General features: G+C 65.7%; 50 protein-coding genes, 3 tRNA genes and 1 pseudogene (1 of these 54 cut by a window edge). 32 read left to right on the top strand and 22 right to left on the bottom strand.

All coding sequences use genetic code 11. From position 1 onward, the window contains the following. Together Q8R73_RS23425 and trxA are read right to left on the bottom strand one after the other, a co-directional pair. Positions 1 to 513: the 5' portion of an LON peptidase substrate-binding domain-containing protein gene (locus tag Q8R73_RS23425; protein WP_305721919.1), read on the bottom strand. Its footprint begins 162 nt before the window's first position; the window shows 513 of its 675 coding nt (coding positions 1–513); the start codon lies at positions 511 to 513; its stop codon lies beyond the left edge, outside the window. Between the two features lie 24 nt (positions 514 to 537). After that, positions 538 to 1461 carry a thioredoxin gene (gene trxA, locus Q8R73_RS23420; protein ID WP_305721918.1) on the bottom strand — a complete coding sequence of 308 codons (924 nt, stop codon included), beginning with the start codon at positions 1459 to 1461 and terminating at the stop codon, positions 538 to 540. 261 nt (positions 1462 to 1722) lie between these two features. Between trxA and Q8R73_RS23415 the strand changes: the two genes are divergently transcribed. The 4 genes from Q8R73_RS23415 (at position 1723) to Q8R73_RS23400 (ending at position 6673) form a co-directional block, all read left to right on the top strand. Further along, positions 1723 to 1797 (top strand) — tRNA-Gly (locus tag Q8R73_RS23415). 280 nt (positions 1798 to 2077) lie between these two features. Further along, a complete protein-coding gene (locus tag Q8R73_RS23410; protein WP_305721917.1) occupies positions 2078 to 4330 on the top strand; it encodes a DUF2235 domain-containing protein in 2253 nt (750 codons plus the stop codon). A 286-nt stretch (positions 4331 to 4616) separates the two neighbouring features. Next, complete coding sequence (locus Q8R73_RS23405) at positions 4617 to 5879, top strand: sorbosone dehydrogenase family protein (protein ID WP_305721916.1); 1263 nt, start codon at positions 4617 to 4619, stop codon at positions 5877 to 5879. Positions 5880 to 6088: 209 nt separating this feature from the next. Then, positions 6089 to 6673, top strand: a complete 585-nt coding sequence (locus Q8R73_RS23400; protein ID WP_305721915.1) for a cytochrome c — start codon at positions 6089 to 6091, stop codon at positions 6671 to 6673. A 122-nt stretch (positions 6674 to 6795) separates the two neighbouring features. On the opposite strand, the gene panE is transcribed toward Q8R73_RS23400, so the two are convergent. Together panE and Q8R73_RS23390 are read right to left on the bottom strand one after the other, a co-directional pair. After that, the gene (gene panE, locus Q8R73_RS23395) at positions 6796 to 7716 is read right to left on the bottom strand and encodes a 2-dehydropantoate 2-reductase (protein ID WP_305721914.1); all 921 of its coding nucleotides are present in this window, start codon (positions 7714 to 7716) and stop codon (positions 6796 to 6798) included. 95 nt (positions 7717 to 7811) lie between these two features. Further along, positions 7812 to 8420, bottom strand: a complete 609-nt coding sequence (locus Q8R73_RS23390) for a DUF2239 family protein (protein ID WP_305721913.1) — start codon at positions 8418 to 8420, stop codon at positions 7812 to 7814. Positions 8421 to 8595: 175 nt separating this feature from the next. Here Q8R73_RS23390 and Q8R73_RS23385 point away from each other — a divergent pair, with 175 nt between their 5' ends. Continuing rightward, positions 8596 to 9264, top strand: a complete 669-nt coding sequence (locus tag Q8R73_RS23385) for a glutathione S-transferase family protein (RefSeq protein ID WP_305721912.1) — start codon at positions 8596 to 8598, stop codon at positions 9262 to 9264. A gap of 61 nt (positions 9265 to 9325) precedes the next feature. Here Q8R73_RS23385 and Q8R73_RS23380 read toward each other — a convergent pair whose 3' ends face one another. The 4 genes from Q8R73_RS23380 to ggt all read right to left on the bottom strand — a co-directional run bounded on the left by Q8R73_RS23380 (position 9326) and on the right by ggt (position 15207). Next, a complete protein-coding gene (locus Q8R73_RS23380; RefSeq protein WP_305721911.1) occupies positions 9326 to 11020 on the bottom strand; it encodes a methyl-accepting chemotaxis protein in 1695 nt (564 codons plus the stop codon). 99 nt (positions 11021 to 11119) lie between these two features. Next, entirely contained in the window at positions 11120 to 12520 is a 1401-nt protein-coding gene (locus Q8R73_RS23375) for a serine hydrolase (RefSeq protein ID WP_305721910.1), read from the bottom strand. 21 nt (positions 12521 to 12541) lie between these two features. Further along, the gene (locus Q8R73_RS23370; RefSeq protein WP_305721909.1) at positions 12542 to 13438 is read right to left on the bottom strand and encodes an NAD(P)-dependent oxidoreductase; all 897 of its coding nucleotides are present in this window, start codon (positions 13436 to 13438) and stop codon (positions 12542 to 12544) included. A 20-nt stretch (positions 13439 to 13458) separates the two neighbouring features. After that, positions 13459 to 15207, bottom strand: a complete 1749-nt coding sequence (gene ggt / locus Q8R73_RS23365) for a gamma-glutamyltransferase (RefSeq protein WP_305721908.1) — start codon at positions 15205 to 15207, stop codon at positions 13459 to 13461. A 123-nt stretch (positions 15208 to 15330) separates the two neighbouring features. Between ggt and Q8R73_RS23360 the strand changes: the two genes are divergently transcribed. Next, a complete protein-coding gene (locus tag Q8R73_RS23360; RefSeq protein ID WP_305721907.1) occupies positions 15331 to 16716 on the top strand; it encodes an MFS transporter in 1386 nt (461 codons plus the stop codon). A 135-nt stretch (positions 16717 to 16851) separates the two neighbouring features. Here Q8R73_RS23360 and purH read toward each other — a convergent pair whose 3' ends face one another. The 3 genes from purH to Q8R73_RS23345 all read right to left on the bottom strand — a co-directional run bounded on the left by purH (position 16852) and on the right by Q8R73_RS23345 (position 21906). Beyond that, entirely contained in the window at positions 16852 to 18444 is a 1593-nt protein-coding gene (purH, locus tag Q8R73_RS23355; protein WP_305721906.1) for a bifunctional phosphoribosylaminoimidazolecarboxamide formyltransferase/IMP cyclohydrolase, read from the bottom strand. A 228-nt stretch (positions 18445 to 18672) separates the two neighbouring features. After that, positions 18673 to 20388, bottom strand: coding sequence for a heparinase II/III family protein (locus tag Q8R73_RS23350; RefSeq protein WP_305721941.1), 1716 nt, complete (start codon positions 20386 to 20388; stop codon positions 18673 to 18675). Positions 20389 to 20541: 153 nt separating this feature from the next. After that, a complete protein-coding gene (locus Q8R73_RS23345; RefSeq protein ID WP_305721905.1) occupies positions 20542 to 21906 on the bottom strand; it encodes an RsmB/NOP family class I SAM-dependent RNA methyltransferase in 1365 nt (454 codons plus the stop codon). Between the two features lie 182 nt (positions 21907 to 22088). On the opposite strand from Q8R73_RS23345, the gene Q8R73_RS23340 reads away from it, so the two are divergent. Continuing rightward, positions 22089 to 22322 (top strand): DUF1674 domain-containing protein, encoded by a 234-nt coding sequence (locus Q8R73_RS23340; RefSeq protein ID WP_305721904.1) that lies wholly within the window; start codon positions 22089 to 22091, stop codon positions 22320 to 22322. A 154-nt stretch (positions 22323 to 22476) separates the two neighbouring features. Next, positions 22477 to 22962, top strand: a complete 486-nt coding sequence (locus tag Q8R73_RS23335; protein WP_305721903.1) for a thermonuclease family protein — start codon at positions 22477 to 22479, stop codon at positions 22960 to 22962. A 140-nt stretch (positions 22963 to 23102) separates the two neighbouring features. On the opposite strand, the gene Q8R73_RS23330 is transcribed toward Q8R73_RS23335, so the two are convergent. Beyond that, positions 23103 to 23615 (bottom strand): L,D-transpeptidase, encoded by a 513-nt coding sequence (locus Q8R73_RS23330; RefSeq protein WP_305721902.1) that lies wholly within the window; start codon positions 23613 to 23615, stop codon positions 23103 to 23105. Between the two features lie 412 nt (positions 23616 to 24027). Next, positions 24028 to 25980 (bottom strand): annotated as a pseudogene (gene acs, locus Q8R73_RS23325) (acetate--CoA ligase). Positions 25981 to 26374: 394 nt separating this feature from the next. Between acs and Q8R73_RS23320 the strand changes: the two are divergent. Then, the gene (locus Q8R73_RS23320; RefSeq protein WP_305721901.1) at positions 26375 to 27547 is read left to right on the top strand and encodes a DNA topoisomerase IB; all 1173 of its coding nucleotides are present in this window, start codon (positions 26375 to 26377) and stop codon (positions 27545 to 27547) included. A gap of 187 nt (positions 27548 to 27734) precedes the next feature. Here the strand turns inward: Q8R73_RS23320 and Q8R73_RS23315 are convergent, their stop codons facing one another. From Q8R73_RS23315 to tsaD, 3 genes are all read right to left on the bottom strand, one after another. Further along, positions 27735 to 28148, bottom strand: coding sequence for an EVE domain-containing protein (locus tag Q8R73_RS23315; protein WP_305721940.1), 414 nt, complete (start codon positions 28146 to 28148; stop codon positions 27735 to 27737). 111 nt (positions 28149 to 28259) lie between these two features. Beyond that, positions 28260 to 29240 carry an NAD(P)H-dependent glycerol-3-phosphate dehydrogenase gene (locus Q8R73_RS23310; protein WP_305721900.1) on the bottom strand — a complete coding sequence of 327 codons (981 nt, stop codon included), beginning with the start codon at positions 29238 to 29240 and terminating at the stop codon, positions 28260 to 28262. 189 nt (positions 29241 to 29429) lie between these two features. Next, positions 29430 to 30503, bottom strand: coding sequence for a tRNA (adenosine(37)-N6)-threonylcarbamoyltransferase complex transferase subunit TsaD (gene tsaD / locus Q8R73_RS23305; RefSeq protein ID WP_305721899.1), 1074 nt, complete (start codon positions 30501 to 30503; stop codon positions 29430 to 29432). A gap of 145 nt (positions 30504 to 30648) precedes the next feature. Between tsaD and Q8R73_RS23300 the strand changes: the two genes are divergently transcribed. From Q8R73_RS23300 to Q8R73_RS23275, 6 genes are all read left to right on the top strand, one after another. Further along, positions 30649 to 31380 (top strand): uroporphyrinogen-III synthase, encoded by a 732-nt coding sequence (locus tag Q8R73_RS23300; RefSeq protein WP_305721898.1) that lies wholly within the window; start codon positions 30649 to 30651, stop codon positions 31378 to 31380. Between the two features lie 62 nt (positions 31381 to 31442). Then, a complete protein-coding gene (locus tag Q8R73_RS23295; protein WP_305721897.1) occupies positions 31443 to 32612 on the top strand; it encodes a COG4223 family protein in 1170 nt (389 codons plus the stop codon). Positions 32613 to 32652: 40 nt separating this feature from the next. Then, positions 32653 to 34380 (top strand): heme biosynthesis protein HemY, encoded by a 1728-nt coding sequence (locus Q8R73_RS23290; RefSeq protein ID WP_305721896.1) that lies wholly within the window; start codon positions 32653 to 32655, stop codon positions 34378 to 34380. Between the two features lie 101 nt (positions 34381 to 34481). Further along, positions 34482 to 34557 (top strand) — tRNA-Thr (locus Q8R73_RS23285). A gap of 137 nt (positions 34558 to 34694) precedes the next feature. Next, on the top strand, positions 34695 to 35060 hold the full coding sequence (locus tag Q8R73_RS23280; protein WP_305721895.1) for a hypothetical protein: 366 nt from the start codon (positions 34695 to 34697) through the stop codon (positions 35058 to 35060). Between the two features lie 225 nt (positions 35061 to 35285). Next, positions 35286 to 35531, top strand: a complete 246-nt coding sequence (locus tag Q8R73_RS23275) for a hypothetical protein (RefSeq protein WP_305721894.1) — start codon at positions 35286 to 35288, stop codon at positions 35529 to 35531. 21 nt (positions 35532 to 35552) lie between these two features. Here Q8R73_RS23275 and Q8R73_RS23270 read toward each other — a convergent pair whose 3' ends face one another. Then, entirely contained in the window at positions 35553 to 36575 is a 1023-nt protein-coding gene (locus Q8R73_RS23270) for a polysaccharide deacetylase family protein (protein ID WP_305721893.1), read from the bottom strand. A 231-nt stretch (positions 36576 to 36806) separates the two neighbouring features. Here Q8R73_RS23270 and Q8R73_RS23265 point away from each other — a divergent pair, with 231 nt between their 5' ends. Beyond that, on the top strand, positions 36807 to 37085 hold the full coding sequence (locus Q8R73_RS23265) for a hypothetical protein (RefSeq protein ID WP_305721892.1): 279 nt from the start codon (positions 36807 to 36809) through the stop codon (positions 37083 to 37085). Between the two features lie 128 nt (positions 37086 to 37213). Then, positions 37214 to 37426 carry a hypothetical protein gene (locus Q8R73_RS23260; protein WP_305721891.1) on the top strand — a complete coding sequence of 71 codons (213 nt, stop codon included), beginning with the start codon at positions 37214 to 37216 and terminating at the stop codon, positions 37424 to 37426. 7 nt (positions 37427 to 37433) lie between these two features. On the opposite strand, the gene Q8R73_RS23255 is transcribed toward Q8R73_RS23260, so the two are convergent. Next, positions 37434 to 39119, bottom strand: coding sequence for an MFS transporter (locus Q8R73_RS23255; RefSeq protein ID WP_305721890.1), 1686 nt, complete (start codon positions 39117 to 39119; stop codon positions 37434 to 37436). 143 nt (positions 39120 to 39262) lie between these two features. Here Q8R73_RS23255 and Q8R73_RS23250 point away from each other — a divergent pair, with 143 nt between their 5' ends. The 8 genes from Q8R73_RS23250 to Q8R73_RS23215 all read left to right on the top strand — a co-directional run bounded on the left by Q8R73_RS23250 (position 39263) and on the right by Q8R73_RS23215 (position 47631). After that, positions 39263 to 40633, top strand: a complete 1371-nt coding sequence (locus Q8R73_RS23250) for a hydrolase (RefSeq protein ID WP_305721889.1) — start codon at positions 39263 to 39265, stop codon at positions 40631 to 40633. A 107-nt stretch (positions 40634 to 40740) separates the two neighbouring features. Next, positions 40741 to 42129: a cytochrome P450 gene (locus Q8R73_RS23245; protein WP_305721888.1), complete on the top strand. Its 1389-nt coding sequence runs from the start codon at positions 40741 to 40743 to the stop codon at positions 42127 to 42129. A gap of 24 nt (positions 42130 to 42153) precedes the next feature. Beyond that, a complete protein-coding gene (locus Q8R73_RS23240) occupies positions 42154 to 43566 on the top strand; it encodes an adenylate/guanylate cyclase domain-containing protein (RefSeq protein WP_305721887.1) in 1413 nt (470 codons plus the stop codon). A gap of 143 nt (positions 43567 to 43709) precedes the next feature. Beyond that, positions 43710 to 44213 carry a TerB family tellurite resistance protein gene (locus Q8R73_RS23235; protein ID WP_305721886.1) on the top strand — a complete coding sequence of 168 codons (504 nt, stop codon included), beginning with the start codon at positions 43710 to 43712 and terminating at the stop codon, positions 44211 to 44213. Between the two features lie 190 nt (positions 44214 to 44403). After that, a complete protein-coding gene (locus Q8R73_RS23230) occupies positions 44404 to 45180 on the top strand; it encodes an SDR family oxidoreductase (protein ID WP_305721885.1) in 777 nt (258 codons plus the stop codon). Positions 45181 to 45335: 155 nt separating this feature from the next. Continuing rightward, positions 45336 to 46136 carry a glutamine amidotransferase gene (locus Q8R73_RS23225; protein WP_371126156.1) on the top strand — a complete coding sequence of 267 codons (801 nt, stop codon included), beginning with the start codon at positions 45336 to 45338 and terminating at the stop codon, positions 46134 to 46136. A gap of 131 nt (positions 46137 to 46267) precedes the next feature. Then, complete coding sequence (locus tag Q8R73_RS23220) at positions 46268 to 46780, top strand: nuclear transport factor 2 family protein (RefSeq protein ID WP_305721884.1); 513 nt, start codon at positions 46268 to 46270, stop codon at positions 46778 to 46780. Positions 46781 to 46818: 38 nt separating this feature from the next. After that, positions 46819 to 47631: an enoyl-CoA hydratase gene (locus Q8R73_RS23215; RefSeq protein WP_305721938.1), complete on the top strand. Its 813-nt coding sequence runs from the start codon at positions 46819 to 46821 to the stop codon at positions 47629 to 47631. Positions 47632 to 47748: 117 nt separating this feature from the next. Here Q8R73_RS23215 and Q8R73_RS23210 read toward each other — a convergent pair. Next, positions 47749 to 47824: transfer RNA gene (locus tag Q8R73_RS23210), tRNA-Ala, on the bottom strand. A 184-nt stretch (positions 47825 to 48008) separates the two neighbouring features. On the opposite strand from Q8R73_RS23210, the gene Q8R73_RS23205 reads away from it, so the two are divergent. From Q8R73_RS23205 to folD, 3 genes are read left to right on the top strand one after another with little or no spacing between them, the layout of a single operon-like run. Next, on the top strand, positions 48009 to 48299 hold the full coding sequence (locus Q8R73_RS23205) for a YggT family protein (RefSeq protein WP_305721883.1): 291 nt from the start codon (positions 48009 to 48011) through the stop codon (positions 48297 to 48299). Between the two features lie 22 nt (positions 48300 to 48321). Next, positions 48322 to 48642 (top strand): DUF167 domain-containing protein, encoded by a 321-nt coding sequence (locus Q8R73_RS23200; protein WP_305721882.1) that lies wholly within the window; start codon positions 48322 to 48324, stop codon positions 48640 to 48642. 18 nt (positions 48643 to 48660) lie between these two features. Continuing rightward, positions 48661 to 49545: a bifunctional methylenetetrahydrofolate dehydrogenase/methenyltetrahydrofolate cyclohydrolase FolD gene (gene folD / locus Q8R73_RS23195; RefSeq protein WP_305721881.1), complete on the top strand. Its 885-nt coding sequence runs from the start codon at positions 48661 to 48663 to the stop codon at positions 49543 to 49545. 110 nt (positions 49546 to 49655) lie between these two features. Here folD and Q8R73_RS23190 read toward each other — a convergent pair whose 3' ends face one another. The 3 genes from Q8R73_RS23190 to Q8R73_RS23180 all read right to left on the bottom strand — a co-directional run bounded on the left by Q8R73_RS23190 (position 49656) and on the right by Q8R73_RS23180 (position 52331). Then, complete coding sequence (locus Q8R73_RS23190) at positions 49656 to 51134, bottom strand: M20 family peptidase (protein ID WP_305721880.1); 1479 nt, start codon at positions 51132 to 51134, stop codon at positions 49656 to 49658. Positions 51135 to 51192: 58 nt separating this feature from the next. Then, positions 51193 to 51729 carry an inorganic diphosphatase gene (gene ppa, locus Q8R73_RS23185; protein WP_305721879.1) on the bottom strand — a complete coding sequence of 179 codons (537 nt, stop codon included), beginning with the start codon at positions 51727 to 51729 and terminating at the stop codon, positions 51193 to 51195. Positions 51730 to 51821: 92 nt separating this feature from the next. Then, on the bottom strand, positions 51822 to 52331 hold the full coding sequence (locus Q8R73_RS23180) for a GNAT family N-acetyltransferase (RefSeq protein WP_100384899.1): 510 nt from the start codon (positions 52329 to 52331) through the stop codon (positions 51822 to 51824). Between the two features lie 273 nt (positions 52332 to 52604). Between Q8R73_RS23180 and Q8R73_RS23175 the strand changes: the two genes are divergently transcribed. Genes Q8R73_RS23175 through Q8R73_RS23160 form a run of 4 tightly spaced genes read left to right on the top strand, consistent with a single transcriptional unit; the run spans position 52605 to position 55720 of the window. Further along, positions 52605 to 53501, top strand: coding sequence for a S9 family peptidase (locus tag Q8R73_RS23175; RefSeq protein WP_305721878.1), 897 nt, complete (start codon positions 52605 to 52607; stop codon positions 53499 to 53501). Then, complete coding sequence (locus Q8R73_RS23170) at positions 53501 to 53971, top strand: DUF2269 domain-containing protein (RefSeq protein WP_305721877.1); 471 nt, start codon at positions 53501 to 53503, stop codon at positions 53969 to 53971. Before Q8R73_RS23175 ends, Q8R73_RS23170 begins: the two co-directional genes overlap by 1 nt. Positions 53972 to 53981: 10 nt before the next feature. Next, positions 53982 to 55316, top strand: a complete 1335-nt coding sequence (locus Q8R73_RS23165; protein ID WP_305721876.1) for an SDR family oxidoreductase — start codon at positions 53982 to 53984, stop codon at positions 55314 to 55316. Next, a complete protein-coding gene (locus Q8R73_RS23160; protein ID WP_305721875.1) occupies positions 55313 to 55720 on the top strand; it encodes a thiol-disulfide oxidoreductase DCC family protein in 408 nt (135 codons plus the stop codon). Before Q8R73_RS23165 ends, Q8R73_RS23160 begins: the two co-directional genes overlap by 4 nt. Positions 55721 to 55858 lie beyond the last annotated feature (138 nt).

Raw genomic sequence — 55858 nt, 5'->3', positions numbered from 1 at the left:
CTCGTTGGGCGCGCTCTCGACGCCTTCCCAGTCGACCTTGAGATCGTTGGCTTTCAGGAAATCGGTCAGCACCGTCAGCAGCGCCTCGCGGTCGACCGCTTCCTCGCCCTTGCGCGCGGTGAAATCGTCGAGGTAGGGGAAATAGTCCACCCTGCATTGGCGGTAGGCGGTCAGCACCGTCAGCTCCTCGATCACCTTGAAGCGGGCGATGCCGGTGAGTTCGAGGATGTAGCGGCCGTCGCCGGCCTCGGCGAGCTGGGTGATGCGCCCGACGCAGCCGACCCGAAACAGTGCCGGCTTGGTCTCGTCGCGCGAATGGGCCATATCCGGCTGGATCATCCCGATCAGCCGGTGGCCGTCACGCAGCGAGTCGTCGACCATCGAAAGATAGCGCGGCTCGAAAATGTTGAGCGGCATCTGGCCGCGCGGCAGCAACAGCGCGCCCGGCAGCGGAAACACCGGGATCACCTCGGAAAGGTCGCCCGGCCCGCGATATTCGGCATTGATCGGCATGGGCGGTCCCGGTGTTCTGTATCGCTATGAAAACAGGATCGTCGACAGCCGCTTGCGCCCCTCGATGGTGGCTTCATCGGCCGGGCCCCAGGCCTCGAACAACTGCACCAACTGCTTGCGCGCGCCGTCCTCGTTCCACTTGCGATCCTTCTTGACGATGGCGAGCAGCTGCTCGGTCGCCTCGGCACGCTTGCCCGAGGCGTTGAGCGCGGTGGCGAGGTCGAACCGGGCCTGATGATCGAGCGGGTTTGCGGCGACTTTCTGTTCGAGTTCGGTGACCGGACCGACGGCCTTGGCCTGTTCGGCGAGGTCGATCGAGGCCTGCACCGCCTTGACCGCGGCGTCGTTGCGCTTGGCCTCCGGTACCATGGCGATGGTCTGCCTGGCCTGCTCGATGGCGCCGGTCGTGACGTAGCATTTCGCCAGTCCCGCCAGAGCCGGAATGCTGGTGGCGTCCACCGCCAGCACCTCGGCATAGATCTGCGCCGCGGTCGCGGCGTCGCCTTCGGCCAGCACTGCCTCGGCTTCTTTCAGGATCTCCGCGATATCGGGCTCGCCGGCGGCCGGCATGCCGGCGGTCAGTTTGTCGATGAAGGCGGTGACCTGGCTTTCCGGCACAGCGCCCATGAAACCGTCGGCGGGCTGGCCGTTGACGAAGGCGATCACGGCCGGGATCGACTGGATGCCCATCTGGCCCGGTATCGCCGGATGCTCGTCGATGTTCATCTTGACCAGCTTGACCTTGCCCTTGGCGGCGCGGACCGCCTTTTCGATGATCGGCGTAAGCTGGCGGCAGGGGCCGCACCACGGCGCCCAGAAGTCGATCAGCACCGGCTGGCGCTTCGATTCCTCGATGACGTCCTTTACGAACGTCTGGGTGGTGGTTTCCTTGATCAAATCGGGCACCGCCTGGGGCGCCGGTCCGCTGCCCTGCTCAATTATCGTCACGGGGATCCTCGTCTGATGTCTTTGGGATTTGGGGGCCATTCTAGCACGGTCTGCGCACCTAATTGGCCCCTGGGAGCTCAATTTGCAATCGGTGGAACCCGAACCACGGGCATTCGGGCGCAAATGCCGCGAATTGCCGCCGATCGGCCCTCGCCGGCCCGATTCGCGGCCTTTCCCGGCTTGCGCGGGCTGTTGCATTCACGGGCGGCATTTGGCATAGCTCTGCCCGTTGCCGGCGCGTGCGCCGCCAATCTCTCGGATGCGGGTGTAGCTCAGTGGTAGAGCACGACCTTGCCAAGGTCGGGGTCGAGGGTTCGAATCCCTTCGCCCGCTCCAGAATTTGTTGAATTGGCAAAGCGATACCAAACGACAAGCCGCCCTCGGGGCGGCTTTGTTGTTTGTGCCGGCCCGGACCTCATCCAATGGGTCGCGGCGGGCGGTCCATCCGCAAGGCGCGGTTCAGCGGTGACGCCCGGTTGCGCCTAGTGGCGGCGAACTGTCCATGACGAGCTGCCCTGGTTTGTGGGATGAATGCATTTGCGGCGCCGGAGGGAACATGCAATGACTTAACACCAGAGATTGCATTATGGATTTCTGATGCGGCGAGGGCAATGCCATGAGCCGAAACATCGTTCTGCTGTCCGACGGCACCGGCAATTCCGCCGCAAAAGTCTGGCGCACCAACGTGTGGCGCACCTTCGAGGCGATCGACCTGTCGAGCAACGATCAGGTCGCATTCTACGACGACGGCGTCGGCACGTCTTCGTTCAAGCCGTGGGCGATCCTCGGCGGCGCGTTCGGTTTCGGCCTCAAGCGCAACGTGGTCGACATCTACAAATTCGCGTGTCGCAACTATCGCGACGAGGACGACCGCATTTACGGTTTCGGCTTTAGCCGCGGCGCCTTCACAATCCGCGTCGTCATCGGCCTCATTCTCAACCAGGGGCTGGTGTGGGCGCAAGATGAGGCGGAACTCGACAAAAAGGCCCGCGCCGCCTACCGGGAGTATCGCCGCGAGCGGTATCATACCAAGTGGCGCATCGAGGATGCCTTCCGCTGGTTTCGCGACCTGTTCCTGCCGAAGGACTACGACAGGGCGAACAATCGCCAGGTGGCGAAGATTCGCTTTATCGGCGTATGGGACACCGTTGCCGCCTACGGCGCGCCGCTGGACGAGATGACGCGCGGCATCAGCAAGTACATCTGGCCGCTGGAGCTTCCCAACCATGCGCTCGACCGCACCCGGGTGACGCGCGCCTGCCAGGCGCTGGCTCTCGACGAAGAGCGAACCACGTTTCATCCGGAGCTGTGGAACGAACGGGTCGAGTCTCCCTGCCAATTCGACCCCGACGCGGCACGATTCATCAAGGACGAGCAGATCAGCCAGGTCTGGTTTGCCGGAGTGCATTCCAACGTCGGCGGCGGCTACCCGGACGATACGCTGGCCTACATTCCCTTCGTCTGGATGATCACCGAGGCGCAGCGTTGCGGCTTGAGGTTCAAGTCGGACGCCGTCCCGCCGCCGGCGCTGCCGGCGGATCCCGATACGTTCAAGAGCGCGATCTCGAAATGCGACAAGGATGGTCGCATCTACGATCCCCGCAAGGGGCTGGGCGGCTATTACCGCTACGGGCCGCGCAAGCTGGTGCAGCTTTGCAATCCCCAATACAAGAAGAAGGAAGACGACGAAGTCCTGATCGAGCGGCCGAAGATCCACGAAACCGTGTTCCGCCGAATTGACAATCGCGCTCACGCCTACGCGCCGATCGGCCTGCCGCCGACCTACGACGTGGTCAGGGATACCGGCGAGATCGTCACGCCGGATCGGTATGGCTTCGAGACCGACAAGGAAGCCAAGGCCCGGGCGGATAGCCAGGAACATGTCTGGAACGATATCTGGAAGCGCCGCATCGTGTATTTCGCGACGGTCGCGGCCACGCTGTGGCTGCTGGCGTTTCCCCTGCTGCGCTCGGCGCCCCGATCCGACGAGTATGTCAGTCCTATCCGCTGGGTATCCGATATCATCCGCGTCGTCGGCAGCTTCCTGCCCGCATTTACCGAGACCTGGATCAACGGATACGCACGCAGCCCCTTCCAGTTCCTGGCGCTGTTGCTGTTGGTGGCGGTGCTGATCTGGTTCGGGACCAAGATCGCGTCGCGGATATCCGACCGCATGGGTGCGATCTGGCGGGGAGTTCCGGCGGTGACGCCGGGTCTGCCGAACAACTGGATCTACCGGCTCCGCAGCCACCCGCGCTACATCGCGCTGCATCAGGGCTTGAAGCTCAGATGGGCCCCGGCTTTCTTTGCGGCGTTGTTCGTGTATCTCGGGGTCACCTTTGGGAGCCACCTGCTCTACAATGTTCAGGACGTTGCGGGATTTACCTGCAACGAAGACGGCGGGGCAACGGGCCTCGGCAGGGGTGAGGTTCGCGCGGTTGACTTCGTCGCCCTTGACCTCTGCAACAAGACCGCGATTTCCGTCGAGGCGGGTGCGAGATATCACGTCGAGGTCAAGGCGACCTCGGAGTGGAGCGATGGCGGCATCCCGACGCAACTCGGAGGATTCTACACCACGGACGCACCGGCCTGGTATCAGCGCGCGCTACTGATGCTCGCCGTTCCACTCCGCCGCGAATTGACGCGCCCGTGGTTTCGGCTGGTGCTTCGCTACGGCGCGACCGGTGGTGAGGAAGTATTCCTCGATCCGGATCCCGAGGATGGAACGATCGAAACCGTCATCCGGCCGACGCGCAAGGGCGAGTTGTTCATCTTCGTCAACGACGCGGTGATCGGCATTCCCGGGCTTTACGATGTCTTCTATCGGAACAACGAAGGCACCGGAAAACTGACGGTGACGCGGAGATGATGCCTGCCCACTGAACGTCATGCATCAGGGGCGGCCGCGCTGCAGTGGGACGTTGCCGCAATGCAGCGTGATGCAGAGGGCTTCAGGCTGACCCGACCGAGTAAGATGTCGTTCAATTTGCGTTCGCCAGACAATCGACGCAACGGACCCTTCTCACCCGCGGAGGATGTGCTAGCATTCCGCCGTCTGACCCACCTCGCAGACGCAAAAGTTCGTCTCTCGAAACGTTCAAGACAAACAAAATAAAACACGCGCAGCCGCATCGGCTGTTTAGGGGAGTGACGCGATGAAATCGGCCTTCAATCGATCCATTCTTGCGCTCGCGACGATTGCCCTTGTTGCGGGGGCCAGTCCGGCCGGCGCGCAGCAGAAGCCACTGAAGAAATACGATTCCGGCACCAAGGACTTCTGGTCCAATCCGCCGCCCGACTGGTTCCTCGGCGACGAGATCGAAGCCCAGAGGGGACAGGCGCCGCCGTCGGGACCGCCGACCGGCGCGTCGGACGCCGAACTCGCGGCGATGATGAAGAAGATAAAGCTGCCGGCGGGCTTCAAGATCGAAGTCTACGCCTCCGGCGTGCTGTCGGCGCGGCAGATGGCCTGGGGCGACAAGGGCACGCTGTTCGTCGGCTCGTTCGGCGTCGGCAACGTCTATGCCATCAAGGACAATGGCGGCAAGAAGGAGGTCAAGACCGTCCTCAAGGGCATGAAGATGCCGACCGGCATCGCGTTTCTCGACGGCGCGCTCTACGTCGTCGATATCGACAAGCTGATCCGGTACGACAACGCCGAAGCCAATCTCGACAATCTCGGCGCCGGCAAGGTGGTCTATGACGACATGCCGCCCTATATCCCGCACGGCTGGAAATACATCGCGGTCGACAAGGAAGGCTGGTTCTATCTGCCGTTCGGCCCGCCCTTCAACATCGGGCTGCCGCCGACCAGCCTGTCGCAGATCCGCCGCGTCGATCCCAAGACCGGCAACGCCGAACTGGTGGCGCTCGGCGTCCGCAACAGCGTCGGCGGCGACGTCGATCCGCGCAGCGGCAAATACTGGTTCACCGAGAACGCCCGCGACTGGATCAGCGACGAGGCCCCGAGCGACAAGCTCAACATGATCTCGAAGCTCGGCGAGCATTTCGGCTATCCCTATTGCCACCAGGGCGACATGCCGGATCCGAAGTTCGCGATGGGTCACAAATGTTCGGAGTTTACGCCGCCGGTGCTCAACCTCGGCGCCCATGTGGCTCCGCTCGGCATGAAGTTCTACACCGGCGACCAGTTTCCCGCCGAGTACAAGAACAACATCTTCATCGCCGAACACGGCTCCTGGAACCGGGCCAAATACCAGGGCGCGCGGATCAAGCGGGTGATCGTCGGGCCCGACGGCAAGAACGCCAAGGAAGAGATATTCGCCTCGGGCTGGCTCGAGGGCGACACGAACTATCTCGGCCGCCCGGCCGATGTCGTTCTGGCAAAGGACGGCTCGTTGCTCGTTGCGGATGACTGGGCCGGTGCGATCTATCGCATCAGCTACAGCAAGCCGTAACGGCGGAAAAGCCCAGGGCTGCGGTCTCCCGGGAACGGGTGGCCGCAGCTTTTTGTTGGTGACAATCGTCATTCCGGACCGCGAGTGTAACGAGCGGATCCGGAATCTGGAGATTACCAGCGCGAGATTCCCCGATGTGCGATTGCACATCGGAGGTTCGCGCTGGCGCGCGCCCCGGAATGACGAGCCGGGATTTTGGGACTGCGATCATGCACAAGTTCAAACTGCCGATAGCCTGCGTTATTGCCTTTGCATCGACCGGTATCGCAACCCACGCCGCCGACGTCGCCGCCGGCAAGCAGAAGGCCGAAATCTGCATCGCCTGTCATGGCGAAGCCGGCATCTCGCAGATCGAGAACATGCCCTCGCTGGCCGGCCAGCCCGACCAGTTCATTCAGTGGCAGCTGGTGTTCTTTCGCGCCGGCACCCGCAAGAACGAGCAGATGCAGCCGGTCGTCGATCAGCTCAGCAACGAGGATATCCGCAATCTCGGCGCCTATTTCGCCTCGCTGGCACCGCCGAAAGCGAAGCCGGACGACAACCCGGATCTGTCCGCCAAGGGCGCGCAGGCCGCCGCGGGCCGCCGCTGCACCGCTTGCCACACCGACAATTATGCCGGGACCAAGGCCATTCCCCGCGTCGCCGGCCAGCGCAAGGACTATCTTGCGAAGGCGCTGCGCGACTACAAGTCCGGCGTGCGATCCGGCGGCGGCATGGCGGCGATGGCGAGCGTCGCCTTCGCCCTCAGCGAGGAGGAAATCGAGGCGCTGGCGCATTACCTCGCGCATTTGTAGCTGACGTCCCCGCGAACGCGGGGCCCCCATACGCCGCGGCCACTCGAAGTGTGCGAACGTCCCGCTCAATAACCGCGCCCTGTGGTTATGGGTCCCTTGCGTTCGCAAGGATGACGGAACGACTACCCCCGCTGCTTTTCATACGCCTTCAGATGCGTATAGGCGATGCGCAGCCGCGGCACCGGCACTTTGGCGGCGTCGCCGCGCGCGATCAGGTCGCCGATCACATGGTCGGCTTCGACCGCAGCGCCCGCCTTGATGTCGCGGAACATCGACGCGGTCATCTGCGAACCCTCCGTGGTCAGCAGGCCCTTGGTGCGCTGGAAGAACGGGCCGCTCGGCGCATGGCCCTCGGCTGTCGCCACCGCGCTGCATTCATCCAGCATGCCGAGGATGAAATCCTTGCCGCCCGGCACCGCCAGGATATTCCCGACCGCGGTGCGCATCAGGCAGGTCGAGGCCGCCAGCGAGGCCAGGAACACCCATTTTTCCCACATCTCCTGCACGATGTTCTCGCTGGCGACGGAGCCGAGCTTGCCGCGCGCCATCACTTCGGCGATGGCGCGCACCCGGTACGAAAGCCCGCCGTCGCGTTCGCCGAAATTGAGCGACTGCATCGGTGCCAGCTGCACCACCTCGCGCGCCTCGTTGAGGGTGGCGGCGATCGCGCAGAGGCCGCCGAGCACGCGTTCGCGCCCGAACTTCCGGTCGAGCACATCCAGATGCAGCATGCCGTTGAGCAGCGGGATGATCGAGGTCTGCGGGCCGACCGCCGGGGCAAACGAGGTGATGGCGTCGTCGAGATCGAATGCCTTGCAGCTCAGCAATACGACGTCGAATTTTTCGGTGAGCCTGTCGGCCTGCACCGTCGGCGGATTTTTCAGGGTCACGTCGCCGTTCGGACTCCGGATTACCAGGCCGGCGCCGGCGAGCTCCGCGGCGCGGCGCGGGCGCACCAGGAACGTCACGTCGCAGCCGGCCTCCAGCATCCTGCCGCCGAAATATCCGCCGATGGCGCCGGCGCCGACCACGAGAATGCGCATGTGCCTGGGTCCTTTTTTTGTTGTTGTGCGAGAGCGACTGGCGCCGGATCTTGGATGATCTTTAACATTTCACCTGGCGTGCGCCAATCTCCCGCTCAACCCTCCGCCCGATCGGAGAACGCTAGCCTGACGATGTGATCGCGGATGTCGCCGGGCCAGCCGGCTATGAGCGCGACGAACCGCCGTCGATCATCGCCGAACAATGCCCGCGAGGCTTCCTCGAAGCCCGGCAGATTGCCCGCCATGGCGGACATGAAATGATAGGCGGCGTCTCTCGCCGCGCGGCTGCGATTGAGATCGCCGCTGGAGCGTCGCGCCGCTTCCACCAGCTTTCGCAGCGCCACCGATGCACCGCCGGGCTGTGCCCCCAGCCATTCCCAATGCCGGGGCAACAGCGTCACCTCGCGGGCCACGACCCCGAGCCTCGGCCGCCCGCGCCCGCGCGGCTCCGGCACAGACGGGTCTTCGGCCGACAATTGCGGATGCGAAGCGGGCTGCGGCAACCGGGCAATGATGTCGCGTTCGCTGCCCCGCAGATCCAGATCGAGGGGGCGGCCGTCGGCATCGTTGAAGATGAGGATGGTGCTCTCGGCGGCGCTCCCGGAGGCCCTCATGACGGCCAACGCGACCTCGGCCAGCGGACCGGAGGCCAGTCGCTCCTGCCCAATGAACGCGGTAACGCATGCGGGGGCGGCTTGAATCATTGGAAAACCTCGCTTTTTGACGGATTCAATTTACCCGGATAAATTACGATGTCAATATCACCCGGGTCTTATTGAATCGCCAAGTTCACAGCCCAACAGGTCCAATCGCCAACCCGCCGGCCGGCTGCTACGAAATCGATCGATCCCCTAAACGCACCGCCCCCGAGGAAACGCCATGCTCACCGTCCATCACCTCAACAATTCCCGCTCCCAGCGCGTGCTGTGGCTGCTGGAGGAACTCGGCGTTCCCTATGAAATCGTCCGCTATCAGCGTCAGCCGGACATGCGGGCGCCGGCGGAACTGCGCGCGGTGCATCCGCTCGGCAAATCGCCCGTCATCACCGACAACGGCAACACCGTCGCGGAGTCGGGTGCGATTGCCGAATACATCATCGACAGTTACGGCGAGGGCCGCCTGGTGCCGCCGCCCAAAACGCCCGAGCGGCTGCGCTATACCTATTGGCTGCACTACGCCGAGGGATCGGCGATGCCGCCGCTGCTGTTGAAGCTGCTGTTCACGCTGATGCCTAAGCGCGCGCCGGCCCTGCTGCGCCCGCTGGTGCGCAAGGTCTGCAACCAGGCGCTGACCGCGTTGGTCAATCCACAGCTCAAGCAGCACATGGCATGGTGGGAAAGCGAGCTCGGCAAAAGCGAGTGGTTTGCCGGCAATGAATTTTCCGCCGCCGACATCCAGATGAGTTTTCCGCTGGAGGCTGCCGCCGCGCGCGGCGGGCTCGAGCAGGGCCACCCCAAAGCCATGGCCTTTCTCGACCGCATTCACGCCCGTCCGGCCTACAAGCGGGCGCTGGAAAAGGGCGGTCCGTACACGATTGGACGGGGATAGTCTTTCCCCTCCCACCACACGCCCTTGCGTGGTGGGAGTGGAGAAGAGAAAGCGCGAGCTATCAGGCGGCGCGGATCTTGCCGAGGAAGCCGTTCACATTGGCCCGCAGTTTGTCCGACTGGCGGCTGAGATCGTCGGCGGCGGAAAGCACTTCCGTGGCCGCATTGCCGGTCTCTTCGACGGCCTCGTTGACGCCGGCGATATTGGTCGCCACGCCGCTGGTGCCTTGCGCCACCAGCTGGATGTTGTTGGAGATATCCCGGGTCGCGGCTCCCTGCTGCTCCACCGCCGCGGCAATCGCCGACGCGATCTCGTTCATCTTGCGGATGGTGCCGCCGATCGCCTTGATGGCCTCGACCGCGTTGCCGGTCTCGCCCTGAATGGCGGCGATCTGCGTCGAGATATCCTCGGTAGCCTTGGCGGTCTGATTGGCCAGCGCCTTGACCTCGCTCGCCACCACGGCAAAGCCCCGGCCGGCTTCACCGGCCCGGGCGGCTTCGATGGTCGCGTTGAGCGCAAGCAAATTGGTCTGGGACGCGATGTTCTGAATCAGCGAGACCACGTCGCCGATCTTCTGCGCCGTCTCGGCCAGGCCCTGGATGGTGGCGTTGGTGCGCTCGGCCTCGATCACCGCTGTGGAGGCGAATTCGGCCGACTGCGTCACCTGGCGCGAGATCTCGTTGGTCGAAGCGTGCAACTGCTCGGTCGCGGCAGCCACGGTCGACACGTTGGTCGATGCCTGATCCGAAGCGACGGCAACGGCGGTGGCCTGCCGGCCGGTTTCCACGGCGGTCGCCGACATGCTCCCCGCGGTCGCGTGCATCTCCGCCGAGGCGGAACTCAGAGTGTCCAGTGCCTCGCAAACCTGCTCGTCAAAAACGGCAATGTATCCTTCGACGGCAAGCTGCCGCTTCTGCTTCTGCTCCTGCTGCACGCGCTGTTCGGTCTCAAGACGGCGCGCGGTGATCGCATTCTCCTTGAATACCTGCAGGGACCGGGCGAGCCCGCCGACCTCATCGGCACGGTCGGCGCCCTCGATCTGGATGTCGAGATCGCCGTTGGCGAGCTTCGTCATCTCGCCTGTCATCGAGGCGAGTGGCCGGGAAATCTGATAGAGCGCGATCCAGCCGAGCACGCCGAAGGCGCAGATCAATCCGGCCGCCGCGCCGATGACGAGCCACGTCCTGGTTTGCGCGGCCATCGCCACGCTGGCGTCGCGCGCCTCGCGCATTTTCTCCACGTTCATGGCGATCAGCTTGCTGACCGCGCCGATGGCGACTTGGCGATGCTTGGCGGCCACGCCGCGTGAAAGCTCGAAAGCTTCCTTATCCTTGCCGGCGAGCGCGAGTTGGAAAACCTGGGCGCTCGCATCACGCCGTCCGGTGACGGCGGTGCGGAAGGTCTCGATCAGGGCGCGCTGTTCTGCTTCCTGGGTGATGGCCTCAAACCGGGTGATGGCGTCGAGGGTTGCGCCAGTCGCCTTGTCGTAAAGCGCGATATGGCCGTTTGCCACCTTTTCCTCGTCGCTGAGAATCACGTTCTTTTCGCTGATGGCGGCATTGTTGAAGGCGCTTTCGGCCTGCAGCGCGAGCTGGACCCGGGTGGCGTTTCCATCCACCAGCGCCGCCGCCGTGTCCGACAGCTGCGTTACCGCCAGCGACGCATAGAGCACGATCCCGATCGAGACGACGGCGACGATGGTCGCGGGAACGGCAATCTTGGCGAGAATGGCGATATTACGGAATCCCAAAAGCACGGCGGTTCTCCAACGTTCAGAAAACCGAGAATTAGAATGAAGACGTTAAGAACCTGCCGGTTGGGAGCACCGTAGTATTCCGGGTATCCTCTCGATCAGTCAGCGCGGGGTCGCGGCGATCACTTCGCGGACCAGGCGGGCAAAGCCGCTCATGTCGCCGGTGGGGTCGACGGAGTCGCCGAGCCGGACGATCACAAGGTTCTGCGTTGGCAGGATGACCACGCGTTGACCAAGATCGCCGGAGGCAAAGAACGCGTCGCGGGGAATTCCGAGCCCGACGCGGGCCCTGGCGTTCGGGTGTTCGCTGCGATTGGTCCAGAAGCCGGCGCCATAGTCGGTATCGAGGGTGGCGGCGGCCGACAGGGCCACCCAGTCCGCGTGCAGCAGGCGTCGGCCGCCGATCATGCCGTCGTTGAGATAGAGCAATCCGAAACGCGCCCAGTCCCGGGCGCTCGCGAGCATGTAGGCCGTTCCCTGCAGCGTGCCCGAGCCATCGAATTCCAGCGTTACGTTGCGCATCCCGAGCGGGTTGAACAATTCGCGCCACGCGAAGGCGAGCGTCTGCTCGGGGCCGCCGACCGAGTCGCGGATGATCCGGGCCAGCAGCTGCGTGGTGGCGCTGCTGTAGGCCCATCGCGTTCCCGGCGGAGCGATCAAGAGGGCCTTCGCCGCGAAGCCGGCCATGTCGCGCTGCAGATACACCATCTGGCTGGAAGGATCGAAGCCGGAATTGGTCTCGTCGAGCGCAAGGCCCGTTGTCATCCGCATCAGGTGCTCGACCTCGATCTGGCGGCGCGGATCGGTCGCCCCGCGCCATTCCGGGACCGGCGCCGGGAACGACGGGGTGACGAGGCCCTGCTGCGTCAGGACACCAATCAACGCATTGACGACGGACTTGGTCATGGAGAACCCGAGCAGCGGCGTATCGACGCCGATGCCCGCGGCATAGCGCTCGGCAATCACACGTCCGTCATGCACCACCACGACCGCCTTGGTCCGTCGAAACGGCGGCGCGGCGGGCTCCTCGAAGGCGCGATCGAGCGCCGCCTTCAGGCGGGGATCGGTCGGCTCGACGATGGCGGCGCCGGCAATCTCCGGCAGCAGCGGGGGATTCTTTGGTATCTTCAATGCGGCGATGTCGCTCCTGAGCAGATAGGGCGGTTCCGAATCATGCAGGAGCACGCAGCCGAATCCCTCGTGAAATGCCGCGCGGCTGCCGAACAACCCCGCCACCGACGCCTCGACGGTGTCGCGTTTCCGATCGAGCTGATAGGTCAACACCGAACGCAGCAGACGAATGCCGCCGCGGTCGATGGTCTCCGCGAACACCGTGGCCGGATCGAGCCCGGAGACGAAACTTTTCGAGCAGACGTTATGCGCGACGACGCCGGTGGCGACGCGGATGGCGCGGTCGGGACGAAACATCACGAGCGCCGCCGCGACCGTGGCCAGCACCAGCGCGCCGGCCACAACGCCGACAACGAGCTTCCGCCAAGCCACGCGTTCCTCCCCGCGACCGGATCAGTGCGTCTTCCGGGCTTCGCCCACGGAGGGTAGCGCCCTCACGCTGACGCCGGGCGGCGGCAAATCGTCGTCGGGTACGAAGAAATCCGACATCAGCGGCACCGACGCGTCGACCCGGTAATGCTCGAAGTCGCGCACGCCGCTTTCATACAGCACCTTGTCGTCGATGCAGAACTGCCCGGTGAACGCGCGCGACGGTTTGGTGAAAATGACATGGGCGGCGTCGCCCATGATCTCGGGGGTGCGGCTGGCGCGCATCATGGCGTCGCCACCGAGGAGATTGCCGACCGCGGCGGTGGCGATGGTGGTGCGCGGCCACAGCGCGTTGACCGCCACGCCCGCCGATCTCAGTTCGCCGGCGAGGCCCAGTACGCACATGCTCATGCCGAACTTCGCCATGGTGTAGGCGGTGGAATGCTCGAACCATTTCGTCTGCATGTCGAGCGGCGGCGACAGCATCAGGATGTGCGGATTCCCGGCCTTCTTCAGATGCGGGATGGCGTATTTCGACACCATGAAGGTGCCGCGGGTGTTGATACCCATCATCAGGTCGAACCGCTTCATGTCGGTGCCTTGCGAATTGGTCAGGCTGATGGCGCTGGCATTGTTGACGCAGATGTCGATGCCGCCGAATTCGGCGACGGTCTGGTCGATTGCCGCGATTACCTGGGCTTCGTCGCGGATATCGCACAGGACCGGAAGCGCCTTGCCGCCGGCGGCGCGGACCTCGTCGGCGGCGGTGTAGATGGTGCCCTTCAGTCGCGGATGCGGCTCCGCGGTCTTGGCGGCGATCGCGACATTGGCGCCGTCGCGCGCGGCGCGCAACGCGATCGCCAGCCCGATACCGCGGCTGCCGCCGGATACGAACAGCGTCTTGCCCTTCAGTGACGTCATGCTTCTCTCCTGTGACGGTCTTACTGCCCTGCGGCTTCCGCGCCACGGGTACGCGGATCGGGGGTGCCGAGCAATCCGTGCGGCGTGACGGCGATCGAATTGGCCGAGGTCTGGCCGAGCGGCTCGAGCACCTGATGCCCCCTCGACCGCAGCCCGGCCAGGGCGTCGTCGTCAAAACCGCGTTCGATCCGCACCACGTCCGGCAGCCATTGGTGATGCAGGCGCGGCGCCGCCACCGCGGTTGCGACGTCCATTTTGTAATCCAGCACGTTGACGATGACCTGCAGCACCGTCGAGATGATGCGGCTGCCGCCGGGCGAGCCCGTCACCAGCACCGGTCTGCCGTCCTTCAGCACGATGGTCGGCGTCATCGACGACAGCGGCCGCTTGCCGGGACCCGGCAAATTGGCTTCGAATCCGACCAGGCCGAAGGCGTTGGAGGCGCCGGGCGCCGCGGTGAAATCGTCGAGTTCGTTGTTGAGCAGCACCCCGGTGCCGTCGGCAATCAGGCCGACGCCATAGGGAAAATTCAGCGTATAGGTGTTGCTGACGGCGTTGCCGCGGCTGTCCACCACCGAATAATGCGTGGTGTTGCTGCTTTCGCGCGGTGGTGGCGGCGGCGTCGCCGACAGCGCATCGGTCCACGGCGTGGCGCGGTCGGGATCGATGCTGGCGCGCTGCTTGGCGGCATATTCCTTCGACATCAGCGTCGCCACCGGCGCGCTGATGAAATCGGGATCGCCGAGATAGCGCGCGCGATCGGCATAGGCGCGCTTCATCGCCTCGATCATGACATGCAGCGAGGGTGCGGCGCCCTGCTTCATGTCGGGCAGCGGAAATCCCTCGAGGATGTTGAGCGTCTCCAGCAGCACGACGCCGCCCGACGACGGCGGTGGCATCGAGATGATCTCGTAGCCGCGGTAGCTGCCGCGCACCGGCGCGCGAATCACGGGCTGATAGGAATTGAGATCGCCCGCCGTCATGATGCCGCCGGCGTCGCGAACGGCGGCCGCGAGTTTTTCCGCGACCGGCCCCTGGTAAAATCCGCGGGCGCCCTGCGCAGCGATGGCCATGAGCGTCGCCGCCAGATCGGTCTGCACCAGGGTGTCGCCTTCCCGCAGCGAGCTGCCGTCGGCGCGGGAGAATATCTTCGCCGAGGCCGGCCAGCGCGAAAGCCGCCGCGCGATACCGGGCAGCGTGTCGGCCATGTCGTCGGCAATGACAAAGCCGTCGCGTGCGAGTTCGATGGAAGGCTGGAGCAGGTCCGCCAGCGTGAACTGGCCGGAGCCGTACTTTTCCAGCGCCAGGGCCAGGCCGGCGACGGTGCCGGGCACCCCGATGCTGAGCGCCGAATCGCGCGACCTGGCGATGTCGGGCTTGCCGTCGGCGCCGAGGAACATGTCGCGCGTGGCCGCGGCCGGCGCGGTCTCGCGATAGTCGATGGCGATGGCCTCGCGGCGCTCCGCCGAATGGATGACCATGAAGCCGCCGCCGCCGATGTTGCCGGCGCGCGGATAGGTGACCGCCAGCGCAAACCCGGTCGCGACCGCGGCGTCGACCGCGTTGCCGCCCTGCCGCAGGATATCGGCGCCGATCCGCGCGCCGATTTTCTCCTGTGCCACCACCATGCCATGCTCGGCGGAAACGGCGTGACCCGCGCCGGCGGGAATGTATTCGCGGCGCTCCTGCGCGGCAGCCGGCAGCCCCAATGCGACAACCAGTGCGATTGCGGCGAACAGGCTGCGCCGTTCGGCTGTGAACGAAACCATCAAACCATCCATTTTGGACCGGGGATCAGCGAAATGACGCAGTCTCTTGCCGCCCCGAATGCTATATGAATTCCAGCGCGAAGGGCAAAACGCCTCTTCGTGATTCGGCAGAAGATCTCGAGCATGACCATCATTGCCCCGGCGGCGAGCATTGCGGATATCAAGGTCTATCCGCGCCGCGCCGCCGTCGTCAGCTGGATCTTCTTCGACTGGGCCGCGCAGCCCTACTTCACCCTGATCACCACCTTCGTGTTCGCGCCTTATTTCGCCACCCATGTGGCCTCCAACCCCGCCAGCGGGCAGGCGATGTGGGGCTTTGCGACCGCGGCGGCGGGGCTGGTGATCGCGCTGTTGTCGCCGGTGTTGGGCGCGATCGCGGACGCCAGCGGCCGGCGCAAGCCGTGGATCGCCGCCTTCGGCGCGCTGCTGGTGATCGGCTCCTCGATGATGTGGTTCGGCAAGCCCGGCGACCCCAGTGTGATTCCGGCGCTCTTGCTCGCCTTCGGCATCGCCACCATCGGCGTCGAATTCGCGATGGTCTTCAACAATGCGATGATGCCGTCGCTGGTGCCGCCGTCCAAGATCGGCCGATTGTCGGGCACCGGCTGGGCCACCGGGTATGTCGGCGGCATCGTCAGCCTGATCCTGGTGCTCGGATTTCTGGCGGCGGATCCGGTTACAGGGCGCACGCTGTTCGGATTCGCGCCGTTGTTCGGTCTCGATCCGGTGACGCATCAGGGCGCCCGCATCACCGGCCCGCTCACCGCGATCTGGTTCATCATCTTCGTGACGCCGATGTTCCTGCTGACGCCGGACTATCCGGCGAAGCTGCCGGTGCGCGTCGCGCTGCGCAAGGGCCTGACCGAACTGAAGGGCACGCTGTCCGAACTGCCGAAGCGCAAGTCGATGGCGGCGTTTCTGCTCGCCAACATGATCTATACCGACGGGCTGGTGTCGCTGTTCGCGTTCGGCGGCATCTACGCCGCCGGCACCTTCGGCTGGCACACCATCCAGATCGGCACGTTCGGGATCCTGCTCGCGGTCGCCGGCACGTTCGGAGCATGGCTCGGCGGCAAGCTCGACGACACGCTCGGGCCGAAGCGGGTCATCGCCGGCAGCACCATAGTGCTGCTGTCGTCGATCATCGGCATCCTGCTGGTCGACAAGGACTCGATCTTCTTCGTCAAGGTGGCGCCGCCGGTGCCGGGCGGCGCGCTGTTTGCCGGCGCCGCGGAGCGCGCCTATCTGCTGCTCGGCTGCCTGATCGGCATGGCCGGCGGCCCGCTGCAGGCGGCGTCGCGCTCGCTGCTGGTCCGCATGGCGCCGAAAGACCGCGTCGCGCAATATTTCGGACTGTTCGCGCTGACCGGAAAGGTCACGTCCTTTGTCGGCCCGTTACTGGTCGGCGCGGTCACCGCGATTACGGCCAGCCAGAAAGCCGGCATGGCGGTGCTGGTGATTTTCTTCGTCGGCGGCCTGGCGCTGCTGTCGCGGGTCAGGGAAGAATAGCCGTCATTCCGGGGCGCGCGTCAGCGCGAACCGGAATCTCGCGCGACAATCTCCAGATTCCGGGTTCATCGTGGAGCCTGTCATCGGGCGGCGCAGGCGCCGACCCGTTGGCGATGACCCGGAATGACAACCCATTCAATGCCGGAAATGCCGGACGCCGGTGAACACCATGGCGATGCCGGCATCGTCGGCGGCCTTGATGACTTCATCGTCGCGGATCGATCCGCCGGGCTGGATCACCGCGGTGGCGCCGGCCTCGATCGCCACCAGCAGTCCGTCGGCGAACGGAAAGAACGCGTCCGAGGCGACCACCGAGCCCCTGGTCATCGGCGCCGCCAGCTTCAATTCGTCGGCGGCATCCTGCGCCTTGCGCGCGGCGATGCGGGCGGAATCCACCCGGCTCATCTGGCCGGCGCCGATGCCGACGGTGGCGAGATCCCTGGCATAGACGATGGTATTGGACTTGACGTGCTTGGCGACGCGGAATGCGAATTTCAGGTCGCGCATTTCGGCGTCGGTCGGCGCGCGCCGGGTCACGACCTTCAGCGTCATGCCGTCGACCACGGCGTTGTCGCGGCTCTGCACCAGCAAGCCGCCGGCGACGGTTTTCGCGGTCAGGCCCACCGTGCGCGGATCGGGCAGCGCGCCCGCCAGCAACAGCCGCAGGTTCTTCTTGGTGGCGACGATGGCGATGGCTTCTTCGGTGGCGTCCGGCGCGATGATCACCTCGGTGAAGATTTCGGTGATGGCGCGCGCGGCGTCGGCATCGAGCGTGCGGTTCAGCGCGACAATGCCGCCGAAGGCCGACGTCGAATCGCAGGCCAGCGCCTTTCTGTAGGCGCTGACGAGGTCGGCGCCCTCGGCGACGCCGCAGGGATTGGCGTGCTTGACGATGACGACGGCCGCGGTGCGGGTGGCGTCGAACTCGCCGAGGCATTCATAGGCGGCGTCGGTGTCGTTGATGTTGTTGTAGGACAGTTCCTTGCCCTGCAACTGCCGCGCGGTGGCGACCCCGGGGCGCCTGTCGGGGGTGCGGTAGAACGCGGCCGTCTGGTGTGGGTTCTCGCCGTAGCGCAGCGCCTGGATCAATCGGCCGCCGACGGCGCGAAAATCCGGCGCGTCGGTCCTGAGCTCGGCCGCGAACCAGTTCGAGATCGCCGCATCATAGGCGGCGGTGCGGGCATAGGCCTTGGCGGCGAGCCGGCGGCGCAGGCTCAGCGTGGTCGCGCCCTGGTTGGCGGCGAGTTCGTCGAGCACCGCCTGGTAATCCTGCGCTTCCACCACCACGGCGACGTCGTCGTGGTTCTTCGCCGCGGCGCGGATCATAGCGGGGCCGCCGATATCGATGTTCTCGATGCACTCCTCGTAGCCGGCGCCCCTGTCGACGGTGGCCTCGAACGGATAGAGGTTGACCACCAGCAGGTCGATCGGCGCGATGCCATGCGCCTTCATCGCATCCGCATGCTCGGCATTGTGGCGGATCGCCAGCAATCCGCCATGCACGTTCGGGTGCAGCGTCTTGACCCGGCCGTCCATCATTTCCGGAAAGCCCGTCAGCTCCGAAACGTCCCTCACCGCGAGGCCCGCAGCCGCGATCGCCTTCGCCGTGCCCCCGGTCGAGACCAGTTCGATGCCATGGCCGGCCAGCGCGCGGGCGAATTCGATCAGCCCGGTCTTGTCGGAAACGGACAATAAAGCGCGGGTCACGCGGCGCGGATGGTCGGTCATGGGGGAGTTCCTGGCTGGTAAGCCAGCCGGGTAGCATGGTTTTACGGATGGCGAAACCAGCGAGGACCCGGTGTGGAAAACACTCTTGCGCCAGAGGACCAGGGGGCTGGCCGGGTACTCAACGAGACCCCGTCATTGCGAGGAGCGCAGCGACGAGGCAATCCATCGTGCAACGAGGAAGAAGTTGGATTGCTTCGCTTCGCTCGCAATGACGGCGCTTGAGCCTTCCTACAGCGGCAATTCCGGCTCGCGGCGCGCGTTGCGGCGGGCCGTGGTGGCCGAGGCCGAGGTGGTCGATCGCACGAAACTCCAGCGGATCGAGGCCGCGTGGCGGGATTCCTGCCGGATCACGATCTGGGCGGTGCGGCGGGGGCCGTCATTGCCGGCGAGGAACACGCTGTCCTCCAGATCGACCTTGTCGTCGAGCGCCTCGAAGGTCCAGACGTCGCGGTTCGGCAGCACCAGCATGACGCCGCGGGCGTCGGAAAGCCGGCTCGCCTTGACCGCGGGATGCAGGTGAAAGCGCAGCGCGTAATCCGTCTCGGCGCCCTTGATCCGGCCGCCCGGCGCCGGCGACAGCGTATCCTCGCCGTCGAGCCTGGAGCCATCCTGCGCCACCATCAGGACCCGGCGGTGCACCACGCCGAACCGCGCCAGATAGCCGTCATGCGAGGTCGTCAGCAGCACGCCGTTGGCGACCATTTCGCGATAGCTTTCGACATTGGTGGGGCCGCTCACGACGGGCGCGCCGCGCAGCAGCCGTTTCATCGCCGACAGCTCGACGAACTGGCAGGACGAGGTGTCGTGATAGGTCAGGGTGGAGTGCGCGGGGGTGCCGCGCGCGAAGGCGCGCCAGTTGTCGCGGCCGGTCGAGGGCATGCCGCAATTGGTCACGATGCGGCTCAGGCCCGACGACAATTCGAACGACAGGCAACCGGCATGGGCGTCGTGGCTGACGCTCGGCGGCGGCGGCGGGCCGGTGTCCATGATGATGGTCATGGCGCCGGCATCGAGCCGCTGAAAGCCGGTATGCGGCATGTGCGCCATCGGCGCGCCGTGGGTGTCGTCATAGGCCAGCAGCGTCGCCAGCAGGTCGGACGGCGCGCTGCTCATGCCGTTGAACAGCGCAAAGCTGCCGTCGCCATGGCGGAAGAAACGCAGCATCGGCATCATGCGGTCGATCGCGTTCAGCAGCGCCGGCGGCGGCGCGATGTTGCGGGCCGCAAAGGTCTGCCGCAGCGGCAACAGGTCGATCAGCAGTTCGATCAGCGCGCCGGGATTGCGTGAAAAGTGCCCGCCATCGGGCAGGATCTGGCGCTGCAGTTCGTCGGACAGTTTTCGGGTGGCGGTGCGGATATGCCGGGCCTGGTTGGCGAGGCAGAGCGAAGCGTAGCACAGCGCGATCAGCACCTGCAGCCGCGGCACGCCGTCGGGAATGTCGAGCATGGTATAGCGCAGGTAACGGATCTCGCGGGTCAGTCCGCGCAGATAGCGCCGGTAGAATTTGCCGTCGGTATCGCCGAGCACCAGCGGCGCCTGCGACAGCAGCGAGATAACGCGGCGCGCCAGCACGTCGGCGCGGCGGCCGACGCTGCGCTTCTGCGCCGGGTTCGAAATCCAGTCGTCGACCAGCGAACGCGCATTGGCGCGGGTCAGCGCGGTGTCGGCGGCGCGCAGATGACGCAGCCATCCGAAGCCGAGCAGCGCCACTTCCCAGTCTTCCGACGGCGGCTCGAGGTCGAAGATCGAGCGGCCGTGGCAGGTCACGATCTTGCCGGCGAAGACGAAGCGGCCGGCATAGATCTCGGCGGCGCGGGTAGCGTCGGCGGTGCGCAGATCATGCGGGGCGATGATCAGCCGGTCGGTGCGGCCCGGCCACAGCCGCGACACCGCCACCGAGCCGCCGCTGACGCGCGAAATCATGTTCCGCGCGAAGCGGCCCATGATCAGCGTCGAGATTCGTCTGCGTTGAGCGACCGACACGCCTTGCCTTGATCGGGAGAATTAGATGCGAATCCTTTTAGTCCGGAAACGCTGCCAAGACACCACCTTGAAAAGCTGCGAATCAGCGCCGGATTACGAAAATGGGGTGCAAAATCAGGATTTAACCAATCGGGCGGCATAAAAACCGTCGAGACCGCCCAGGCGGGGGTCCTCATGCGGCAAATGGCAGGGCAGGGTGCGTAAATCGCCGTCCGGGCTGAGGATTTCCCCGAGGCCGGCGACCTCGCCGGGGTCGATCGGGGCGCGGCGCATGGCCGGCTCGGCGGCCAAAAGCCCCGAAACGGCCTGCTCGCCTTCCTCCGGCTCCAGCGAGCAGGTGCAATAGACCAGCGTTCCGCCCGGCTTCAGCAGCGCGGTCGCCCGCTGCAGCAACCGCTTCTGCAGCGCCATCAGCGCGCCGATATCGGCTTCCTGGCGCAGCCAGGCCACGTCGGGATGGCGGCGGATGGTTCCGGTCGAGGCGCAGGGGGCGTCGACCAGGATGCCGTCGAAGCCTTCGCTTTTGTCTTCGCCAGGATTTCCGCCCTGCCATTCGGCGGCGTCGGTCACCACGGTTTCGGCCGCCAGCGCCAGCCGGGTCAGATTGTCGCGGAGCCGCGCCATGCGGCCGGGGGAGCGGTCGACCGCCGTGACGATGGCGCCGGCATGGATCAGTTGCGCAGTCTTGCCGCCCGGGGCGGCGCAAAGATCGGCAATGCGCTTGCCTGCGATGTCGCCGAACAGCCGCGCCGGCAAGGCGGCGGCAGCGTCCTGCACCCACCACTGGCCATCGGTGAAACCCGGCAGCATTTTCACCGAGCCCTGCAGCAGCGTGCGCACGCTTCCCGTCGGCAGCGTTTCGCCGTGCAGCCGGGTCGCCCACTGCGCCGCATCGGATTTCACGGTGATGTCGAGCGACGGCTCGTGGCTGAGCGCGACAGCGATTTCCCGCGCAGTGGTCTCGCCATAATGCGCGATCCAGCGCGCCAACAGCCATGGCGGAACGTCCAGCGTCTGCGCCTTGACCTCCTCGATCAGCGCTGGTCCCTCGCGCGCGCAGCGGCGCAGCACCGCATTGACCAGCCCGGCATATTTGGCGGCGCGCCGGTCCGACTGCACCAGCCGCACCGACAGGTCGACCGCGGCGTGGTCGGGAACGTCCATCCAGAGAATCTGGGCAGCCCCGATCAGCAGCGCGCTCTGCGCGCGCGGGGCGTCGGTCGGAATGCCGCGATCCAGCAGCCGCGACAGCACATGGCCAAGCGTGCCGAGCCGCCGCAGGATCGTCGCCACCAGCCGCCGCATCAGGGCGCGGTCGCGATCGGGCAGCGTCTTCAGTCCGGGATGGGCTCCGGCGCCGTCGAGCTGATCGTCGAGGGTCCGCTGCTTGTGCAGCACGCCGTCGAGAATATCCGCCGCGATCCGCCGCGCCGCGAGGCCAGGCACTTCGGACGGCAGGGCGAATCTTTGAGGAGGCATGGAGCGGAATTATCTCGGAGAACGGAAAGGAACGGCGGTTCGACGGGACTCGGCGCATGCCCTCGAAACGACAGCACCTCTGACATGCGAATATGCCAAATATAAGAATCGCCTTCATGATTTCACAGTTCGGGTGTGAGCTTTAATCTCTAAATCTTGAACCGAGCGGGGGGACCGAGCCGATGGCTGGAAATGCCGACACCACCGACGGGCCGCCGCCTGCGACCGCCGCATCATCGGGGCAACGCAAGCCGCTGCCGCCGGCGGCCCAGCGCGCGCTGGCCGAGGCCGAAGCGCGCCGGCAAGCCGCCGCAGCCGACGCCAGGCCCGCGCCCAGGGAATTGCAGGGCCCGAAAGGTCCGGAACCGACCCGCTACGGCGACTGGGAGAACAAGGGCATCGCCTCGGATTTTTGATCCGGTAAGGACTTGCCGACTGGCGCCGACTCACCCCTGGTCCGGCAATATGTTCGCGCTTGAAAGATTAAATCGCCGGAGGCGCGCTCCCCCTCAGGGAAAGCCCCGGCGCCGCCGATTTTCGCGGCTGCTGCCCTGGATCTTCATTCTGGGGATGGTGGCCGTGAGTCAGCTGCCGTTGCGGCAATGGCTGAATTGGCCGGTCTCGACCACGTCGCTGTCGCCGCACGAAATCCAGGCGGCGCGCGACGCCGAGACGATCTGGCGGAGTGCCGGAAATCCCGGCGTGCGGCATTCGGTGGACGTTCTCAGGACCATCGATGGCGACACGTTTGAAGCGCGGGTGCATCTGTCGCCCGGGGTCGAGCCGACGACGCGGGTTCGCCTGCGCGGCGTCGATGCGCCGGAACTGAAGGCGGCCTGTGCGGAGGAACTGGAACTGGCCGAAGCCGCCGGCGCGGCCTTGCGCGATCTGCTCGGCGAAGGCGGAGTCACGATCTACAATATCGGCCCCGACAAATATGGCGGCCGCGTCGTCGCCGACGCCGCCACGCGGCGGACGGATAACGTGGCGGCGGCGCTGCTCGCCGCCGGTCATGCGCGTAGCTATGTCCGCGGCCGGCGCGGCGCCTGGTGCTGAGGACGGTCTCACCAACATAGAAGCCGCGCAGCGGATCGGCTTTGCTTCCGTCATTCCGGGGCGATGCGAAGCATCGAACCCGGAATCTCGAGATTCCGGGTTCATCGCTGCGCGATGCCCCGGAATGACGGAGGCCATCGTCAGCGGGTCACGACCACCGTCGTGCCGACGGAAACGCGCTGGTAGAGATCGGTGATATCGGCGTTCAGCATGCGGATGCAGCCATAGGAGACGAAGCCGCCGATCGAGCCCGGCGCGTTGGTGCCGTGGATCGCATATTCGCCGCCCGCCAGCGTCATCGCGGCGACCCCCATCGGATTTTGCGGCGAACCGCCGGGGATGACGTTCGGCATCGACGGCCGGTCGCGCTTGACTTCCGCCGGCGGCGACCACGCCGGATTGGTGTATTTGCCGTCGATCCGTGTGGTGCCGGCCCACTGCTTGCCGGCGCGGCCGACGCCGACGCGATAGGCGACCGCCTTGCCCTGTTCGACGACGAGATAGAGCCGGCGCTCATTGGTCCTGACCACGATCGTGCCCGGTGAGTAATCGCCCCGGAAGCTGACCACGCTGGGCCGCGCCTCGGCCGTGGTCGACAGCAGGGCCCCCGCCCCGATGGTGGCTGCGAGCGCCACCGCAATCCTCAACGACATCAAACTCTCCACTTTGGCTCGGACACCCCTCTGCAGGGCTGCAAAATTTCCGAAAGGCCAGCAAAACGCCGGTTCGCCCACGCATTCTCGCCGCGTGGCCTCACCAACCTGTTTCAAGGCCGGGCCGGGAACCCATTCAATGAGGTCAGAAAAGGAAATGTTGGGAACAAAGTAAATGACATGAAAACAACACCCGGCAGGAAACGTGCGGGCAGGGGCAGTTGGCCACCGGACGATAGTTGAGAGCTGTCACTATCCGTGTCCCGGACGCGGTGCAGCGTGCGTCAAGCTGCTCCGCAGAGCCGGGACCATGGGACCAAGCCGCCCATCGCGAGATGGGCCCCGGGGTCAGCGGCGCACCGCTTAGGCGCAGCGCCGCGTCCGGGAACGGAGCCCCACGCGTGTCCGGTTTTCAGGCCCCCGCGCCCTTCTTGTTCTGCCGGTGCGCCACCAGATCATCCACCACCGCGGGATCGGCCAGCGTCGAGGTATCGCCGAGGCTGCCCGATTCATCCTCGGCGATCTTGCGCAGGATGCGGCGCATGATCTTGCCGGAGCGGGTTTTGGGCAGCCCCGGCGCGAACTGGATCAGATCGGGCGAGGCGATCGGGCCGATGTCCTTGCGCACCCACGCCACCAGCTCCTTGCGCAGATCTTCGCTAGGCTCAATGCCGGTCATCAGCGTCACATAGGCATAGATGCCCTGGCCCTTGATGTCGTGGGGATAGCCGACCACGGCGGCTTCCGAGACCTTGGCGTGCGCCACCAGGGAGCTTTCGACTTCGGCGGTGCCCATGCGGTGGCCGGAGACGTTGATCACGTCGTCGACCCGGCCGGTGATCCAGTAATAGCCGTCGGCATCTCTCCGGCAGCCGTCGCCGGTAAAATACTTGCCCTTGTAGGTGGAGAAATAAGTCTGCTCGAAGCGGGCGTGGTCGCCATAGACCGTGCGCATCTGGCCCGGCCAGGATCGGGCGATGCACAGATTGCCGCTGCATTCGCCCTCCAGCACCTTGCCGTCGGCATCGACGATTTCGGGCACCACGCCGAAGAACGGCTTCGTCGCCGAGCCCGGCTTGAGCCTGGTGGCGCCGGGCAGCGGCGTGATCAGAATGCCGCCGGTCTCGGTCTGCCACCAGGTATCGACGATCGGGCAGCGCTCGTCGCCCACGACGCGGTGATACCACTCCCAGGCTTCCGGATTGATCGGCTCGCCGACGGAGCCCAGCAGCCGAAGGCTCTGGCGCGAGGTTTTCCTGACCGGATCGTCGCCGGCCTGCATCAGCGCCCGGATCGCGGTCGGCGCGGTGTAGAAGATGTTGACCTTGTGCTTGTCGATCACGTTCCAGAACCGGGACATGTCGGGGTAGTTCGGCACGCCCTCGAACATCAGCGTGGTCGCGCCATTGGCCAGCGGGCCCTAGATAATGTAGCTGTGGCCGGTAACCCAGCCGACGTCGGCGGTGCACCAGTAGATGTCGCCGTCGTGGTAGTCGAACACGTATTGATGCGTCATCGACGCGAACACCAGGTAGCCGCCCGAGGTGTGCAGCACCCCCTTGGGCTGGCCGGTCGAGCCCGACGTGTAGAGGATGAACAGCGGATCCTCGGCATGCATCGGTTCGCACGGGCATTCCGTCGTCACCATCTCGGCGGCGTCGTGGTACCAGAAATCCCGCGACGGGTTCATCTCGACCGCCGCACCGGTGCGCTTGACCACGACGACCCAGTCGACGCCGCCGCACTTGTCGATCGCGGCGTCGACATTGGCCTTCAGCGGCACCTTGCGGCCGCCGCGCAGGCCTTCGTCTGCGGTGATGACGATCTTGGACTGGCAGTCGGTGATACGCTGGGCGAGGCTGTCGGGCGAAAAGCCGGCGAACACCACCGAATGGATGGCCCCGATCCGCGCGCAGGCCAGCATGGCGTAGGCGGCTTCCGGAATCATCGGCAGATAGATGGTGACGCGGTCGCCCTTCACGACGTTGCGGGTGCGCAGGATGTTGGCCATCTTGCAGACTTCGTCGTGCAGCTGGCGGTAGGTGATGTGCTTCGACTGCGAGGGGTCGTCGCCCTCCCAGATGATGGCGGTCTGGTCGCCGCGGGTTTCGAGGTGCCGGTCGATGCAGTTCCAGGCAACATTGAGGACGCCGTCCTCGAACCATTTGATCGAGATGTTGCCGGGCGCAAACGACGTGTTCTCGACCTTGTGGAACGGCTTGATCCAGCCGACGCGCTGGGCCTGTTCGGCCCAGAAGGCGTCGGGGTCGCCGACCGAGCGCGCATACATGTCCTGATACCTGGCCTGATCGACGAAGGCGCGCTTGGACCATTCCGCGGATACGTCGTAAATCTTCTCGGACATCGTTACCCCTCCACCCATGCGGCCAGTGACGCGAGCACTGCATGCCGTCTCGTTTGTTGCGCCAATTATGCGTCGGGCCTACCGGCACCCACAAGCGGAAGAAATAGGACCTTAGACGGGGTTCCCCGCCTTGCGCGGCATCAAACCGCCGGCCGATCGGTCCGGCTGGGTTGCCAGCCTGCATCACGTTCGCGTTTGACCGTTAGCCAACAGACCTCTGCATGGCGCCCATTCCGCCTTCAACGGTATTCAGAGACCTACTTGCCCAAGGGCTGGGCTAGCGCTCCCGGGCATTACCTCCTAAATGGCCTCCCCGGGGGCCCGGCCCCCGCCGGAACCAAAGACCGATAATCGGCATTACCGGAAGACCAGTTGGAGCAAGGCGTCTAAAGTCATGATGGATCAGCAGAATTTCGAGGCTGCGCGGCCCGTTTCCGCCGATCCCGCCGTTGAGCTGGCGAAAGCGCTCGGCCAACTGCCCAAAGTCTCCCGCTCCGCCAAGCAGGCATCCACTCCCGTCACGGCAGCCAAAACGGTTGCCAAGACGTCGGTCGAAGACCTCGCCGGGGAGCTTGGCCTCAAGCTCGGCGACCAGAACCAGCTCACCATCCGCCGCGTCAAGCGCGGCAAGAGCTATTCATTCGTCCGTGCCAACGGCACCGCGGTGCGCCACGTCGGCACCATCAAGCGCCTGCATTCGATGGCGGTACCGCCGGCCTATGCCGAGGTCCGCTATTCGCCCGATCCCTCGTCCCATCTGCAGGCGGTGGGACGCGATGCCGCCGGCCGGCTGCAGTACCGCTATCACTCCGACTGGGAAAAGGTCCGAGAACAGCGCAAGGCCCACCGGCTGGCGCGGCTGGTCGGCGCCCTGCCGAAAATCCGCCGCAACGTCTCGATGCACCTTTCCGGCGATACGCCGACCCGCGAATTCGCGCTCTCCGCGGTGATCGAGCTGATCGCGCGCACCGCGATCCGGCCCGGCAACGAATCCTACGCCCGGCTCAACGGCACCCACGGCGCCACCACGCTGCTGAAATCCCATGTCGTGGTCGAGGACGACACTCTCGTGCTGACCTTCACCGCCAAGGGCGGCAAGGCCGTGCGCAAGGAATGCGACGCAGCCAAGCTGGTGCGTGCCATCGGCATCCTGCGCACCGTGCCCGGCAAGCGCATGTTCCAGTATCGCGACGGCTCCGGCACGGTTCGCGCCGTCTCCACCACCACCGTGAACGCGTTCCTGCGCGAGATCGCCGGCATCAGGATTTCGCTGAAGGATTTTCGCACCCTGATGGCCTCGGCCGTGGTGCTGGAATCGCTGTCGCGGATCTCACCGGCCGCCAGCGCCCACGGCCGCAAGAAACAGGTGCTGGACGCGGTGCGCGCCGCCGCCGACGAATTGTCGAACACCCCGGCGATCTGCCGCAAGAGCTACGTCCACGACACCATCGTCACGGCCTTCGAGGACGGCATCCTCGAACGCTTCGCCGCGACCATGAAGGGCTACCGCTCGCAATCGAAGCGCGAGCAGCTGCTGGCACAGGTGGTGGCGACCGCGGCGGCTTGATAGGCTGAATCAACGCAGTCATTCCGGCTTCGATGCTTTGCATCGCCCCGCAATGACCGCGATAAGCCGTAGGGTGGGCAAAGGCGCGCTCTTCGCGCCGTGCCCACCATCTTTCTGAACTGCTGTTTTCAAAATGGTGGGCACGGCGCAAGAGCGCCTTTGTCCACCCTACGCGCTCCGGTAAGTCTCACATCCCGCCCATATTGCAAACGATCTTCCATTCCTCGGCCGTCACCGGCTGCACCGAGAGGCGCGAATATTTCACCAGCGCCATCTCGGTCAGCCGCTTGTCGGCCTTGATCGCGGCCATCGTCACCGGCGTCTTCAGGGGCTTGCCGGCCTTGATGTCGACGCAGACAAACTTTTCGCTTTTGTCGGTGGGATCCGGATAGGCTTCCTTGATGATCTCGGCGATACCGACGATCTCCTTGCCCTCGTTGGAGTGATAGAAGAAAGCGAGGTCGCCCTTCTTCATCTTCACGAGATTCTGTCGCGCGGTAAAATTGCGCACGCCGGTCCAGGCTTCGCCCTTGGCGCCCTTCGCCACCTGCTGGTCCCACGACCAGGTCGAGGGCTCCGATTTCACCAGCCAGTAGTTCATGACGCCCACCATCCATCCGTCATGGCCGGACTTGTTCCGGCCATCCACGTCTTCCACCGACCAATACCAAGACGTGGATGCCCGCGACAAGCGCGGGCATGACGAGGGAGACTATCCCTCTGCCTTGAACGGGCGCGTCAGCAGGCTTTCGATCGCTTCGTCGATCGTCGCCGTGCCGTTCAATATCGCCGCGACTGCCGACGATACCGGCATATCGACATTCTGCGAAGCCGCCAGCTCGATCATGACCGGCGCGGTGAATTCGCCTTCGGCGAGTTTGTCGGACGGCCGCTTCTCGCCGCGTCCGAGCGCTGCACCAAGCGCAAAATTGCGCGACTGCGCGCTGGAGCAGCTCAGGATCAGGTCGCCGAGGCCCGACAGGCCCGCCATGGTTTCGCTGCGCGCGCCGCAGGCGCGGCCAAGCCGCACCAATTCGCTGAAGCCGCGCGTGGTCAGGGCCGCCTGCGCCGAGGCGCCGAGCTTGCGCCCGACCACGATGCCGGCGGCGATCGCCAGCACGTTCTTGGCCGCGCCGCCGATCTCGACGCCGCGGACATCGGAGGTGTGATAGGGCCGGAAGGTCGAAGACCCCAGCGCCTGGGCAAGCTCGGCCGCCAGCGCCTCGTCCTTCGCCGCCAATGTCACCGCGGTGGGAAGCCCGCGGGCGACGTCGTCGGCAAAGCTCGGTCCCGACAGGATCGCGGCAACGGCCGTGGGTGCGGCTTCCGATATCACCTCGGTCATGAATTGATGGGTGCCGCGCTCGATGCCTTTTGCACTCGCGACCACGGGAACGCCGACGGCAAGGTGAGGCGCCAGCGCGGTGACGGCTTCACGCAAATGCTGGGCGGGCGTCGCGATCACGATGATATCGGCCCGCGCGCCATGCGCGATGTCGCTGGTGATGACGACGCGGCTGTCCAGCCGCACGCCGGACAGTTTTGGATTGCTGCGGCTGGCGGCGATTGCGGCCGCGATCTCCGGGTTGCGGGCGTAAAGCACCACTTCGCGTCCGGCCCGCGCCGCGACAGCGGCCAGCGCCGTTCCCCAGGCGCCGGCGCCGATCACGCTTACAGATCTGAAGGACGGCATGGCGGCAGGCCTCGGCTGGAGCTGGATGGGATCAGGTCGGGAAGCCAGTATGGACAGAATCTTCTACTCGCGGCACGTCAGGCGGTACTAAGATACGGTTGTGCTTTCAATGCATGGGGTTGTTTTCGATATTTTATATATTGGCCTGCAGATGGCGCTGCGCCGCGCCCGGGCACCGGATCTCTTGCTTCAGAAACTTGCGCGGGTTTTGCCATATCCGGCGGGCGCCGTGGCATTGGCGTCGAGCAGCCAGCGGGCGCGGGGTGCGGCGTCCATGCTGTCGACCATGCCGAGCGCCAGCCGCTCCGCGCCGGCCCAGGCGATCATCGCGCCATTGTCGGTGCATAGCGCCGGCGGCGGAATGATCAGCGTGGTCTGCGCTTTGGCCGCGACATCCTGCAGCGCGCCGCGGATCGCCTGGTTGGCGGCGACGCCGCCGGCGGCGACCAGCGCGCGCGGCGGGCCGAATCGTTCGTGAAACAGCCGCAGACCGACGCTCAACCGGTCCGCGGTCGATTCCAGCACCGCCGCCTGAAAGCCGGCGCAGAGATCGCGGATGTCCTGTGGCTCCAGCGGCACCAGCCGGCTGGCCTCGTTGCGAACCGCGGTCTTCAATCCCGACAGCGAAAAATTCGCATCGGCGCGTCCGAGCATCGGCCGCGGCAATGCAAACCGTTTGGCATCGCCGCCCACAGCGGCGCGCTCCACCTCCGGCCCGCCCGGATAGGGCAGCGAGAGCATTTTTGCGACTTTATCGAACGCCTCGCCCATGGCGTCGTCGACGGTGGTGCCGAGCCGGACATAATTGCCGACGCCGATCACGGCGACGATCTGGGTGTGGCCGCCGGAGGCGAGAAACAGGCAATAGGGAAACGCCAGCGCGCAGGTCAGCCGCGGCGTTAGTGCGTGAGCCTCGAGATGGTTGACCGCGATCAGCGGCGTATTGTGCACCATCGCGATGGCTTTCGCGGTGGTGAGGCCGACGATCACGCCGCCGATCAGGCCGGGCCCGGCGGCGGCGGCGACCGCCGCAAGCTGCGCGTAGCCGACCCCCGCCTGCTTCATGGCGCTGTCGACGATGCCGTCGAGCAGGTCGACATGGGCGCGCGCCGCGATCTCGGGCACCACGCCGCCGAACCTTGCATGTTCCTCGGTCTGCGAGCGCACAATATTGGACAGAATGCGCCCCGATCCGTCGCCCAGCCGCTCGATCACGGCGGCTGCGGTTTCATCGCAGGTGGTCTCGATCCCCAGCACCAGCATTGACGAGTCGTTACCCAATTTGAGCCCTTGCGCTATCGGCCAAAGCGGCGTTTGCCTATCCTCGCGTAGCACCGCGAGGTCTCGAAGTGCAATCGTCCGCTGTTACCGAACCGATGCCAGGAAACTCGAAACAGAAACACGACGCATGGCTGTTCTCGTTACCCGCCCACATCCCGACGATGAGTCCACTGCCGCCGCACTTCGCGCCCGGGGATTCGAGGCGCTGCTGGCGCCGATGCTGCGGTTCGAGCCGGTTGCGTTCCAGGAGGACCTCGACGCGCGCTACGGCGCGGTGCTCGTCACCAGCGCCAATGCGTTGCGCGGCATCGAACTCAAGAGCCACCGGCTGCTCGAATTGCCGCTGTTTGCGGTCGGCGAGCATACCGCCAGCGCCGCCCGCCGGGCCGGTTTCACCCATGTAATGCCGACCAGTGGCGACGCCGCGGGCCTGCGCGATCTCGTGATGGCAAGGGTGAAGGCGAAGGAACTGAACAAGGCGTCGACGCTGCTTTATCTGGCCGGTGCCGATCTGGCCCGGGATCTCGCCGCCGAACTCGGCGAAAGCGGGCTGCGGGTCGTCACCCACACCACCTACCGGATGGTTGCGGTGGCGAGCCTGCCGCGCGAGGTCTGCGACGCCTTCGCCGCCAGCCGGATCGAGGCGGTGCTGCATTATTCGCGCCGCAGCGCCCGCGCCTTTCTGGATGCGGCGCGGGCGGGAGGCGTCGAAATCTCGGCGTTGTCGATTCCGCAATGTTGCATCTCCACCGCTGTGGCTGCCGTGCTCCGCGAGGCCGGGGCCACGCAGGTCGTGGTGGCGGCAACGCCGGATGAAAATGCCCTGTTGGAGGCGCTTGAGCGTGCTTTGCGGGCCTGATCGCGGTAAGAAGACGATGCCGAATCCCGTACGTTCGCCGCAATTGATGAGGAACCGTCCTGATGGTCGATGACAGGCCTGAAGCTACCGGAGCATCGCCCGAGACCGGCCGCGCCAGGCGCGAGCCGCCCACCATCGACCTCGAGGCGACCGAGGTTTCCGCCGATACCCCGAACGACACCCAAAATGCTGCCGCCGGCGCGGAACCCGACCCGGAACCCGCACCGCCGCGGGCTTCGACCGGCGCAATTTCCGCTGCCATCATTGCTGCGGTTTCCGGAGCCAGTGCCGCCGCGCTGCTGCTTGGCGCCGCCTGGTTCGCGGGTTGGCCGGCGGCGACGGCGCCGACAGTTCCCGCTCCTCAGGTCAATTCCCTGATCAGTTCCGCCGCCGTCGATGATCTTGCCGCTCGCCTCGCCGGTATGGAGTCCAGGCTCAGCCAGCCCGCCGCCGCCGCGCCCGATGCCGCCGCCCCCGCGCGCGCCGAAGCCCTGGAAAAATCGCTGGCCGCGCTGCGCGACGAACTCGCCGCCCAGCGCGCGCAATCGGACAAACTGGCTGCCGCGATCGATGAAGCGAAATCGGCGCCGCGCGAGGCGCCTCCGCCGCCACCGGATCTGTCCGCGATCAACGAACGCATCGCCCAGCTCGAACGCACCGCCCGGGCGCAGGGCGCCGAGATCAGCAAGGAAATCGCCAGGCCAGCCGACGATCTGCTCCTGCGCCGCATCGTGGCCGCCGCCCTGCTCGACGTTCTCGTTCGAACCGGCGATCCCTATCCCGCGGCGATCAGTGCCGCGAAAACTCTGGTACCGAATCCGGATATGTTGAAGCCGCTCGAAGGCTTCGCGGCTTCCGGTGTACCGAGCGCCAACAGCCTGTGCCGCGAATTGCTGACGCTGGTGCCGAAACTGTCGCCGCCGGCGCCGGACACTTCGACGACGGGTTCCGGCATCGTCGACCGGCTGCAGGCGGGTGCCGCTAAACTCGTGCGGATCGAACGCAGCGACGCCACCGGCAGCGATCGCGGCGCGATCGTCGCGCGGGTCACGGCGGCGGCGCTGCGCAACGATTTCGCCGAGGCGCGGCGCGAATTGAAGACGCTGGCGCCGGCCGATCGCGCCGCGGCGCAGGTCTGGCTCGACAAGGCCGATGCCCGCGATGCCGCGCTCGCGGCCTCCCGCCAATTCGCTGCCGATGCGATGGCGACGCTCGCCAAGCCGGTTCAATAAGCCGCTCGATAAGCCAGCCCATAAGCCCCACAGGACCTTCATGTATCGGATCATTCTGTACCTGGTGTTGATAGCGCTCGCAGCGGCCGGAGCGGCATGGGTTGCCGATCAGGGCGGCGATGTCGCGCTGAACTGGGGCGGCTGGCGCGTCCAGACGTCGGTGCCGGTGTTCGCGCTGGCGCTTGGTGTCGCCATGGTCGCGATCATGCTGGTGTGGGCGCTGCTGCGCGGGCTGTGGCATACGCCGGAGCGGCTCAGGCAGCGGCGGCGCGAGCGGCGCCGGGCGCGGGGCCGCCAGGCGATCACGCAAGGACTGCTGGCAATCGGCCACGGCGATTCCACCGCGGCGCGGCGGCATGCCGATGTCGCGCGGCGCGATGCCGGGCACGATCCGCTGACGCTGCTGCTGCACGCGCAATCCGCCCAGCTCGACGGCGACCGCGAAGGCGCGCAGCGCGCCTTCCATGCCATGGCGGAGCGTGAGGACACCCGGCTGCTCGGCCTGCGCGGGCTGTTCATCGAGGCGCAGCGCGCCGACGATCCGGTCGGCGCGGTCGGGATCGCCGAGGAGGCGCTGAAGCTGGCGCCGGGCTCGACCTGGGCCTCGCATGCCTTGCTCGGATTCCGCTGCGCACAGGGCGACTGGAACGGCGCGCTTGTCATCCTCGACAACAATCTCGCCTCCGGGCTGATCGACAAGGCCACCTACCGGCGCCAGCGCGGCGTGCTGCTGACGGCGCGCGCGCTCGATCTGGAGAAGGTCGACCGCGACAAGTCGCGCGACAGCGCCATGGAAGCGATCAAGCTGGCGCCGACGCTGGTGCCGGCCGCGGTGCTGGCGAGCAAGTATCAGACCGAGGCGCATCAGACCCGACGATCGATGCGGATCGTGGAGGCTGCGTGGCTGGCACAGCCGCATCCGGATCTCGCCGATGCCTATGCGCATGTGAAGCTCGGCGATTCCGCGCGACAGCGGCTGGTGCGGATCGAGACGCTGGCGGCGAAAGCCCCCGGCCATATCGAGGGGGCGCTGGCGATCGCGCGCGCCGCGATCGATGCCGCGGAATTCGGACGCGCCCGCGAGGTGCTGGAGCCGTTCACCGCGGCGCCGACCCAGCGGGTGGCGCTGCTGATGGCGGAGATCGAGCGTGTCGAGCATGGCGACAGCGGCCGGGCGCGGGCCTGGACCCTGCGCGCGGTGCGAGCCCAGCACGACCCGGTATGGACCGCGGATGGCTATGTCAGCGATCGCTGGCGCCCGGTGTCGCCGGTGACCGGGCGGCTGGATGCGTTCCAATGGCAGACGCCGCTGGCGGCATTGCCGTCCGACAGCAGCGCCGCCATCGAAGCCTTCGCTTTGGAAGAGGAGATGCTGGCGCCGCCGCGCCGCGTCGAGCCGCCCCGGGAACCTGCTGTGGAGGAGGCTGCCGAGGAGGCCGCGCCGCCCGCCGCGCAGGACAATTCCCCGGCACCGGCTGAAACCGCTGAATTGCCTGCTGCCGCGGAGCATGAACCAGCGCCCGAACCGGCGTCCGCGCCGCCGCCTTCCGAACCCGTGGCCCCGGCGCCCGCGCCGCTGTTCCGCTCCCGCCAGGACATCCCCCGCACCCGCCGGCCCGGCATTCCCCAGGTCATCCCCATCGTGCGGGCGCCGGACGATCCCGGGATCGACGACGACAGCGCGGTCGATGAATTCCGCGAGCAATTGAGCCCCGCAGAGCGCCAGGCCGGCGGCTGGCGCGGGTTTCTGTCCCGCTGGGGCAGCTGATTTAGCCGGTCTTGAGGGAGCGTTTTTCTTGCAAAAACGCCTCCTGCCCGATATCAGGGGCCAGCGTTTTCAGGCCGTTGCCTGAGCGCATCGCTTGGTCCGCCGCAATAGCTCAGTTGGTAGAGCACGTCATTCGTAATGACGGGGTCACAGGTTCGAGTCCTGTTTGCGGCACCAGTTTTTCCCGAGTTTCAAGTCAGTTCGAACCTCGGTTGTCGCAGCCTCTCGCGTGACGCTTTGCGTGACCCATCTCACAGAGCCGTACCTCACTTCGTTCTAGTCTCCCGTCAACGTTGGATGACGGGAGATTTCACATGCGCAAACTCATTTTGATCACGGCCATGGTGCTGGCGTCCGCGACCGCGCAGGCCGGTCCAACGCGAAGCCTGACGCTGGCGTCGAACGATCAGCTGACGGGAGCAGAGCAAGCCAGGCCCGTCGAACAGCAGGCGGTCGAGGCGCCGAAGGCGGTGCAGACGCCGGCCGCCGGCGAAGCGCCTGTTTATGTCGCGCGGCCCGCGGCGATCGGGACGGCGACCGAAGCGTCGAAGCCGGAGACGACAAAACCCGTCGTCGGGAAAGCCACCAGGATGGGAAGCGCAGAAAAGCCGAAGCGCAGGCGCGAATCGACCGAAGCCCGGGTGATCCGGGAGCTCAATCGCCACGGCATCTACTGGTAATACGCCAATCGCAGAATTGCGAAGCGACAAACCCGTTGAGCGCACGCGCGCCGCGGGTTTCCGCTGCCGTGCAGACGTCATCACTCACGCGTGAGCAGGCAGCAAGGCTTTTGAACTAATCGTTACCTGTGAAGCAGTTCACACCCGGATTCTGTAGCCGAGCTAATACCCGTCCATAACCGAACGAGGGAGGCGTCCGTGCCTTCAATAGATGATCAGAGCAGAATGAACCGCACCATCGACCGGTTGGGGATTGTCCGAATCCTCCTTGTCCAGGTCATGGTTCTGCTCGCACTTGCCGGTGCGGCCGTTCGCTACGTCAATTGGTCGTCCGAGGTCGCCTGGCAAGAATTTCTCAGCGCGAGCCGTCCGGCGTTGGCCGGTGCGAGCAGCGAGCCGCAACCGAAGCCTCGGCCGCAGCCTTCGGTGCATACCGTTAAAGGCAAAGCGGCCTGCGCCAAGAAAGTCTGAGCCTCTGCGTCCCGCGGACGGTTATTCCGTCACCGTCTGGATCACGCTGCTGACCGGGCGGCTGGCGACGGCCGGCAGTTTCATGTCCTTGACCAGCAGCGCGTCGTACTCGGCCAGCGTCTCCAGCTGCACCTTGGCTTTCATATGCACGACCTTGTAGCCGCCGTCCTTGAGACGGCGCAGCAGCGCCGGCAAGGCGGTCGCGGTGTGCTTCTGCAGGTCGTGCATCAGGATGATGCCCTTGCCGGCCTTGTCGAGCCTGGTCATCACGGTGTTGACGATCTGGGCGGCGTCCCTGGACTTGTAGTCGAAGGAATCGACGTCGGTGGAGAACATCGCGATGTTGCGCGAGCCGAGATATTCCCTCGAAGCCTGGGTGTGCTGCAGTCCCGGGAAGCGGAAGAACGGCGCCGGTGCGGCGCCGATCGCGAGTTTGATCGCGCTAAAGCCCTTCTCGATCTCTTCCTTGACCTGCGCTTCGGTCAGCTTCTTGCTGTCGAGATGAGCATGCGACCAGGTGTGGGCGCCGACCGTGTGACCGGCGTTGTAGACCTGCTTGAGAATCTCCGGATGATAGGTGGAGTGCTTGCCGACCGGGAAGAACGTGGCCTTGGTGCATTCCTCGGCCAGCGACTTCAGCACCGACGGGGTTGTCGGCCACGGACCGTCGTCGAATGTCAGCACCACTTCCTTCTCGGCGAGAAAGTCGAGCTGCTTGTATTGCTGGAAGCCGAAGCCGGGTCCGCCCGTGGTGTCGGCGACGACGACACGGCTGACGCCGAGCGCATCGGGGTTGGCGCATTTGGCCTGCACCGGTGCGGCAGGCCTGGCGGGAGCCGGCGCTGAAAGCGCCGCCGTGACCTCGACGTCCTCGCGCGGTGCGGCCGGCCTGGCGGCGACGGCAAGCGGCTCGGCCTTCCTGGCATCGACGGTTTGGGGAGGAGCGGCCGCATCTGCTCGGGGTGCAGAGGTCCAGTACCACACGGCGGCGATCACGACAGCCGAAACAACACTCGCCAGCATCAGGCCAAAAGCATTACGCATCGCTACACTTTCCACACAATTCACCACAACCCGTACAGGCGGCATTAATGCAAACGAGGTCTTAACGCCCCACCAACGAAGGCTGGTCCGGCCAAATTATTTTCCGAAGGAAGGAAGGCAAAACCGGGTGGATTTCTCTGTGTGACCGACGTCACAGCGCCGCCGCTATCGTTCAGGCACTGTCCGGTCATCAACAACGGGCCCGCCGAGCCGGGCCAAAGGGAGCCTGCCATGACCGCCTACCTGACCAGGACCATCCGCCAAGCCGGTATCGTGCTGGCCTTCGCGGTTTCTTTTTCCGCACTGTCGGCGACCCAGAGCTTCGCCTACAGCTCCGAAGCCCGGCAGATGTGCACCGGCGACGCTTTCCGGCTCTGCAGCGACGAGATCCCGAACATCTCGAAGATCACCGCCTGCATGATGAAGAAGCGCGCCAGCCTGAGCACCGGCTGCCGGGCCGTGATGGACCGCGACCTGGCGCAGAAATCGAACAAGGTCGCCGCTCAGTAATCTTCTCCTCGTCATTCCGGGTCTGGTCCTTCGGACCACCCCGGAATGACAGGCCCGCAAAGACATTGCGGCGCCGGTTGGAGCGCATTAGAACGCGCCTGGTTCATGACCGGGTAGGCGTAATAACAATGACCAGATTTCTTTGCATCATTCCGCTAGTTCTGATGGCCTCCGCGGCGTCCGCGCAGCAGGCGGGACAGGACGTCTGCGCGCGCGACGCCTCGCGTTTTTGCCGGGCCTATCTTGCTGAAGGCGATCAGGTCGTGCTGGCCTGCCTGAAGCAAAACCGTGCCAGGCTCAGCAAGGCATGCCAGGCCCTGCTGACCAGGCACGGGCAATAGCCCACGATTACGTGCCGCTGCCCGCGGCCGTCGTCACCGGCAACACCTCGCCCGTGGCGCGGTCAGGCGTATCTTCCTTCCAACGTACCGAGCCGAACGGCCGCTCCAGCATGCGGCGTACCCGCACCGGGTCGGGCCCGAGGTGAAAATCCATCGCGCGCTGATGCAGCGCCCGCTCGGATTGGGTGGAGCGGTTGCGCTGACGCAGATAGTCCAGCCAGGTCGGGCAGTGATAGCGTTCGGTCCACAATTCGGGATCGGCGATGTCGCGTGCGATCGACCAGCCATAGGCGCCGTTGCGCTGCCGGCTGAGCTGCACTTCCTGCATCACATTATGGAAGGCGCGGGCGCTTTCCTGATCGACGCGGTACTCGATCTCGACCACCAGCGGTCCGCTGCGGCCGGTCAGCGACAGCCGCACCTCGGGGTCGGCCAGTACCTCCGCATCCTCGTTGCGCGCGCCCACCGGCGGCATCCGCAGCCACAGGCCGAGCAGGGGTGAAACCAGCATCATGCCAGCGGAAACCAGCAGCGCGGTCTGCACGCCGGCCTGGTCGGTCAGGTAGCCCCAGCCCCAGCTGCCGATCGCGATGCCGCCGGCGATCGAGGCCTGGAACGCCGCCAGCGAGCGGCCGGCGACCCAACGCGGTGCCGAGAGCTGGACGCCGATGTTGAACAGTGCCACCGCTGCCATCCAGACCGCGCCGGCCACCACCAGTGCCGCCGCCGTCAGCACCGGCTGCCGGCTCAATGCCACCGCCACCAGGGCGCCCGCCATCGAAATCGTGCAGGCGCGGATCGCGGCCTCGCCGCTCATTTGCTTGCGCAAGGTGCCGATGTTGAGCGCGCCGATCACCGCGCCCATGCCGAAAGCGCCGAGCATGATGCCGTAGGTCTGCGCGCCGCCGTCCAGGAGATCGCGGGCGATCAGCGGCATCAGCGCCATCACCGACCCGCCGATGATGCCGGTCACCAGGGTGCGCGTCAGCACGATGCGGATCGAAGGCGAATTGGCGATGTAGCGCACGCCCGACACCATGGCGCGGTTGAGCCGTTCGCGCGGCAGCCGTGACGGCTCGCTGTTGCGGCGCCAGAGAAACAGCACGATCAACAGCGGAATATAAAGCAGCGCATTGGCGGCGAAGGCGGCGACCGCGCCTGACGTTGCGACGATGACGCCGCCGATCGCCGGTCCAAAGCTCCGCGCGATGTTGTAGCTGATCCCGTTCAGCGCCACGGCGGCCGGCAAATGCTCCGCCGGTACCTGCTCGCTGACCGAGGACTGCCACGCCGGTCCGAACAGCGCCATGCCGCAGCCGACGACGAAACAGAACGCCAGCAGGATATTCGGCGTCACGAGATCATACCATGCCATCAGGGCCAGCGCCGTCGCGCCAGTCAGCGCGATGGCCAGCGAGACCAGCGCCACGACCCGACGGTCATACATGTCGGCGATGGCGCCGGCCGGCATCGAGATCAGCATGATGGGCAGCATCAGCGCGGTCTGCACCAGCGCGACCTTGTCGGCCGACGACGTCATCTGTGTCATCGCCCAGGCGGCGCCGACCCCCTGGATCAGGAGACCGAGATTGGAGAGCAGGCTGGCGAGCCAGATCCGCCGGAACACCGCATGCCGCAGCGGGGCCGCAACGCCATCCCCTGATAACATCGAGCGTTTCGGCGGTTCCTTCATTGACCCTTCCGAGCGGCCTCGCGGCCCCTGATTCCCTGCGTTTTGCAGTGATGCCTGCGAAAGTCCTTGGCTGTCCAGCGTTTAGGCCGCTATCAGCGGTCATATAAGGCGGTTAAAGACTGAAAATCACGGGAGGCCATTTAATGAGCATGTCGCGGCGGATGTTATTGAAGGGCGCCAGCGCCGTTACCCTGGCGACCGGGACCTTCGGCCTTTCGGCCCTCGCGCAGACGGCGACCACCGCTCCGGCGGCGCAGGTTCCGCCGATTTTGTTCGTGCATGGCAATGGCGATCACGCCGCGCTGTGGATCACCACGCTCTGGCGGATGGAATCGAACGGGCTTGCACGCGACCGGATGCTGGCGATCAATTTCACCGATCCGCTGGCGCGATCCGACGATGCGGTGGCGCAGCCCAACCGCTCCTCGACCGAAGACCAGCGCCGCGAACTCGGCGCGGCGATCAAGGAATTGCTACGCCGCACCGGGGCTTCGCGCATCGCATTGGTCGGCAATTCGCGCGGCGGCTATTCGATCCGCAACTACATCAGGAACGGCGGCGGCGCCGATGTCAGCCATGCGGTGCTGTGCGGCGTGCCCAACCACGGCGTGTTCGATTGGGACGATATGCCCGGCAGCGAGTTCAACGGCCGTGGTCCGTTCCTGCGCGGCTTGAACGAGGGCGACAGCGAGGTGACGCCGGGCACCGCGTTCCTGACCTTGCGCAGTGACGGCATCGACAAGTTTGCCCAGCCCGATGGCCGTTTCGTCGGCAAGCCGGGCACGCCGACGGGCATCACCTCGGACGGACCGGCGCTCAAGGGCGCGACCAATCTCGTGCTCGGTGCGGTCGACCACCGCGAGACGGCGTTTCATCCGCGTGCCTTCCGCGAGATCTACAAATTCATCGCCGGCCGCGAACCCAGCCGGATCGCGATTGCGCCGGAAGCCGAAGTCAGACTGAGCGGGCTGGTGACGGGCACGCTGGGCGGCGTTCCAACCAACCGTCCGGTGGCGGGCGCCTCGGTCGACGTGTATCGCGTATTGCCCGAGACCGGCGAACGGATCGGCGGCCCGGTCCATTCGTCGCAGACCGGCGCCGACGGGCGCTGGGGCCCGGCGCAGGTCGATCCCGCCTGGCACCTCGAGATCGTCCTCACTTCGCCCGGCTCGACCACCACGCATCTCTACCGCTCGCCGTTTCCGCGATCCTCCGACATCGTGCATCTGCGCGCCGCGCGCCCGCTGGGGCCTGCCGACGCAGCAGCCGGCGCGGTCGTCATCCTGTCACGGCCGCGCGGATATTTCGGGCTTCCCCGCGACGTGGTGCTGCTCGACGGCAAGGAGCCGGCGGATGTCAAATCCGGGGTGCCGACCGATTCGATCTCGACCTTGCGGCTCCCGGCCGCGGAGGCCGGGCGCGCCGTCGTCGCGCAGTTCAACGAGGAGCGGATCGTCGCCCGGGCCTGGCCGGCCTCCGAAAACAGGATTGCGGTCGTCGAGCTGACTTACTAGCTGTTGGGCGGTGGCCCTGTCCGTGCGCCTTCATGGCGCCCGGATTTGAGGACCTGATGAGCAACGCCCGACGGGTAGATCCGTCCCCGAGAACTGCGAGGCCGTAAGTGAGCATAGCCGAAGCCTGGGACCCGCCGGTCACGCGTGCGCCGCTGGTGCCGCCGGCGCCGCCACGCGCGCCCGACAGCATGACCGCCTTCGGTCGGGTGATGGCGATGCGCAACAGCGCGATCGGCGCCTGGGGTCAGCGCGCTTACGAAGAGGACATCATCCGCGGCCGCCTGTTCGGGCGCTCCAGCTTCATCCTCAACACTCCGGACTCGATTCGGCATGTGCTGGTCGACAATTACGAGAATTATGTGCGGACACCGGCCGCGATCCGTGTGCTGCGTCCGATCCTCGGCGAAGGCCTGCTGATCGCAGAGGGCCGCGCCTGGAAGCATCAGCGCCGGACGCTGGCGCCGGCCTTCACGCCGCGCGCGGTCATGCCGCTCATTCCGCACATGGTGACGGCGACCGATCAGACCATTGCCAAACTGCGGGACGCCAGCAACGCGCCGGTCGATCTGCGCGAGGCGATGCAGCGCATGACGCTCGAGATCGCCGGGCGCACGATGTTCTCGTTCGGCATGGACCGCCATGGTGCGGCGTTGCGCGACTTCGTGATGGAGTATGGCGAGCGGCTGGCGCGGCCGCATGTGTTCGATCTGTTGTTGCCGCTGAGCTGGCCGAGCCCGCAGGATTTCGCCCGCGCCCGCTTCCGCAAGCGCTGGACGCAATTCGTGGCCATGCTGATGGCGGAACGCCGCGCCGCCGGCAAGCACGAAGGCGCGCCGCCGAGCGACCTGTTCGATCTGATGGACGCCGCCCGCGATCCCGAGACCGGCGAGGCCTTTACCGACGAGCAACTCGGCGATCAGGTGGCGACGATGATTCTCGCCGGCCACGAAACCACCGCCACCGCCCTGTTCTGGTCGCTGTATCTGCTGGCGCTCGATCCCGGCACCCAGGACCAGCTGGCCGCCGAGGTGAAGTCCGCGGCCGCGGGCGGCGCGCTCGATTTCGATCGGCTGAAATTTACCCGCGCGGTGATCGATGAAACCATGCGGCTCTATCCGCCGGCATTTCTGATCGCACGGGCAGCCGGAGCGGCCGACAGCATCGGCGGCATGCCGGTGAAGAAGAACGACGTCGTGCTGATCGCGCCGTGGCTGCTGCACCGGCACGAAAAGCTCTGGCGCAATCCCAACGCCTTCATTCCCTCCCGCTTCATGCCGCCGGCGCCGCCGCCCGATCGCTTTGCCTATTTGCCGTTCGGCGTCGGCGCCCGAGTCTGCATCGGCGCGCATTTCGCGCTGGTCGAGGCCACCCTGGCGCTGGCCAGGCTGATCGGCGCGTTCAAGGTCGAACTGATCGACAAGACGCCGGTGATGCCGGTCGGCGTGGTAACGACGCAGCCCGATAGCTCGCCGATGTTCAGGATCACGCCGCGCTAGCCGGCGCGGTCGACCGGAGTGGATATGAGCGACGCCGAGGCCCAGTTCTCCGTACTGAAACAGACCGCCGATCCGGCGGTGGCCGATGCGATTCGCGAGCTGATCGAAGAAGGCGAGGACCACCAGCTCAACCGGATCAACGTGCTGGATTTTTCGGCGCGGAGCGGGCTCGACGAAGAGCGCGTGATCTCCGGCTTCCTGCATGCCTCGCGGCTCGGGCTGTTCGATCTCACCTGGAATGTGCTTTGTCCCGGGTGCGGAGGCGTGCTCGATGCCCACTCGACGCTGAAATCGTTGCGCCATGACGACTATCATTGCGGATTATGCGCCTGCGGATACGAGGCCTCGGTCGATGAACAGGTCGAGGTCGCCTTTACCGTCAGCCCCCGGGTCCGGCGCATCGCGGCACACGACCCGAACACGCTGCCGCTGTGGGAATATTACAAGCAGGTATTCTGGAGTTCCGGCGTCGACTTCAACGAGGCATCGTTCGCGGAGTTGTCGAATGACGTCGTGCTGGACGCGCTCGAATTGCCGGCCGGCGAGAAGGCGGTGTTGTCGCTGCAACTGCCGCCGCAATTCATCATCGTGTTCGAGCCGGTGACGCACTCCGCCCAGTTCATCGACGTCCAGGGCGAGCCGGCCAGGGAGCGCCAGCAACTGTCGCTGCTCTACAACAAGAACGCGACGCCGACCGGCGCAACCGTCACGATGCGTCCCGGTCCCTTGCGGCTTGCGCTCGACAACCAGGCCGGTGTTCGGGTGCTGCCGTCGGTATTCATCGCCGCCGAAGCGCTCCATCATCTGATCGGCAAGCGCAAGCCGTTCCTCACAGCCAAGCGGATGCTGACCAACCAGACCTTTCGCGACGTCTTCAAGGCCGACAATCTCCATGTCGACCAGCGGCTCAAGATCACCTCGCTGACGTTCCTGTTCACCGACCTCAAGGGCTCGACCGCGCTGTACGAGCGGGTCGGCGACCTCGCCGCGTTTGATCTGGTGCGCGCGCATTTTCATGCGCTGCTGGGGATCATTTCCTCTGAGAAGGGCGCCGTGGTGAAGACGATCGGCGACGCCGTGATGGCGACCTTCATCAGGCCGGAGCACGCGATCGTCGCGGGCTTGCGGATGCGCGCCGCCATGGACGAACTCAATGCCGAGCGCGGCACCCGGGATCTGGTGGTCAAGATCGGTATCCATGAAGGGCCATGCCTTGCCGTCATGCTGAACGAGCGGCAGGATTATTTCGGGCAGACCGTCAACATCGCCGCCCGGGTCCAGAGCCTGTCGACCGCGCAGGAAATGCACATCACCGGGCCGGTCAATGATGCGCCGGCGGTGGCGGCCATTCTGCGCCGGGAAGCGATCACGCCGATCCAGAAACAGGCGGCGTTGCGTGGCATCGCCGACAAGATCGTGGTGTACGAAATACCCTGAGCGGCCTCCAGAGATTGCCTAATCGTAATGCAGGGCGGGAACCGGCGTGGATTGCGCGGGTTGGTTTTCCGACCATATATTTGGAATAGCCGCTTGCGGCGACTGGCCCCGGATAACCCCCCTGGATTTCGGTAGGAAGACGAATGCTGGACGGACTGCGCCAATTCATTGCTGACGTTGTTTCTCCCACCGCGCTGGCGGATCGGGCGTTCGACGATACCGGGTATCGTCTGGCGGCGACGGCGCTGCTGGTTCACGTCATTTCGATCGACGGCGAGCCGACCGAAGCGGAAAAGCGCAAGCTCCACAGTCTGATCGAAAGCCGCTTCGGGCTCGATCGCGGCGCGGCGGATCATCTGATCGCATCTGCCACGCTGGTCGAGGGCGAGGCGGTCGATCTCTATCATTTCACCAGCGTCATCATGCGGACGGTGGACGAGGAAGGCCGGCTCCGCATCGTCGAAATGATGTGGGAACTGGTTTACGCCGACGGCCAGGTCAGCGAGTTCGAGGACAATGTGGTCTGGCGCGCAGCGGATCTACTGGCCGTATCCTCGCGCGACCGTGTCGATCTCAAGCACCGTGTCGCTGCACGGCGGCGCGCGGCCGTCGCGGGCGGCGCGGATGTCGCGGACGCTGCCCCCTGACGCGCGGCTGGCGAAGGTTGATGCATCCGGCTGGGTGGGCGTGGGGCCGCGGAAAAACTGCACCTCACTTCCCAGTATTGTGTCTTTGAAAGTGCCGATATGCTTGCAGATGGCTTGCATCTCCCCTCAGGCTTGTGCTCTCGTCCGGGTGTTAGCCGCATATCCCGCCATAGATTAAGAGCATTGAATCGTGACCGAGCGTGTGACGCTGATTACCGGTGCCTCGGCCGGCATAGGCACCGAGCTGGCGCGCGTTTTCGCATTGAACGGCCACCGCGTCGTGCTGGTCGCGCGGCGCGCGGATCGCCTGGCGCAGCTGGCTGACGAAATCGTCGCCGCTGGCGGCGCCGTGCCGATCGTGATTTCCTGCGATCTCGAGCAGCCCGATGCCGGCGACAGGATTGCCGCGATTCTGGCCGCCGAAGGCGTCGAGGTCGAATACGTCGTCAACAATGCGGGCTTCGGCATGTTCGGCAGGGCGATCGTGCGAGACCGCGCCGAGCAGCTCGGCATGATCGCCGTCAATATCCGGGCGCTCACCGAACTGTCGTTGCGGTTTTCCGACGCCCTGATCCTGCATCGCGGCGGCATCCTCAACGTCGCTTCGATTGCCGGCTTCCTGCCCGGTCCCGGCATGGCCGTCTATTACGCCTCCAAGGCCTATGTGCTCTCATTCACCGAGGCGTTGCGGGCCGAACTGGCGCCGCGTGGCGTGCGGGTCACGGCGCTCTGTCCGGGCCCCGTACCGTCTGAATTCCAGGCCCGGGCCGGTTTCCTGCCCGGACTCGATTCGGCGATCCTGAATGTCTCCCCGGCCGACGTCGCCCAGGCCGGCTATCGCGGTCTGATGGCCAACAAGCGGGCGGTGATTCCCGGCCTCGGCGTCAAGGTCGTGCCCTTCCTGCTCCGGCTGTTTCCGCGCGGGTTCATCCTGGCGGCCGTCGGCCGGTTGCAGCTGAAGCGCTGAGAAACCGCGTCGCGCGCCGTTCTGGCCCGCAATTTGCTTATATTTCCCGTGAACTTACCTGAAATTAACGGCGACTTAGGTATGACTCTGGCCTGATGGCCGCCGAACAGAAAAAGTCGATGCTTCAGTCGGATCAAATCCTGGACCAGGCAAGCTTGGGCAAACAAATCCCCGGCGAAAATGTGCTGCGCTTCCGCGGTGGAGCGGCAGCGTCCTCCGCGTCGTCGTCGGCCGGATCCCTGCTGCCGGTGCTGGTCGTCCTGCACCAGGAGTGCTCGACGCCGGGCCGGGTCGGCAATGTGCTGCGGGCGCGCGGTCACCGTCTGGATATCAGGCGTCCGCGGTTTGGCGATGCCCTGCCGGAAACCCTCGATGACCATGCCGGCGCGGTGATCTTCGGCGGGCCGATGAGCGCCAATGACCCCGATGAATTCGTCCGCCGGGAAATCGACTGGATTTCGGTTCCGCTGCGGGAGCAGCGGCCGTTTCTGGGCATTTGCCTGGGCGCACAGATGCTCGCCATGCAACTCGGCGCGCGGGTCTCGCCGCATCCGGAAGGCCGCGCGGAGGTCGGGTACTATCCGATCCGCCCCACGCAGGCGGGGCTGGCGCTCTGCCCGCACTGGCCGGATCATGTCTACCATTGGCACCGCGAAGGATTCGAACTCCCTGCCGGCGCCGAATTGCTGGCAGAGGGCGGCGACTTCCCGATCCAGGCGTTTCAGTCGGGCCACGCGTTCGGCTTCCAGTTTCATCCCGATGTGACCTACGCGATGATGCATCGCTGGACCACGCGCGGCTACGACCGGCTGGACGCCCCGGGCGCGCGGGCACGCCACCATCATTTCGAAGATCGCGCGCTGCATGACGTGACCGAGCGCGCCTGGTTGAAGGCATTTCTCGACGACTGGCTGACGCGCATGCCGCGCTCGGTGATGTCGGAAGCCGCCGAATAGCGCGGCAAAACAACGCCGCGATATTCCGTGCGGCGGTCCTCGAGTCCGTTCCTGTAACCTTTCCAAATCCTCAGATGTGCTAGTGTCGGCGCCTCAAGCCCGCGCTCAATCAGCGGGCATCGGGAGGCGGCATGACCGGCGACGACTTCGCTGCGCTATTGGACGACTTCACGCGGTCGGCGGAATCCGGCGACGGCGCGCGCTTCGCAAGGCATTTCACCGAAGACGGCATCTATTACGATTATATCTACGGCGCCCATCAGGGCCGCGCCGACATTGCCCACATGATGCAGGATCTGTTTCACCGCGATGCCGCCGACTATCGCTGGGAGATGTTCGATCCCGTGTTCGACGGCAGGCAAGGCTATGCCTGGTCGCTGTCGAGCTTCACGTCGAAGATCGAGCAGTTCAAGGGCCAGCGCGTCGTGATCGACGGCATGAGCCGTTTTCTGGTCCGCGATGGCCTGATTGCCGAGTATCGCGAATCCGTCAATGGCGGCGTCGCCATGGCGCAGCTCGGAGTCGAGCCCGACCGGATGGCAAAGGTTTTCAAGCGCTGGACCGGCTGGCTCAAGGATCGGCCGGAAACCATCGATTATCTGGCGCGGCCAACAGGCTCGCGCGCAAGAAAGGGAGATCTGTAGATATGTCTCAGCAACAACGCGCGGTCGTGAGCGATCCGGTGACCTATCAGCACATCCTCTACGAGGTGAGCGACAAGATCGCGACCATCACCTTGAACCGGCCCGACCGCATGAATGCGTGGACGCCGATCATGGAGCGCGACGTGCGCCACGCCATGGAGACTGCTGCGGCCGACGACGATGTCCGCGTCATCGTGCTGACCGGTGCCGGGCGGGCGTTCTGCGCCGGCGCCGATATGGATGCGCTGAAAGGGCTAGATCCCGACGACATCAAGCGGGCCCAGAGCCTGCCGCCGTTCGACATGAACCGGCGGCCGGACTGGCAGAGCCGCTACGGCTATTACCCGTCGATCGCAAAACCCGTGATCGGCATGCTGAACGGCGCCACCGCGGGCATCGGTCTGGTGCACGCGCTGTACTGCGACCTGCGCTTTGCCGCCGACAACACCGTGTTCACGACAGCGTTCTCGCGCCGCGGGCTGATCGCGGAGCATGGCATCAGCTGGATGCTGCCGCGTATCGTCGGCCATGCCAATGCGCTGGATCTCCTGATGTCCGCGCGCCGGGTGCAAAGTGACGAGGCGTTGCGCATCGGTCTGGTCAACCGGCTGTACCCGCCCGACCAGCTGCGCGAGCAGACCTACGCCTATGCCCGCGATCTCGCCGATTTCGTCTCGCCGAGCGCGATCGCCGTCATCAAGCGGCAGCTCTACGACGTGCCGTTCCAGACCCTGGCCGAGGCCACCATCGACGCCAACCGCGAAATGGTTGTCGCACTGCGCGGCAGCGATTTCCGCGAAGGCGTCGCGAGCTTCATGGAGAAGCGCCCGCCGAGGTTCACGGGGGAGTAGAGGAAAAGCACGGGCATCGGCAGCCCGTCTTCGCCCGGAGTGGGCTACGCCGGGCACCACGCTTCGCCATTCAGGCCCTTGCGTGGCTGCGCCACGCGTAGCCCGAAGGGCGAAGCGTGGTGGAGCCAGGCGGGATCGAACCGCCGACCTCGTCATTGCGAACGACGCGCTCTCCCAGCTGAGCTATGGCCCCATCGCGACCGGCCGAAAGGGTGAGTTCCGGCGGCCCGCAATTGGCGCCATTTACAATCCGCGCCAAGGGCAAGTCAAGAACGGTGAAATCGCTGATTTTCGGGAGTTTTTGCCGGGAACTTCCCTTGTTTGCGAGGGTAGGAACCGATATCTAGCAGGCAGCAAACCCCGCGAGTTCATCCCCCATGCGAGCCGTTCTCGACATCATCATTATTGTTCTCGATCTCTATGTCTGGCTGCTGATCGCGTCCGCCATCCTGTCCTGGCTGATTGCCTTCAACGTCGTGAACACGCGCAACCAATTCGTGGCGGCGGTGGCCGAGTTCCTGTACCGAATCACCGAACCGGTACTGGCGCCGATCCGGCGGTTCATGCCGAGTCTCGGCGGCCTCGATATCTCGCCGATCATCCTGATCCTGATCATCATGTTCATCCAGCGGGTGATTGCCTACTACATCTATCCCAACGTGGTCTGATCGCGACGGTAGTGGATGTTCCATGGACCCTTGGCGCTATTCCACCGAGGGCGTCAGCATCGCAATGCGCGTCACGCCGCGCGGCGGCCGCGATGACATCGACGGCGTCGAGACGCTGGCCAATGGCCGCAACGTGGTCAAGGTTCGGGTCCGCGCCATCGCCGAGGGCGGCGAGGCCAACCGCGCGGTGACGGAGTTGCTCGCCAGGGTGCTCGGGGTGCCCAAGCGGTGCGTCAGGGTCCTGTCGGGAACGACGTCCCGACACAAACAGATTGCCGTCGACGGCGATCCGGCGAAACTCGGCGAAGCCCTGCGAAAACTGACCGCGGCGAAGCCCGACTGATCTACCGGAAGGATCGAGATGACAGCCCGCATCATCGACGGAAAAGCCATTGCGTCGGAGCTTCGCGCCCGTGTCGCCGACGAGGTGGCGCGGCTGCAGCGTGCGCACGGGCTGACGCCCGGCCTCGCGGTGGTGCTGGTCGGCAGCGACCCCGCCAGCCAGGTCTATGTCCGCAGCAAGCACAAGCAGACCCAGGCCGCCGGCATGGCGTCGTTCGAGCACGTGCTGCCGGCCGACGTCGCGCAGATCGAATTGCTGGCGCTGATCGGCAAGCTCAATCGCGATTCCAGCGTGCACGGCATCCTGGTGCAGCTGCCGTTGCCGAAATCGCTCGATACCGAAGCCATCATCAACGCCATCGATCCCGCCAAGGATGTCGACGGGCTGCATCCGAACAATGCCGGCCGCCTCGCTGGCGGGTTGCCGGCGTTGTCGCCCTGCACGCCGCTCGGCTGCATCCTCCTGAGCAAGAGCGTGCACGCCTCGCTCGAGGGCATGAACGCCATCGTGATCGGCCGCTCCAATCTGGTCGGCCGTCCGCTGGTGCAGTTGCTGCTCAACGAAAACGCCACGGTGACGATCGCCCATTCGCGCTCGCGCGATCTGGCGCAACTCTGCGTCCGCGCCGACCTGGTTTATGCCGCCGTCGGCAGGCCGGAGATGGTGCGCGCCGACTGGATCAAGCCCGGCGCCACTGTAATCGACGTCGGTATCAACCGGCTGCCGGGGCCTGACGGCAAGGACCGGCTGGTCGGCGACGTCGCCTTTCAGGAAGTATCCGAGGTCGCCGGCGCGATCACGCCGGTGCCCGGCGGCGTCGGCCAGATGACGGTGGCGTGCCTGCTGGTCAACACCCTGCGCGCGGCCTGCGCGATTCACGGGCTTGCGAAGCCGGCGGTGTGACCCCCGTCATTCCGTGGCGCCTCGAAGAGGCTAACCCGGAATCCAGAGGTAGTGTCGCTCGAGATTCCGGGTTCGATGCGTTGCATCGCCCCGGAATGACGATTGTGTCGTCACCCCGCGCTGTTCTCGATCAGCCGTCGATAGAACCGGATCATGTCGGCATAGCCCTCGACGCTCAGTCGCTCGTTGGTGCCGTGAAACCGCTTTAGATCCTCCGACGTCGCGCGCACCGGCGAGAAGCGGAAAATGGTGTCGGTCACGCCGGTGAAGTGGCGCGAGTCGGTCGCGGCCACCATCAGGCCGGGGGCGACGATCACGTCGGGAAAAACCTCCCGGATGGTGCGGTTGAGCATGCGGTAGGACGGACCCGCGGTGCCGGTCACCGGCGGTGGATCGGTGTTGCCGGGAAACGGCGCGACGGCGATGCGTTCATTGCCGACGGTGGCGCGGACATGGTCGATCACGCTGGCCTGGGTGTCGCCGGGGATCAGGCGGAAGTTGACGGTCGCAGCCGCGTTGCCGGGCAATACGTTATCCTTGTCGCCGGCGTTGAAGATCGTCAGCGCCGTGGTGGTGCGGGTCATCGCCTCGGTGGGGCCGGTCTTTTCGAATTCGCGCAGCAACAGCGGCTTGAACAGCCAGAGGTTCGACAGCACGACCCGGTTGAAGCCGCTCATTTCCGGCGCCAGGGTGTCGAACATTTCCGAGACGGTGCCGCGAATCTGCATCGGCAGGCGATGGTCTTCCAGCCGCGCCAGCGCGGCGCTCATCATGCCGATCGCGGTCTGGCGCGGCGGCATCGAGGAATGGCCGGGCGTCGCCTGCGCGGTCAGCACCAGCGTCGCATAGCCCTTCTCAGCGACGCCGATCAGCGCCGCGGGCCTGTCGAGGCCCTTCAGGATGCCGTCGGTGATCAGCAGGCCTTCGTCGAGCAGGAAGTCGAGTTTGATGCCGCGCGAGGCCAGCGTGGCGGCGATGGCCTTTGCACCCCTGGTGCCGGCCACTTCCTCGTCATGGCCGAACGCGAAGTAGACGGTTCGTTTCGGGGCAAAGCCCTGCTTGGCCATCTGCTCGGCCGCTTCCAGCATTGCATAGAGGTTGCCCTTGTCGTCCCACGATCCGCGGCCCCAGATGAAGCCGTCGGCAATGACGCCGTCGAACGGCGGGTGCTGCCAGTCCTTCTCGGTGCCCGGCGCCACCGGCACCACGTCCTGATGCGCCAGCAGCGCGATCGGCGCCGCCCTGGGATCGGTGCCCTGCCACGTGTAGAGCAGGCTGTGGTCGCCGATCAGTTCGCGCCTGGCCGCGGCATGAAACGCCGGAAAGCTCTTTTCAATATGCGTCCGCAGTCCGCGCAGCGCCTCGGCACCCTGCTCCGGATTGAGAAAATTGGAGATGGTCTGAAAGCGGATCGCTTCGGAGAGCCGCGTTGTTGCAGCCTGGTCGACCGGCGCGCGCGGCACCGCCGCGACCTCGATCTGCCGCGAGCCATGCGAAAATACATTGAACAGCAGCACGCCCGCGAGGAGGACGATGGCTGCGATCAGGAGCAGCAGGATATTGCGGATTATTCTGATGAGCCGGCGCATGGGCGATCTCCACTCCTCGTTCCCCGGACGCTGCGCAGCGCGAAAGGAACGCGAGAACCTACTTCGCGTTCGCCCGGGCTCGCTCCATGCCTTCGATGATCAGCCGGTGCGCGTCGGCGGCGTCGCCCCAGCGCACCACCTTGACCCATTTGCCGGGCTCCAGATCCTTGTAATGCTCGAAGAAGTGCTGGATCTGCTGCAGCGTGATGTCCGGCAGGTCGCTGTAGGTCTTCACCTTGTCGTAGCGCTGGGTCAGTTTCGAGGACGGCACCGCGATGATCTTTTCGTCGCCGCCGGCCTCGTCTTCCATCAGGAGCACGCCGACCGGCCGCACGCTCATGACCGCGCCGGGGACGATGGCGCGGGTGTTGGCCACCAGCACATCGCAGGGGTCGCCGTCGCCCGACAGCGTATGCGGGATGAAGCCGTAATTGCCGGGATAGCGCATGGCGGTATAGAGAAACCGGTCGACCACGAGCGTGCCGGCGTCCTTGTCCATCTCGTATTTGATCGGCTCGCCGCCGACGGGAACTTCGATGATGACGTTGACGATACGCGGCGGGTCGATTCCGAGCGAGATGGCGTCAATGCGCATGAAGGGCTCCGCGTGGGTGAGACGTCAGCTCATGGTTAGGACGCGACGCCGGCCGAAGCCAGCCTCGATTTGTCTCACACGTCCGGGGAAGCTCAGTTGGTCCAGGCGAAGGCGACCTTGTCGAGCGACTTCGCCCCGAACTTCTCCGAGGAGCGCGCAACCATGCGGCCGCCGAGCGCGCGATAAAACTCCGTCGCCGGATCGTTGTCGGAGAGAGCCCAGATCACCATGCTCTTCAGCCCGCTCTGCAACAGGTCGCGGCGCGCCGCAGTGAACAGCCGGCGGCCGAAGCCGAGACCCTGAAACTCCGGACGCAAATAGAGTTCGTATATCTCGCCTTCGAAGTGAAGACTGCGGGCGCGGTTGCGACCGTAATTGGCGTAGCCCGCGACCTTGTCGCCGAACACCAGCACGCTGACGCGGCTGCCCTTGCGGATCGCGCTGTCCCACCATTGCGGGCCGCGGCGGTTGATCAGCTTCTCCAGCTCGGCGCCGGGGATGATGCCCTGATAGGCCGAACGCCAGGCTTCGTCATGGGTGGACGCCACCGCGGCTGCATCCGCAGCTTTGGCCGGTCGAACCTCGATCAGGGTTGTGCTCATGTCGCTATCCAAGCAAGTCAGCGCGTCCGCTTCAAGGTCTATCGTTAATTATCGGTTAACCTGTGGATTTTTTGCATCAGTCACGGCGGCGGTTGTATCGAAAAAGGACAGAAGCCCTCGGGAACGCCACCTGTTGGGTGGATTTGACGCTGCGAATGATTCCTAACGGCCCGTTCTGACGTCCACGCTCACGAAAATGCCGCGGATTTGATTCGTCGCGGGTATTCTGTTCCGCAATCCGGGCTGTCCCCCTGGCCCGCGTCAGGCAAATTCATGCGAGCGCTCAAGGCCTGTTTCTTCCTGGTTGTGCTCGGAGCGGTCTGTAGCCAGAACGCGCTCGCGCAAGTCAGCCTTGGCGCAAAAGGCGCGGAAGCCGAGCCGCATCGCAGGCAGCAATGGCTGGTGCCCGCGCCGACCATCGATGGCGCAGCGCGCGCGCTGCTGTTTCGTCCGCCCGGCGACGGGCCGTTTCGGCTGGCGGTGATTGCACATGCCTCGACGCAGAACGCCCTGCGTCGCGCCCAGATGCCGCAACCCGAATATCGCGCGCTGGCCGGCCGGCTGGTGGCGCGCGGTTTTGCCGTGCTGGTGCCGGAACGTCCCGGTCATGGCGCCACCGGCGGACGCTATCTGGAGGATCAGGGCGGCTGCGACAACGCCGACTATGCGCGCGCGGGGCGCGCCACCGCGGATGCGATCGCGGCGGCGGCGGGCTTTATGCGCAAGCAGCCCTTCATACGGCCGGACGGGCTGGTGATTGTCGGGCACTCCGCCGGCGGCTGGGGTGCGCTGGCGCTGGCCGGCGGGAATCCGAAAGACGTCTCCGCCATCATTGCCTTTGCGCCCGGTCGCGGCGGCCATGCCGACGACCAGCCGAACAGGGTTTGCGCGCCGCATATGCTGATGGTGGCGGCCGCCGAGTTCGGCAGGGCCGCGCGCGTGCCGGTGACATGGCTGGTGGCGGCGAACGATACTTATTTCTCGCCCGATCTGTCGCGCCGAATGGCGGCGGCGTTTCGCGGCAGCGGCGGCAAAGCCGGCTTCCACGTGCTGGCGCCATCCGGCAGCGAGGGGCACTGGCTGGCGGAGTCCGAAGCCGGCGTCGAAATCGCAGGTCCCGAACTGAATCGGGCGCTCAAGTCGCTCGCACCGGCCGCGGCGAAAAAGTGATGACCTGGTATTTCATGCTCAAATACCTGCACGTGCTCGGCGCCATCGTGATTCTCGGCACCGGAACCGGCATCGCCTTCTTCATGCTGATGGCCCACCGCAGCGGCGATCCCGCCTTCATCGCGCGCACGGCTTCCACCGTCGTGATCGCCGATATGCTGTTCACGGCGTCGGCGGTGCTGCTGCAGCCCGTCACCGGAGCACTGTTGATGCTGCTGTCCGCGACCTCCTATGCCGAGCCGTGGCTGGCCGGTTCGCTCGGGCTCTACGCGGTGGCCGGGCTGTTCTGGATTCCCGTGATCTTCATGCAGGTCGAAATGCGCGATCTGGCGCGGGCCGCCGAGGCGCGGGACGAGCCGCTGCCGCCGCGTTACCACACGCTGTTTCGCCGCTGGTTCCTGTTCGGCATTCCCGGGTTCGGTTCGGTCATGCTGATTCTCTGGCTGATGATAGCCAAGCCGCAATTCTAGAGGTGCCGGCATGAGCGAGACGCAAAAAATCCTGGTGCTCGGCGCCTCCGGCCTGATCGGGCGGTTCGTCACCGACGATCTGCGGATCCGGGGCTTTGAGGTGACCGGGATCGCGCGGCGGTACGCAGCCTCGCAGATCGCCGGCCCATTCGATCTGGAAATGCCTGTCATGTCGATGGACACGGCCGCGCTGACGCATCTGATCCGCGATCACGGCATCGACCTCGTCGTCAATTGCCTTGGCGTGCTGCAGGACGGCCCCGGCAGCGACACCGGCGCGGTGCATCGCGATTTCGTCGAGCGCTTGCTGCGCGCGATCCGCGCCAGCCGCCGGGCGATCCGTCTGGTCCAGGTATCGATTCCCGGCGCCGCCGACGAGGATCGCACGGCGTTCAGCCAGACCAAGCGCGAGGCCGAACGGCTGATCGCGGTGTTCGGCATCCCCTATGCGATCCTGCGGCCGGGTTTCGTCATCGCGCCGTCGGCCTATGGTGGCAGCGCCATGTTGCGCGCGCTGGCGGCGTTTCCGGTCGATCTGCCCGCGGCCGAATCGGATGTGCCGTTTCAGCCGGTCGCGGCCGGGGACATCGCCGCCACCATCGCCTGGCTCGCCGGCCGCGATATCCGTAGTGAGCCGGCGAACGCCGAGGCGAATAACGTGACCTGGGACCTGATGGTGCCGCAGCCGGTCACGCTCGGCGGTGTCGTCGACCAGTTCCGTCGTTCGTTCGGGACCGCCGGCACGAAGCGCATTGCGTTGCCGGGAATTCTGCTCGATTTGGGCGCCAGGCTCGGCGATCTCGCCAGCCTGCTCGGCTGGATGCCGCCGATGCGAACGACCGCGATCGCCGAATTGCGTCGCGGCGTGTCCGGCGATCCCTCGGCCTGGATGCAAGCCACCGGCATCGTGCCGGAAGCCCTGGCGCAGGCGGTTGGGCAGCGCGGCGCCACCATCCAGGACAAATGGTTTGCGCGGCTGTTCCTGATCAAGGCGCTGGTGATCGCGAGCCTCGTGGTGTTCTGGATCGTGTCGGGCTTCATCGCGCTGGTGGTGTCCTATGATGCCGCCGCCGCCATCCTGCGCTCGCACGGATTTCCCCCGGCGCTGGTGGCGCCCGTCACGGTTCTCACCAGCCTGATGGATATGACGATCGGCGTCCTGATCGCATTCAGGCGCAGTTGCGCCGCCGGTTTGATCGCCGGCATCGTCGCCTCGGTCGGCTACATGGCCGGGGCGGCGATCCTGACGCCGGACCTGTGGATCGAGCCGCTCGGCGCGCTGGTCAAGACCGGGCCGGCCATCGTGCTGATGGGAGTGGCGCTGCTGACGCTGGATAACAGATGAGCCAATGGCCGGACGACGATATCATCCTCTATGACGGCGTCTGCGTCTTCTGCTCGCGCTGGGTCCGCTTCGTCGCCGCGCGCGACGTCGAAAAGCGGTTCCGCTTTACCGCGATCCAGTCCGGTTACGGCACCCGGATGGCGCAGGCCTTTGGAATCAACCCGGATGATCCCGACACCAACGCGGTGGTCCATGGCGGTGAGGTACACTTCAAATCCGACGCCGCGCTGACGGTACTGTCGAATCTGCCGGGATGGCACTGGGTACGCGTGTTGGGCGCGCTGCCCAAGCCGCTGCGCGACGCGGCGTACGGCCTCGTCGCGCGCAATCGCTACCGGATTTTCGGCAAGTATGAGGCGTGCTTCGTGCCGGATGCGCAGATGCGGGCGAGGGTGATCGAGTAGGGCACGCAGGCTCATCCATCGTCATTGCGAGCGTAGCGAAGCAATCCATCCGTGCAACGGAAAGAAAGAATGGATTGCTTCGTTGCTTCGCTCCTCGCAATGACGGCTAGGTTTTCGCAAGTGCCTCCTTCGCCGCCC

The organism is Bradyrhizobium sp., assembly GCF_030697065.1.
GTDB lineage: Bacteria > Pseudomonadota > Alphaproteobacteria > Rhizobiales > Xanthobacteraceae > Bradyrhizobium.
Note: the sequence above shows the minus strand (reverse complement) of the source record. Positions and strands in the feature narration are given on the sequence as shown.

Excerpts from the sequence above, each read along its gene's own strand:
- Q8R73_RS23410 (WP_305721917.1), top strand. The coding sequence starts at position 2,078 with ATGAGCCGAAACATCGTTCTGCTGTCCGACGGCACCGGCAATTCCGCC.
- Q8R73_RS23405 (WP_305721916.1), top strand. The coding sequence starts at position 4,617 with ATGAAATCGGCCTTCAATCGATCCATTCTTGCGCTCGCGACGATTGCC.
- Q8R73_RS23400 (WP_305721915.1), top strand. The coding sequence starts at position 6,089 with ATGCACAAGTTCAAACTGCCGATAGCCTGCGTTATTGCCTTTGCATCG.
- panE (WP_305721914.1), bottom strand. The coding sequence starts at position 7,716 with ATGCGCATTCTCGTGGTCGGCGCCGGCGCCATCGGCGGATATTTCGGC.
- Q8R73_RS23390 (WP_305721913.1), bottom strand. The coding sequence starts at position 8,420 with ATGATTCAAGCCGCCCCCGCATGCGTTACCGCGTTCATTGGGCAGGAG.
- Q8R73_RS23385 (WP_305721912.1), top strand. The coding sequence starts at position 8,596 with ATGCTCACCGTCCATCACCTCAACAATTCCCGCTCCCAGCGCGTGCTG.
- Q8R73_RS23370 (WP_305721909.1), bottom strand. The coding sequence starts at position 13,438 with ATGACGTCACTGAAGGGCAAGACGCTGTTCGTATCCGGCGGCAGCCGC.
- ggt (WP_305721908.1), bottom strand. The coding sequence starts at position 15,207 with ATGGTTTCGTTCACAGCCGAACGGCGCAGCCTGTTCGCCGCAATCGCA.
- Q8R73_RS23360 (WP_305721907.1), top strand. The coding sequence starts at position 15,331 with ATGACCATCATTGCCCCGGCGGCGAGCATTGCGGATATCAAGGTCTAT.
- purH (WP_305721906.1), bottom strand. The coding sequence starts at position 18,444 with ATGACCGACCATCCGCGCCGCGTGACCCGCGCTTTATTGTCCGTTTCC.
- Q8R73_RS23350 (WP_305721941.1), bottom strand. The coding sequence starts at position 20,388 with ATGGGCCGCTTCGCGCGGAACATGATTTCGCGCGTCAGCGGCGGCTCG.
- Q8R73_RS23345 (WP_305721905.1), bottom strand. The coding sequence starts at position 21,906 with ATGCCTCCTCAAAGATTCGCCCTGCCGTCCGAAGTGCCTGGCCTCGCG.
- Q8R73_RS23340 (WP_305721904.1), top strand. The coding sequence starts at position 22,089 with ATGGCTGGAAATGCCGACACCACCGACGGGCCGCCGCCTGCGACCGCC.
- Q8R73_RS23335 (WP_305721903.1), top strand. The coding sequence starts at position 22,477 with ATGGTGGCCGTGAGTCAGCTGCCGTTGCGGCAATGGCTGAATTGGCCG.
- Q8R73_RS23330 (WP_305721902.1), bottom strand. The coding sequence starts at position 23,615 with ATGTCGTTGAGGATTGCGGTGGCGCTCGCAGCCACCATCGGGGCGGGG.
- Q8R73_RS23320 (WP_305721901.1), top strand. The coding sequence starts at position 26,375 with ATGATGGATCAGCAGAATTTCGAGGCTGCGCGGCCCGTTTCCGCCGAT.
- Q8R73_RS23315 (WP_305721940.1), bottom strand. The coding sequence starts at position 28,148 with ATGAACTACTGGCTGGTGAAATCGGAGCCCTCGACCTGGTCGTGGGAC.
- Q8R73_RS23310 (WP_305721900.1), bottom strand. The coding sequence starts at position 29,240 with ATGCCGTCCTTCAGATCTGTAAGCGTGATCGGCGCCGGCGCCTGGGGA.
- tsaD (WP_305721899.1), bottom strand. The coding sequence starts at position 30,503 with ATGCTGGTGCTGGGGATCGAGACCACCTGCGATGAAACCGCAGCCGCC.
- Q8R73_RS23300 (WP_305721898.1), top strand. The coding sequence starts at position 30,649 with ATGGCTGTTCTCGTTACCCGCCCACATCCCGACGATGAGTCCACTGCC.
- Q8R73_RS23295 (WP_305721897.1), top strand. The coding sequence starts at position 31,443 with ATGGTCGATGACAGGCCTGAAGCTACCGGAGCATCGCCCGAGACCGGC.
- Q8R73_RS23290 (WP_305721896.1), top strand. The coding sequence starts at position 32,653 with ATGTATCGGATCATTCTGTACCTGGTGTTGATAGCGCTCGCAGCGGCC.
- Q8R73_RS23280 (WP_305721895.1), top strand. The coding sequence starts at position 34,695 with ATGCGCAAACTCATTTTGATCACGGCCATGGTGCTGGCGTCCGCGACC.
- Q8R73_RS23275 (WP_305721894.1), top strand. The coding sequence starts at position 35,286 with ATGAACCGCACCATCGACCGGTTGGGGATTGTCCGAATCCTCCTTGTC.
- Q8R73_RS23270 (WP_305721893.1), bottom strand. The coding sequence starts at position 36,575 with ATGCGTAATGCTTTTGGCCTGATGCTGGCGAGTGTTGTTTCGGCTGTC.
- Q8R73_RS23265 (WP_305721892.1), top strand. The coding sequence starts at position 36,807 with ATGACCGCCTACCTGACCAGGACCATCCGCCAAGCCGGTATCGTGCTG.
- Q8R73_RS23260 (WP_305721891.1), top strand. The coding sequence starts at position 37,214 with ATGACCAGATTTCTTTGCATCATTCCGCTAGTTCTGATGGCCTCCGCG.
- Q8R73_RS23255 (WP_305721890.1), bottom strand. The coding sequence starts at position 39,119 with ATGAAGGAACCGCCGAAACGCTCGATGTTATCAGGGGATGGCGTTGCG.
- Q8R73_RS23250 (WP_305721889.1), top strand. The coding sequence starts at position 39,263 with ATGAGCATGTCGCGGCGGATGTTATTGAAGGGCGCCAGCGCCGTTACC.
- Q8R73_RS23240 (WP_305721887.1), top strand. The coding sequence starts at position 42,154 with ATGAGCGACGCCGAGGCCCAGTTCTCCGTACTGAAACAGACCGCCGAT.
- Q8R73_RS23235 (WP_305721886.1), top strand. The coding sequence starts at position 43,710 with ATGCTGGACGGACTGCGCCAATTCATTGCTGACGTTGTTTCTCCCACC.
- Q8R73_RS23220 (WP_305721884.1), top strand. The coding sequence starts at position 46,268 with ATGACCGGCGACGACTTCGCTGCGCTATTGGACGACTTCACGCGGTCG.
- Q8R73_RS23205 (WP_305721883.1), top strand. The coding sequence starts at position 48,009 with ATGCGAGCCGTTCTCGACATCATCATTATTGTTCTCGATCTCTATGTC.
- Q8R73_RS23200 (WP_305721882.1), top strand. The coding sequence starts at position 48,322 with ATGGACCCTTGGCGCTATTCCACCGAGGGCGTCAGCATCGCAATGCGC.
- folD (WP_305721881.1), top strand. The coding sequence starts at position 48,661 with ATGACAGCCCGCATCATCGACGGAAAAGCCATTGCGTCGGAGCTTCGC.
- Q8R73_RS23190 (WP_305721880.1), bottom strand. The coding sequence starts at position 51,134 with ATGCGCCGGCTCATCAGAATAATCCGCAATATCCTGCTGCTCCTGATC.
- ppa (WP_305721879.1), bottom strand. The coding sequence starts at position 51,729 with ATGCGCATTGACGCCATCTCGCTCGGAATCGACCCGCCGCGTATCGTC.
- Q8R73_RS23180 (WP_100384899.1), bottom strand. The coding sequence starts at position 52,331 with ATGAGCACAACCCTGATCGAGGTTCGACCGGCCAAAGCTGCGGATGCA.
- Q8R73_RS23175 (WP_305721878.1), top strand. The coding sequence starts at position 52,605 with ATGCGAGCGCTCAAGGCCTGTTTCTTCCTGGTTGTGCTCGGAGCGGTC.
- Q8R73_RS23170 (WP_305721877.1), top strand. The coding sequence starts at position 53,501 with ATGACCTGGTATTTCATGCTCAAATACCTGCACGTGCTCGGCGCCATC.
- Q8R73_RS23165 (WP_305721876.1), top strand. The coding sequence starts at position 53,982 with ATGAGCGAGACGCAAAAAATCCTGGTGCTCGGCGCCTCCGGCCTGATC.
- Q8R73_RS23160 (WP_305721875.1), top strand. The coding sequence starts at position 55,313 with ATGAGCCAATGGCCGGACGACGATATCATCCTCTATGACGGCGTCTGC.